The sequence below is a fragment of the Bacillus sp. 41-22 genome (assembly GCF_025809295.1).
GTDB lineage: Bacteria > Bacillota > Bacilli > Bacillales > Bacillaceae_G > Bacillus_A > Bacillus_A mycoides.
This window is the reverse complement of sequence record NZ_CP084035.1, coordinates 3030543-3088213: the sequence shown is the minus strand read 5'-3', so window position 1 is coordinate 3088213 and position 57671 is coordinate 3030543. Positions and strand designations below refer to the sequence as shown.

Here is a 57671-nt window from a genome sequence, read left to right as displayed (position 1 = left end):
CACAAGCATGTTGCCATTAAAATTACCAGACTCGTCACCTTGGGATATCCGGTTACTACGTAGCGTATTTACAGATTCATAGGCCCAATGACCTTTTGGTACATCTTTAAAGTTCTCTTGTCCTTTTGAGTTTAATTGAAATGCCTTTTGCAATACTACTGCCATCTCATACCGATTTAATGCGTCATCTGGACGAAATGCACCTGTTCCATCACCTGTCATAATTCCAGCTTGCGCAATGGCTTTGATATCCTTTTCAAACATATGATTTGTAATATCACTAAACATATTTCCCTGTTTATCATCTGCTATTAAACCTAAATGTCTATTGACTAAAGAAGCAACCTGTCCTCTAGTAATGTTGTCCCCAAAACCAAATTTTCCATTTCCATATCCCTTATAAATCCCTGCTGCTGCTAAGTAATCAATAGCAGTTTTTGACCAGTGGTCCTTTGGTACATCTGTAAATACAGTGTTCGCATTGCCAGCTACTTTATAGTTATTCGTAGTTGTTTGTGCGTTTGCTGTGCCTACCATCATTGTAGTTGCTAGTGCTGTGGTGATTACGAATCCCAAAATTTTTTTAGCTTTGCTTGTTTTCTTGCCCATTTGAGAAAGCCTCCCCAGTTTAATTTAACTTTATTAAATATACGTATTACACATATACATCTAATACAGCTAATACAGCTAAATGTACACATCGTAATTATAACATGTAAATGATGATCATTTGTAATTAATTCACTTAATGTGGATAAAATTCCAATAATCTATATAAAACTATAATTTTTAGATAATAAATATTCATTGCTATTTAATTGAAGAAAAATGCGAAACCTTTTTATAAAATATGGAAATGTTAAAACCCCTTTGATAGAATAGCAATATGCAAAAATAATTATTTATAAATTCTCAATGTAATGAATATTCATGTTTAAATATACGAATTTAACTACATAGTTATTGTAATAAAGGGGGAGAAAGATGTTAGATGAATTATATAATGCTTTTTTAAATGCATCGGGTTTTACAGAAAGCGCGAGGAAACGAGATCAGTATGATAAATTACATGATTATTTAAAAGATCAAGAAAGAGAGTTAAAACGATTCATTCAAGATGCTGAATCAGCGAGGAGAGATTATGAGAGTAAAAGTAATGGCTTAGAAGCTAATAAAATTCCGGCAGTTGAATTTGAACAAAAACGTCATGAAAAGGATGAAGAATTAAATACAGTACTATCCTATTTTAAAAGTGCATTAAGCGATGTTGGATCTGCGATAGGTACAGCTTATGCAAAGTATTTGGAATATAAAGCGAAAGCAGAAGCGGAGAAAGCGTCCGCATACAATGCAGCGACCAAGGCTTTTGAAGAAAAGAAAAAGGAAATTGAAAATCTTATCCATTAAACATATAAAGAATGGGGGAACCCACATGAGTGGTAAAGAGGTTGAAATTATAGGAAGTAACACTGCAAGTGCCATTTCTTACGCGCAAAATATTGAAAATGGTATGAAGGATTCTTTAAACCAAGCGAAAAACTTAAAAGCATACGTTACATGTGCGAACTGGAATGGAAAAACGAGAGATGCCTTTTTAAGTTATCTAGATTTAATCATTCAATATAACTCAGAAATGGTAGAGGCATTTGAAGGACATACGAAAGCTTTGAAAGAGTTAGATAAAAGTATTCAGACGTACGGAGATAGACCGGAAGTAAGGGCGATAAAACAGTTGTGATGGAGAAATGAGGGATAAAAGAATGGGAAAAGAAATGAATTTTGCACCTGCTGAATTATATGTTCTCGCAGGTGCAGCTGGGGTTACGGATATATTTGGATTGCCAAACCGTGACGTAATTATTTTACTTGATGAAGAATGTGTCACAAAAGCAACTACGAGTTTAAAAGAAAAAGGCTTACTTACAAGCGAAAATGGAATTACCCCTGCAGCTTTTCAAATTATTGAGCTATTAAAGGAATATGAAAATTGTCATGAATACACGAGAATTAATAATGTATTAATTGGTTTTTTGAAACATGATAAAGATCGAGTGGCTGTATTAACAGAAGTAGAGCTAAATAAAAAATACGAGATCGACTACATACCAAAGCCAGACGTATATTTTTCATTATTAACACGCATCCCTTTCTTGTTGAGAGAACCGAGGGAAATAGAAGATACATTTTTCTCAAAGAGAATGACAGAAACAGAACAACAAACATTTGAGGAAAAAGATTTATCAAATAAAGACGTTATAGTGATGGAAACGTATACGAGGCCTCGGAGTAATAGAGGAGGAAAATGGGAATGTTTCTTATATTTCACTGAAGGAGAAGATTTCGTTCAAATAGATGTAGATCGTAATCGATATGACTGGGTGAGCCTCTATGCGGTTAATAAGAAATTGTATGACGTGTTAAAAATGCCGTATAAAAAATTAATTGACCCGAGACAATTCTCGTTAGGAGGTATTGAATAATGCAAGTATCAATGGGAGATGGCGGTTCTAGTGGTGGAGAAGAAGTATTAGTTAATTTTCAAGAACTACTTGATATAGTAATGAAGTTAGAAAACATATATACAATCCATGTAGACGTCATTGGAACGAATATTGAGAGTTTACTAAGCTGTGATTTTTATCAAAAAGGTGAAGCGATGAGAGTAATTGAAAAATATCCTGATATATTACACAAAACACTTGAATTGGCTGAACACTATTCTAGATCGGCGAAAGTTGTAGGAAATGTATGCGTGGAAATGCTTGAAAAGGACGAACAATTACGTGAAAGATTAAGTAAGTTGTAGAAATCACCATACGGCTGGGGGATGAAAACGAAATGGATGTGAAATATAGACCTGAACCATGGCAAGACATGGGAGATGGTATGAATCGAATTACAAAAGATGCTCTCATGAAATTACGGGACGCAAATGAATTATTAAAAAGAATTGATGGAAGAATACGAGATTCAGATTCGGATGGTAGTATACATTTTAACCCAAAAGATCAATCGCAAAAAATCGGAGAATTACTTGATAGCTATTCGACATTACAAAAATATTGCGGAGAAGCAGGGCGAGTAGTCTCTGAACATATAGATAAACCTTTTTTAGTAGAAATGGATAAATTCGCTCAAAAAATGAGAGATACATCTATTCTCAGTTTCGAAACAAATAACCGAATTGGCTCTACAACAACGACAGTATTACCAGATGCGCACGCAGGGTACGGAAGTATACCACAAACAATACAGACGAAAAAAGATAAAATAACAGTAGAAGATATTTTTAAAGATTCACCTGCATTTGATAACGTACTGAGAGGGGAATACAAAGAACTAAAAAAACAAAATCCAGATGCAAAACTAAATTATGAAGAATACAAGAAAGTAGTCCCATCCACACGAGGATTTGAATACAAATCGATAGAAGATGAACAGAAAAAACTAGAAATGATACGAGACATAGGAATAGGCGTAGGAATCATCATCACAACAATCCTTTGCCCACCACTCGGGGCCGCTGCCGCAGTAGTATACGGCGCTGTACAAATAAAAAGCGGTATCGACGGAGAAGACTGGGGAACACACCGGAAATTGAGCCAAGAAGAACGCACAGCAAACATTATTTTTGGCGGATTAGACGCAATCCCAGTTGTTGGAGCAGTAGGAAAAGGAGTAAAAGCATTCAAAGGCACGAATGAATTAGCTGATTTAGCGAAATTATTAAAATTCAAAGAAGGAATGCCTGGTTTCAATCCAAATTTGGGTAAAAATGTGGTACAATCATTGCGTGATAATAAAGCTATTATGCTTGACCGTGCGAAACTAGCAAGTCTTAAAATGGAGAAATCCGGAAATGAACAGATGTATCAACTTGGTGAAAAAATGGCCAAAAGCATAGATGATATGACAGCGAAATCGAAAAGCTTTGAAGTTGACGGAAATGGCTTAATAATATCTAAACAAGGTGGTACAGATTTACAAAGCTGGGTGAATAAGCATCATACAGCAAGTAATAAGATTATAGATGATGAGATTAAGGGTGTAGAGGCTTCTCTTACGAAAAAGAATATTCTTCCGAGTGAAAAATTAGCAGAACAAGAACTTATGCTAAAAAATAGTGAAGAAATTCTAAATGATGTAGGATTAAATGAAGAGAGTATAGCATGGTTTTCTAACTCTTTAAAAAATGAAAAGATTCATCCAAATGACTGGAAAGGGAAACTTACATGTGTCAGCGGTGATGGAAAACATTTAACTGAGCGTGAATTAAAGTATATAAATCAAGAGCTAAAAAAGGGGCATGATGTAAATCTTGATCAGATAAAATCTTTGAGAGAACAAGCGAGTCAAATAGCTGATGATTATGCAACTAAAATAAGAAGTGATGAAAAATGGACGCAATTAACTAAGGAACATGCAGCGTCTAAACAGCCTTCTACAATACTTGGTCATGAGTTGGAAAATTTAGGTGTGAAAAGGTCGCCCAAAAATGAAGCACACCATATTATTCCTTATAATCAAGGGAAGTTACGGAAGTACATAGAGAAATATGGTATAGATGGGAACGCGGCTGCAAACGGTGTGTTTCTGCCTCAAAACTATCACCCTAATTGGCCAGGGCAGGTTACTCATAGTGCATGGAATAATTTGAATGAAAAAGGGAATATGATGTTTAGACATGGACAAGAATATATAGATTATTTAGAAAAAAGGTTGATAGAGATAGATAAATTAGATGAAAGGATCCTCTCAAAAGCAGGTAAAAAACAAGAAATTCTATCTTTCATTGCAGAGATAAGAAGTGGTTTATTAACAGGGAAAATACAATTCTTGTACAAAGATTGAGAATAAGGAGAGTTTACATGAAAATATGGCAACTAACAAATCTATCAGGTTATGATGAAGTAACTACTTATAGTGAAAGTGAACAAGAAGTATTTGATGATGGATTTAATGGTACACCTATGCTTAGTACATGGAAACCGATTCAAATGAAAACATATAAACATAAGGAAAAAGCCGATTTATTAAGTTTTGAAGGAGAGTCATTTCCTAACCCACCTATTTTTACAAAAAAAGCTATACATATTTTAAATGATTTAATAGAGGATCAAGTAGAGTGTTTGCCTCTGTTACATGAAACATATAGTTGTTATGCTGTAAATGTAACGAATATTTTTGAGTGTGTGGATCATAGAAAATCGGTTCCTACTAAATACGGTGGTTACGATGAGTTTATCTTTATCCCAGAAAAAGTAGAAAATCAGCATATATTTCGCAATAGCAACACGCAGCATTCGTTAGGAGATTTCCCTATTACATCTGTAGAAATATTTGTATCAGATGCTTTTAAAGAAAGAGTTACAAATAGTGGATTGAAAGGGTTTCGTTTTAAATTAGTATGGGAATCTGATGAGAAAAATGATGAACAAGAAATAGAAAATAATCCAATGATACGCCCAACGTCAATAGAAGATTTTAAGTCACATATTCAGCAGCATTATGGAATGATTACGAATCATATAGAAGCAAATACAAAAATGATCACCGATGTAGAATTATATGATGTTGGACCAAATAAAATGGTTGATTGTCATACAGTAGTAACGTATCGAAATAGCTATTTCCGTATGCCAGCTCCATCAAGTGTAGATAGTGGTTATGCAGAGCTTGTCATGCATCTACCGAAGGATTGGGATGTATCAGTATCCGCTTTGGCGAGTTCGAAATACGCTTGGCCTTTACGCCTTTTACAGAACTTTGGAAAAGATGTAATGCGAAATGGATATTGGTTGGGGCAGTGGCTTGTATTTCCAAATCAATCAGAGGAATATTTGAAAAATTCATATGTAGCCCAGTTAGGTGGAGCAGAACAAGATCTAAATGCGCCAATTCATCCATATAGTGAAGAGACGAAATTTTCTGGTGTTATGGTTGTACCACCGCTTCCACAATGTTCAGGTGCATTCAAAATGGAATTTCGTGAGGATGGTAAAAGAATAGAGGGTGACTGGCCAATCTACTTCCATACATTATTACCATTATATAAAGAGGAAATCCATTGTTATTATGCAGATGGGCTTGATGTATTATTACAAAAGTTAATGAAAAATGGCGTTGAAGCAGCATTTGACTTTAATCGAGAGAATACTTGTAAGTAAGGAAGAGTAAGTTATCAAAAGATACTATAACAGTTTGGAAGAGTCAATAAAAAAGAATTTAAAGATAACTATGAAAGTATGGTGTATGGTAATGAAGCTGTTAGTGCATATAGTAATAACATGATGAGAAATTACACCAATTTTAGAACTATCATAGATTATAAAATAATTGTTACTTTATAGTGCACCAAATGGTTTGACTTAGTAAGCGATAATTGGTAACCCAGTTATCGCTTTTTGTTTTAACTAAGGGTACGGGTGAAGCTACTAGACTTATTCCAGGTACCCCTGGAAAGGTTACAGGAGGTAGTTCTACAAAATTAGGGCAAAATTTATTGGAATCCATGGGGCTTCCACGTTCTGCATCACGGAAAGGATATCAGGCGCAACATATAATACCTAAAAATTTAAGAAATTATCCGGTATTAAAGAAAATTGGAATGGATATGGATCATGCTGATAACGGGATATTTTTACCGATACCAGCAAAAGATCCAAGTGCTTTGTCTAGGCATAGAGGATTTCATAGTGTATATAATAATGTGGTTAAAGATCAGTTAGATAAATTAAATATCAATCAAAGTATTAAGGAGTTGGAACAACAAGTATTTGAATTGCAACAAAAATTAAAAAAAGGTACAGAAAGTGGCTTGCCATTATACAAATCAAAGGTATTAGAAATTGGTATTGAGAAGTTTTACAAAACAAAATTAAATGAAGAAATAAAGATTTGGCAAAGAGGTGGCGGTGCTACTGAAGAACTTTGGGAAAGGTGGATAAATAAATGAAGTACGGAAAAAACACTCAATTAGTCGAAGAGGTTATTAATTTTATTACAAATTTACAACTTTTTCATAATGAAAACCTTCTAAATCGTGATGTTGTTATGGTTAATGAGTATGAAAGAGCACAAGAATTGGCATGGTCTCAAGATTTGGATGAGGTTGAAAACGTTTGGGAAGATATTAAATCCTCAGAAGGTGGGGAAATAATAGGACAATTATATGAGCATGATTTAAACTCTATGGAGCGTCCTATAAGGGAGATTATTCAATCATCTGAGAACTATCCAGGTGATTTTGTATTACAATATATTGATATTTTTGAAGAAATAATTGGAGATTTACATATGTGTGCACTAAATCGTTTAGTAAATGGAAAAGTTGATAATTTTTATGAAAGAATCTTTGAGGTTTATAAGCTTGGGGGATGGCCTTGTGGATGGGAAGGTGAATATCCACAAGGGAGAATAATTGTATATTCACCAGATAAAAAATAAAGTATATTTGTAGTGGAAAGAAAAACAATAAGTGGTTTAAAAGTAGAGACCCATGATGGTTGTACCATCATGGAGTATTACGTACAATGATAGAACAGAAAACGAGGTGCGAGCTTAGGTGAGATGACATTTTACCGAAAGATGAATATAAACGCATGGAAGAGACATAAAATTAACGAACTCGTACAAGCTCGTTAGTTTTAAATTAATATTTGTCACGATATATATAAGGTGTCATACTATTATTATAAAACTTATAAATTAAAGCTACTTAAAAACAGATGAACTTAAAGCGCTTGATTGTCAATTATGGCAACAAGTGCTTTTTTGCATTTTAGAGTAGAAATAAGTTGGTAAACGTATAATTTTATAAATGTATTAAGTGTTAAATTTTATAAACTGTAGTGGCTTTGTACAGTGTACGACACTACTAGAGAAAAAACTATTGTAAAAATAAAGGGTTGTATTATGTTTTGAAGTCATCGTAAAGTACGTTTTAACGGATTTACGTTACGAACACGTTATCCGCAAAAAAACGGATAAACGTTACAGGGACTCAAATTACTGTAACGGGAGGGGATTTATGATGGGAAAGAAAGTAGTTGGTTACATACGAGTTTCAACGGAAGGACAAGTACGTGATGGGTATAGTTTAGCGTATCAAATAGAAGAGATTGAACGTTACTGTAACGAAAATAATTTAGAACTACTTCGTGTGTATGAAGATAGAGGATTAAGCGGAGCGACTGTTGATGAAGAGGGATTAACAGTTGAACGTGATGGACTACAAGAGCTATTGTCGGATATGGCGTTTAAACAAGTAAGCTATGTTGTTGTGTTGAATACATCACGATTGTGGCGCTCTGATATGGCGAAAGTATTAATACAACGAGAACTAAAGAAACATGAAGTGGATGTGAAGGCAATTGAACAATCAAGCTATAGTATTTACACACATGATCCAAATGACTTTTTGGTGAATGGCATGTTAGAACTATTAGACCAATATCAACGACTTGAAATTGCGTTGAAGTTAAGTAGAGGTAGAAAGAAGAAGGCTGAACGAGGTGGATATGCAGGTGGTGGCGTACTTTTTGGCTACAAGGCCAAAAAAGGACAAAAGGTGTTAGAAGTAGATGCTGGGAAAGCAGTAGTTGTACGTAGACTATTTGAGTTAAGACACATTTTTAAACATTGGTCACTTACCCAATTGGCAGAACAATTGAATGTAGAAGGATACTGCACAGCGAAAGGTAAACAATTTACGAAAGTACAAGTGAAACGCATGTTAGATAGAGAGAATTTTTATCGAGGGGTATATACATACGGGCAAATACAAGCAAATGGGAAACATCCAGCAATTATTTTATAAACTCACTTAAAAAATTAGCTCATTTTACTATACATACTACTAGAGTTATGAAAAATGGATAGGCTTGCGTACCTATGCGCATCGAAAGATGAACGCTCGAACTAAGGTTGCCGACATTTTTGTATATGACTAAATCATTGAATAGAGGGATGAGTTATGCATAATAGACAGAACTATTTGTATGTAGGAGTAGATTTACATAAGGAGCATCATACGGCTGTTATAATTAATTGTTGGCAAGAGAAATTAGGAGAAATACAATTTGAGAATAAACCATCGGCATTTTCGGAGTTTTTATTAGAAGTAGAGACATATGTGAGTAATGGTTTATCAGTTGTATTTGGTTTAGAAGATGTTGGTGGTTACGGAAGAGCGTTAGCGAAATATTTAGTAGATCATGAACAAGTAGTGAAAGAAGTAAATCCAGCTTTATCATTTTTAGAACGAAAGAGCCAAGTGATGATACAAAAAAATGATAGTTGGGATGCGGAATGCGTAGCCCGTATACTAATAAATAAGTTAAATCAATTACCAGATGCAAAGCTAAACGATTTATTTTGGTCGATACAACAACTAGTGTCAAGAAGGAATGCATTAGTAAAAGCACAAAGTGCGTTAAAGAACCAATTACATATTCAATTAAACCACCATTATCCAAGTTATAAAAAGTTTTTCTCAGAGTTAGATGGAAAAACAGCATTAGCATTTTGGGAGCAATATCCGTCACCCTCTTATTTAGAGGGGATGAATATAAAGCGATTAACAGCTTTTTTATTAGATGTTAGTAACAATACATGTTCAGTAAGGAAAGCAAGTGAAATATTAAGGCTTGTGAAAGAAGATGGACAAACAATGAAAGAGTATCAAGAAATGCGAAACTTTTTAGTAAGAAGTATTGTACGGGAGATTGAGTTTAAAAAGAAGGAAATGAAATACATCGAAAGAGAATTAAACCAGCTAGTAAATCTACTAGATTATCAATTAGAGACGATGCCGGGAATAGAACTTGTGACGGCATCAGCATTAATAGCTGAGATAGGAGATGCAAGGCGATTTCCAAATGCCAATAAATTAGCACGATTTGCGGGGATTGCGCCTGTTTACTTTGGTTCTGGTGGGAAAGGTAAGACACACAAAAGCAAACAAGGAAACAGGGCGTTACACGCTTTATTTTATAATTTAGCTGTACAGCAAGTGCAAGTAGCGAAAGGAAGTAAGTTACCTAGAAACCCAGTGTTTCATGCATATTATCAAAAGAAACTTAAAGAGGGAAAAACAAAAGGACAAGCATTGGTATGTATTATGAGAAGGCTTGTAAACATTGTATATGGCATGATGAAATATAAAACAGCTTATGAGTTGCCGGTAGTGGAAGAAAAAGAAGAAGTTTAATAAGGTTTACGTGGTTTGTTTTTTTATTGTGAGGGTTTAAGATTACAACATAGGGTACGGGTAAAGTTTCTAATAGTGGTGAAAGTTTAAGTAGAATAGAATATTTGCGTAATAAATATGGTCGGTTTACTCACCAAGAATTAAACGATAGGATTAATTTGCGTGATGCTGTAGCGAAAGAAGTTGAAAGATTAAATAATCTAGGCCTTTCTAACAGGGAGATGGGGCCTGCGGTTGCTGGAACTTTTGACAAAACAACAGGTAAGTATTACTTTGGAATCAATAATACTTTAGGTAAGATTCCAGAAGAGTTACATCCATTAATAGAACAACGGATTACCAATATGCCAAAAAATATTAAAGAGGGATATACATTTACGTATGGGGAGGGATCTCACGCAGAAGTTTATTCATTAAATCAAGCGTTACTTGCAAATTCACAAGCAAGTGCTTCGAATTTTATCACTCATGTAGTACGTTCTGGTAAAAAATTAAAACCGGCTGGTATGATGATGCCAACCTGTCCACATTGTAATTTTATTACTGAAGGATTTGAATTTAGTTCAGAGGTGAAAAAGATTGGAAAATCAAATTGATATATTAAGTAAAGAATATGTTATAGAACATGGAACTGACTTTGACGAAGATTTATGGTTTACATCTTATAGTGATGAAGTTTTAGATAATCCGGAAGACGAGAACGGTAAACCTTTTACCGGTTTAGCTTACGAATTATATGATAATGGTAATTTGATATATTATACAAATTATGTAAAAGGTTTTATAGAGGGTGAGTTAATAGAATTTTATAAAAATGGAAATTTAAAATCAGTGAAAAATTTGATTCATGGACAAAGTAATGGTACCGAAAGAATCTGGTATGAAAGTGGAGAATTAAAATTTGAAGGAGAATATAAATTTGGGATAGCTCTCCATTATACAGAATGGGATGAAAAAGGTCGTATCATAAAACAAAAAATTTTCCCTACAGAAACAGATTTAAAATTGATTGAATCTGTTTCTAAAAGTGATACCTAATGAAGAATTTAGATTTAAATAATATGAAATTGATAAATGAATTTACCGACATTCAGAATGAATTGTTATCCAAAGTAAATCTTGAGAATAGATTTGACGTTAATGAAATCAAAACCATTGCAGGGATAGATTTAGCTTACTGGGATGTAAATAATAAAACGTATGGTACATGTTGTATCGTAATGATTGATTATTATACAAAGGAAGTTGTTGAAAAGGTATATAGTTATGGAGAAATAAGTATTCCTTATATATCAGGATTTCTTGCTTTTCGTGAGTTGCCTTTAATACTTGAAGCCGCGAAGAAATTATCTAATGAACCTGATTTATATATGTTTGATGGAAATGGGTATTTACATTATCGTCATATGGGAATTGCTACCCATGCTGCAATGTATTTAAACAAACCAACAATTGGCGTGGCAAAGAGCTATTTGAAAATAGAAAATGTCGACGCTACGATGCCTAAAGAGGAAGTAGGTTCTTACACTGACATTGTAATTCATGGTGATATATATGGTAGAGTTTTGAGGACTTCGTATTGTGTAAAGCCAATCTTTGTTTCATGTGGGAACTGGATTGATTTAGATACAAGTACTGAAGTTGTAATGAACTGCATAAATAATGAAAGTCGATTACCTATTCCAGTTAGATTAGCAGATTTAGAAACACATAAAATGAGGAAGAAGTTAATGAAAGGATAAAATAGTGTATTCTATACGTATTAGGATACAACTATAATGACATGTGGAAGACAATAAACTAACGAACTCGTACAAGCTCCTATGTTAAAATACATTACATTTCAAAGCGTATAAGAGGTGTCATACTTTCACTATAAAGTTATAAAACTTACAAACTTAAAGAGATTTATACATTTAGAAAACATATAAGTTTAAAGCACTTGATTGTCATTTATGGCAACAAGTGCTTTTTTAATTGAAAGGTATACTATAAATTTAAAGAAATTATTTTTATGAATTAAAGCTAACAGAAATTACTAGTATTATATAATTGAAAATACATTAGCAAAAGTTGTGGACTCCGTATCTCCATTCGTTAAAGGTATAGAAATACTGCCAGATGGAAGTGTCGCTAGAACTGGAACGAACTATAGCGGGAGATTCCAAGAAGCCCATGATGCCTCAAAGGCGAGTATTCAGAGTAGGATCTCGAATTTGGAGAGTGGTGGGGTTAAGGGTACGGGTGAAACGGTTAAGAAGATAGGTGATATTAATGATCCTATTAGAACATATCGTGGTGCTGATTTAGGTAAGCTAGAGGCTAAATATACTGCGGATCCTCGGTTAACTGTTAAGATGCCCTAAGTTGGTAAAAGGCAAAAAAACACCAATGCAGAGGGGTGGTTACTCGATAAAGATTTTTATTGGAAAGAGATGTTAGAGAAGTACCCAGAAGCGTTTAATAGGTCAAATAGACAAAAAAAGAATTAGGATTCGCACCTATAAACAATCCAACGTTTAGAAAACATTTTCCCCAATATGATTTAAAAGAATTATATAATGACACTTTAATACATCATCACATTGGTGGAGGAGGTCAAGCTGTGGCTGTACCCTCAAAGCTATATCCAGGTTTAGAATGGATTCATAATGCTGAGAAAAGCGCAGGAGTTTGGGGAAATGACCAAAAATATGCTGAACTATTAGAAAAATCCTTAGAAAAGTAAGGGTGATTATTTTGGTAATGAAGGATGCTATGAGCAAATATTTTAATTTAAGAAAAGAATATTTTGATAAAGGGGTAGATTTTTTATTTAAAACGCCATATAACGAAGAAGTGGATTCATTTATATATCAGGGTGAAATGGATGATGAAGAAGAAATTTCATGGAAACCTATTGAAAAAAATAAAAAGAATGATTTAACGACGATTGAGGAAAGATTTGAAATTAAACTGCACACTTCAATTGATGATTATTTTAATTCTTATTGGTTTGCTGATTTAGATGGATTTGTTGGTAATCATTATATTAGGCTAGAACCTGTATTACCAAATATTGAATTGGATTCCTTCGAAAGTAATTTAGAAGGGTATAAAAACAATCATAATAAGGTTGATAAGACTCCAATAGGTGTAGAGGGGAACGGTTTGATAGTTGTTTTAGATAATGTAAGTGGTAAGGTTGAAGTGGAGGATTTTGAACGAGGTTCGTTTGAAGCGCTTTCGGATAGTCTAGATGAGTTAATTTCTAATTTAAAGTTACAAAAATAATATACTAAGAACGTTTATATGAAAAAATGTCTGATATGAAGTGTAGCCCAAGTGTTAGATACAATTGGACTGCAGTTTTTTATAGAAAGATGTAATATAAGATCAAGCTAAGACCTACAAAATTTATGCTATTTAAAAAACATATGAACTTAATGCACTTGATTGTCTACGAAAAGGCAACAAGTGCTTTTTTAATAGGTAGGCATGTTATAATTTTATTAGGAGATTATTTAGACTATATAAATAATTTAAATTCAATTAATAGAAATGATAGATAACATCATAGTAGAATTTGAAAATGTAGAAACTACCAAATCGAAGCAGACAGATCTTTATGTTCCTAAACAAGTAGCTGTTAGGAAATTGATAGTATGGGGGATAAAAGGATAATTTATTCCTTAGGTAATCAATGGCGGTATAGAATGGATATTACTGATAAACACATTAAGAAAATAGCAAAAAGCATGGCACCAGAACAACAAAAAAATAATTATTTGAATGTAAAGTTAACATAGTGGAGGAGTTTAAGTGGAGCAATATTTAAAAGATTTTAAGTTACATAATAAAGTTTCGAGTGAAATCATTGAAAAGTATAAACATGTAGTACCTAATGAAATAATAAATTTATGGAGTAATTATGGATTTGGTACATTTATGCAAGGGTATTTTAAAAGTGTAAATCCAGAGGAATTTAAAGAGATTTTGGAGGAGAGTAGTCAAAGATATAAGGATTCAATAGTATTATTTGCTACGGGTATGGGAGACTTGGTTATTTGGTCAGATGGATATGTTAGATTACTTAATTACAGGTACGGTATAGTAAAGACCATTATGTTTACATTTGAATTTTTCTTTCAAAATATTGCTGATTTAGAATTTAGAGATGAAGATTTATCTTGGCAACCTTATCCCGAAGCGCTTAAACAATATAATGAGTTAGATTACGAGGAGTGTTTTGGTTATACACCTCTATTAGGTTTAGGTGGAGCAGAAAAAGTAGAGAACTTAAAAAAGGTCAAATTAAAGGAACATATTCTTATTATTACTAGTTTTATGGGGTCAGTACAATAATAGAATAAGTAGATATTTTATCACTAGGTAAATAGAGATATAGGATTCGTTCAAATGAATTAGACTTACTACTTAATTTATATTTTACAAGCAAATATGATAACGAAACACATTAACACATATATAAATCAATGAAAAACAAAGTATATGTGAAGTAGATAGAAAAAATAAAAGGGTGTTTGAAAATATATACTCCATGATAGTCATACCATCATGGAGTACTGTGTGCAATGATAGAATAGAAAACGAAGTACGAGCTTAGGCGAGATGACATTTTACTGGGGCATGAATATAAAAACACATGGAATGGACATAAAACTAACGAAAACGTACAAACTCATAAGTTTTAACGTTGTAGTTGACATGACATACAAAAGGTTTCCTACTGTTATTATAAAACTGACAAATTTAATGTTACTTAAAAACAGATGAACTTAAGGCCACTTGATTGTCAACTAAAAGCAACAAGTGCTTTTTTACGTTTTAGCGTAGAAATTTAATAGAAAACTATAATTTTATTATGTAAACTTTTTCTGTTTTTTTTACATAGTGTATACAACTAACGAGGAGATAAATATTCACTATTACTTTCATTCCTGTTATAAAAAATTCTACAATAGAAGACAGAACGTATATTTGGTATAATCAAAACATACTATATGAAATGATGTACATGAGTTTGAAATTCATGTAATAAGGTAAGTACTACATAACAATAACTAATATTTAAAGTTCTCGTACCTATAGGATTCAGTTCATGTTATACAAATCAGTTGTTAGAAAGGAAAAGATGTAATGAATCAAATTTCATTTGAAGATTTATTTGAAGAAGAAAAAGAAAAAGTGGAGGTAGCTGAGATACCAGCACCTTTATCGCCCTTGCAAAAAGATATTTTGGGATTATTTAATTCTGAAGAAATAAGTGCACTTGAGCTATGCGAACAATTAATACGATCTGGTAAAATATCAGATGAAAGATTTACAACGAATAAGCCTAAAGCCTTTGGACAAGTATGCTTAATATTAGAAGGGTTTGTTACAGAAGGAAAGCTTACTTTTATCAAAAATGATGAGAAAAGAGATAGGGTTTATAAATTGAATGAAGAAATTTTTAACATATAAGTTGTCCAGAATTAAATGAATGTTTTCTACGGAGCTAGTTCAGTAACCAAAGTAAAAAGGGGTATCAATCAAGAAAGATTGATACCCCTTTTTGTTTTTTTACATCTTACATATTTACGTTTGAAACCGAGTCTTTCTCTATCAAGTTCTAAATGCATATTTTCGTAAGCATTTAGAAAGCTGCTTTTTTCTTGTTACGTTTTACTTCAACTATACCAACTTCTTTTGCAGTCTCGACTGCCTTTTCATGTAGTGGCGCATATGAAATCCTCACAGTGTTTAGAAGATTATTCATAGCGGATTTTGTTCGTTCTGGAGAATCCTGAATCTTATTTTTCACAATTTTATAGTTTTGTAAAAAAAGTATATTAAAAAATGCACTAATAAATTATTCTCCTTTTATTTAGGCTGTTTTCGTATAGATTGTTGCTCTCTATCAACGAGTAAAAAAAGGGATATTCCACATACAACACGTTAATAACTTTCATCGCCGCTTGAAAAGATGGATGGAACGATTTCAAGGCGTTTGTACGTATTATTTGGATAGTCACCTCTACTGATATCGTTGGCTTGAGTTACATAAAAACTTAGCATTTGAAAATTGGATAGAGCAAATACTTATTTCAGCTTGCCAAAAATCTAAATATTTCACAGTTGAAGCATTAAGAAAAGATAAAAAGCATCATTAATCAGATGCTTTTTAGGTAGATTCAGTGGTTTATTGTTATTTAACTAATGGAGTAGTTTAGTTGAATAAGAAAAAAAGAGTAATGCGTATTTGACTTAAAATGCGATACAAAAATGAACTGTACAAGGATGACAATTCATTTAATAGGTAGGTATTATTTCACATTCTTTAGAGGAGAAATTACCTTGTTATAAAAAAAACTTTCCCATTTAGCTAACAAACCGTTCCCATTTTCACCACGTTGAATTTCAATTTCGTGTTTTTTATGAAATTCTGCTATTCGTTTATTATGCTCTTTGTGCAATTGATGGAGAGCTACTTGTTTCATTATTATCCCTCCTTTCGATTAACCATAATTATATATCCTGGGTTGATTATAGCAAAGTATTCTACACGTTTTGTAGATTAAATCTGCCTTTTAGTTTTAGCAGTAACAATCTTTGAGAAAACAGCCTTTATTTATGACGATCGCCGTAAGGTCATTGCCCAGAATAAAAGAGCACAAGCACTAACAGATGCACCTAATATACAAACTCCGTTCCATCCGTAGCTTGCATAAATGTTTGTGGAAAGAATTGCACCTGTAGCACTGCCGATAGAATAAAAAATCATATAACTAGCAGTGAGCCGACTTCGCGCTTCAGGACGCACTGTGAAAAGTATACTTTGATTGGTGACATGTACAGCTTGCACAGCTAAATCTAAAAGGATAACACCGATAACTAGTAGGAATAGAGAATGGTTCATTAATTTAATTAGGAGCCATGAAAGTAATAATAAGGATAAGGCTATGCCAGTAGTTCTCTCTCCGAATCCGCGATCAGCAAGTTGTCCGGCTTTAGTGGCAGCTAATGCACCAGCAACTCCAGCAAGACCAAATGCTCCGATAGCTGTATGTGATAGATTATATGGTGCAACACTTAGAGGTAAAACTAATGAAGTCCATAAAATACTGAATGAAGTAAAAATAAGCAATGCTAATATTCCGCGAATACGTAAGATCCTTTCTTCTACAAATAATAAGAGAACAGAACGTAATAATTTACGATAGGTCATAGCTGTTTTTTTATGTTCAAGACTAGGTAAATTACGATATAACAAACCAATTACGAAGAGCATAAGTACAGCAGAGGTAAGATAAACGGAACGCCATCCCGCTAGATCTGTTAATGTTCCGGCAAATGTACGTGCAAGTAGAATTCCTATTACGACACCACTCGTGACGAAACCTACTATTCGCCCACGGTCTTCTGGGTTAGCTAAAATGGATGCGTATGCGACGAGTGTCTGCGTAACAGTCGCAAGAATTCCGACTAAGGCCATACCTATAAAAAGTACGGTACTTGAAGGAGCGACTCCGACCACAATTAAAGCGAAAACGGATAAAAGCATTTGAACAATAATAAGTCTTTTTTGGTTTAACAAATCACCAAGCGGAACTAATAAAAGTAATCCGAGTGCATAACAAACTTGAGTAATCGTAATAACGACACCAATAGTTGAATGGTTGATCTTAAACTCATTTGATAAAGAATCAAGTAGAGGGTGAGCGAAGTATATATTCGCCACAGCCATCCCGCAAGCTATTGAAAATAATAGAGTTATATAGCGGGGCATGATTGTATTGATAGGTGATTGGAACTGATCATTATTCTGTGTAAGAGCAGTTGTCATTTTTTCTTTAGCATCCATAATATCATCTCCTTTTGTTTTTAAAATAATGTACCGAACGGTATTTTATTTCGTAAGTCAAATATAATCAGGGATAAGTTGCTATGTCAAGTGAATTGTAAATTAAATTCAGTTTCTTTTGACATATCATTTATAATTTAATACGATATATAATATACTGATTAGTACATAAAAACGTGATTTATAATTTAGAAAACAGGTGAAAAAAGAGGAGGGATTAAATGGCTCGACTACGTGAATTTGATAAAGAAAAAGCTTTGGATGCTGCTATGCAACTTTTTTGGGAGAAAGGATACGCTGCTACTTCATTAAGTGATCTAACTGCTAAAATGGAAATACAAAGACCGAGTTTATATGCGGCATTTGGTGATAAAGAAGGGCTATTTGAAGCTGCATTACGGAGATACACGAATTTACACGCAGCTAGCATTCGAACAAAACTTCAAAAAGAAAGATCTGTCAAAGAGGCTATTCGTACATTTTTTGAAAATATGGTGGAAGAGGAATATAAAAAAGAATCAAATAAAGGCTGTTTTTGTATTAACACAATGGTTGAGATTGCCCCTCATAATGAAAAATTTGAAGTGCTGACTAGAGAACATCAAATGTATCTTTCAGTTATATTTCAAGAATTAATCGCCAAAGGTATTCAGTCTGGAGAACTGCAAAGTGATGTGAATGCTAAAGCATTGGCACAAACGCTAGTCACTTCATTAATTGGATTAACGGTGTTAATGAAATCTCGCCCAAAACGTTCAGTTGTAGATAATTCGGTATGTATCATATTATCGTTACTAAAATAAATGTAACAGAATTGTATTTCAATCAACTATGTCGATTATAGACACTTTTATTTATAAGCTTTTAACTTTAAGCACTGAATTGTCTACGAAGGCAACAAGTGCTTTTTATTTTCGTTTAAATATGAGCAGGTGAATCATAATGGTTGTCTGCAATATATGAAGATTGTTGGAGACATTTGTAATTAGGCATCGGATAAGAGAGGAATGAAAACACTATATAAGCCCCTTCAAAGCCCCTTATAAGCACCTACCAAGTAATAAATCACTAAGAAAAAACAAAACAAAAACAACTACAAGAACAAAACAAGCGCGAAAAAATAAAACCGGCGTAGTAGTAGTTAAAAAAATTTGGAATTCAAATGCAAAAATAAAGCCCTCATTCCTATATGTATATTGAAGGATTGAAATTTGCCTTTTTATGAATAAAAGGAGGTGGGAAACATATGGCGGTGTACCGTAATGTGCAGGTGAACTTTTGGCAAGATGAATTCATATTAGATTTAACGCCAGAAGAGCGTTATTTTTACATATATTTGTTAACTGGTACGAAAACGAAGCAATGTGGTATTTACATATTACCGAAGCGTTTGGCAGAGCTTGAAACTGGTTACAGTATGGAGACTGTTGAGAAGTTATTGAACCGGTTTGTGGAATACGGGAAGATTTTATATGATGCGGAAACGAAAGAGTTATTCATTATAAATTGGTTACACTATAATCCTATTTTTAATACGAACATAGAGAAATGTGTATTACGTGAGCTGAAAATGGTGAAAAGTAAAGAGTTCCTACATAAGTTTTTACGTAAATGTCTTGAAGAAGAATGCAAGATTCCATTATTACTTCAGTATTTTGGTATGCCAGAGGAAGAGGTTAGTAGTAATTCACAACAAGCAATTATTCAAGAGAAGGAAGAGGTAGAAAGAGTAGAGGATGCCACTCCGCATAGTGAAGTTTATAAATTTTACGAACAAAACATTAGTAGTCTATCTCCATATATCGCGAAGGAATTAAAGGAATGGATGCAAAGAGTTTCAGGAGATAAAGTACTAGAGGCACTTAAAATTGCGTTTGAAAATAATAAGGGGACACTTGCTTATGTGAAGGGGATTTTGAGGAATTGGTGTAAGAAAGGACGAGTAAGCTTTAATAAAGGAAAGGAAATAGTGCGTAAGAGAGAAGTATTCAGTTTGTATGATCCATAGCATGAGCAAGTAATGATTTCTTCTTTTCTAAAAGGTTCTTTCACAATAGAAGCGAATAGATTGAGAGAGGAGGGATTGTATGGAAGTCGTCATAAAAAAGAAACGAAATAGGGGAAAAAGAATTTTTATTTGGTCTAGTAGTATCGTTCTTTTTTTGTTTATTTGCGCTATGATTTTTTTGAACATATATACGCTGAGATCTATGCCAAAGATAGATGGAACGATAAAGCTAGAGGATATACAACATGCTGTTACGGTGAAGCGGGATGGTAAAGGTGTACCGCATATTAAAGCAGAAAATGCGCATGATTTATATTTCTCGCAAGGGTATGTACAAGCGCAAGATCGTTTGTTCCAAATGGATTTAAGTAGAAGGCAAGCTTCTGGAATGTTAAGTGAAGTTGTTGGAGAAGCAGCTGTTGATCGAGATAAGTTGTTTCGAACGCTCGGTTTACGGCGAGCAGCAAAAGCGTCTGTTAGTCAATATGACGGAGAAGCGAAATATGCCCTGCAGTCATTTGCTGATGGAGTGAACGCTTTTATACGTGAGGCAAAAGAGGAAAAGAGATTGCCGGTTGAGTTTACTTTATTAGGCTATGAGCCTGCTGAATGGTCAATCGTGGATTCTTTGACGATTGGAAAGTATATGGCGTTTGATTTAGGAGGACATTGGCACGGGCAGGCGTTTCGATATTGGGCGCTGAAAAATCTTTCGAAAGAGCAAGCAAATGAGCTATTTCCTACATATCCGAAAGATGCACCTAGATTGCTAGCTGAACTGAAAAATACAAATGTGGATGTAGCACAAAGTTTTGCAAAAACGGTCATTCCACCAGAGTTTAATGGTAGTAATAACTGGGTGATAAGCGGTGAGAAGAGTGCGTCTGGTAAGCCGATTTTAGCGGATGATCCTCATTTATCTCTTGCGACACCTTCCATATGGTATCAATCGAAACTTGAAATGAAAGACTTACATGTGAGTGGCGTTATTTTCGCGGGAGTGCCAGGTGTTATATTAGGCCACAATGACAAAATAGCATGGGGCGTTACGAATACAGGTCCTGATGTGCAAGATTTATATATTGAAAAGAGAAATCCTACTAATGAAAATGAATTTCTGTATAACGATAAATGGGAAAAAGCTACAGTTGTTGATGAATCTATTAAAGTAAAAGGCGGGAAAACAATTCCGTATAACGTGACGGTTACGAGGCATGGTCCAGTCATTTCAGAGTTTGCAGATAAAGGGAAAGAGAAAACGAAAACAGTATTCGCTTTGAAATGGACTGCTTTAGAGCCATCAGCTGAATTAAAGGCTGTATTAAATATGAATAAAGCGAAAGACTGGAATGAGTTTGAAACTGCTCTTCAAGATTTTCATACACCAACTCAAAACTTTGTGTTTGCATCAAATGACGGAACCATTGCTTACAAAGCGAATGGAAATATACCAATACGTAAAAAAGGCGATGGTAGTTTGCCAGTTCCGGGGTGGACAGACGAATATGAATGGGAAGGGTATATTCCGTTTGATCAGCTACCGAAAGTAATAAATCCAAAACAAGGGTTTATTTCAACTGCAAATAATAAAATTGTTGATGATAATTATCCGTACCATATTAGTAATACGTGGGCGCAACCGTACAGGCAAATGCGTATTCAAGAGTTCTTGCAAGAGAAGGAAAAGTATACGGTGAAAGATTTAGAAGAGTTACAGATGGATCAAAAAAATTTATATGGGAAAGAATTTGCTCCTATATTTTTAAAAGAGTTAAATAAAGCATCTTTAAATGAAGTAGAGAAAGAAGGCGTAAAACAATTAACAAAGTGGAATTTTTACGATAGTAAAGATGAAGCGGCACCATTAATATTCCATTTGTTAATGAAAGAGATTTCGAATACTTTATTTTCAAAAGAAATACCGAAAGATGTGATGGAGTTATTTGAAGGGAAGTCACAAGTTGTTGATGAATTGATTCGAAAAGAAGTAGCAGGAGAAAATAGCGCTTGGTTTACGAAGTACGGAGGGTTCACGAAAGTTGTGCATACATCGTACGAGAATGTAATGAAAAAATTACAGAAGGAATATGGGCCCGATGTTGCGGAGTGGAAGTGGGGCGATTACCATCAACTTGCTTTTACACATCCAATTTCGAGATCATCTAGTATGTTAGCATTACTTGCATTTAATCGTGAGAAACCAGTTCCAATTGGCGGAAGCCAAGTTACCGTTCAAGCTGCGAGTTATGGAGATAACGGTATTGTAAATCACGGAGCTTCTTGGCGATTCGTGATTGATACTAAAGATATGTCAAACGGTTATCATATCGTAGGGCCAGGACAATCAGGAAACTTTAGAAGCGATTGGTATCATGATCAAATAGATGATTGGGTAAATGGTGAGTATCATACGACTACACTGAATACGGATGGAATAGAGGGGAAAGTGTTAAATTTACAGCCGCGATAATGTTAGAAGAGACTCTTACTTTAAGTAGGGGTCTCTTTTTTTATTTACCTTACTATTTTTAGGGGGATTATATGGATACCACTTTTATTAATGGAAATGTATTTAATTTTTTCTGGAATATATGTGAAATATTGTATAAAATAATCAAGAAAGCCAAAAATTATGGGGGAAAGTTATGAAAAAAAATAAGAGTTTAATAAGTTTTTTAGGAGTGTGTATCATGTTGTTTTCTTTTTGTTTCCAGGGAAATATACAGGCGGATGTAAATACTGTTCAATCTGGAAAAATAAAATCAGGAAACGTAACGGTATGGGAAGTAGGCAATGTAGCGAAAGTGTTAGCAGATGTAGAGCGCTTGAATTTAAATACGGTGAATGTACCTATTCAAGTAGATATTCCGGATGTGAATTCGGCTAATATGGTAATTAATCAGGCGCAAAAGAAACAAGCTATTATTTTAATTCAAGAATTATTAAAGCGTAATATACAAGTTATTTTGGAGCCGTTTCCGTTTATTCAGCAAGGAAATATTGGAGAAACAGAGTGGAACCCTAGTAATATTAACGATTTCTTCTGGAATTGGAAAACGGTTGTTTTACAAGATATTTTTAATTCCATTACAAGTAAGTACAATATTTATGGGCTGAAAATCGCTTCTAATTTCGTGAATATGGAATATGCAGAAGGATATTGGAATGATACGATTAATTTTGTTCGCCAGCAGTATAAAGGAAATGTTTTGTATCAAATGAATTGGTGGTTAACTGCAAGTTGGGATCCTTCTTTTGAGGCGAAATTTAAAGAGAAAATAAATCGCCCGTATTTAAAAAAGGTGGACATCGTAAGTATTGATAGTTGGTTTGAAGTTTCAGGAAAAAGAAATCCATCATACGAAGAAGTAAAACAAAGCTTATTTGCGACGACAGTATACAATCGGGGCCAAAATGTTGTTCAGCAACTTGAGACATTACATAAAACAACTGGAAAGCCAGTTTATTTTGGTGGATTTAATGTGCCAGCACGTGAACTTGGACTACAAAGCCCGTGGAACCCAGATATTACGAATGTGTTTTCAAAAGATGTACAACTTAACGGGTGGCGTGCTTACCGAGATGTATTAGAAGCGAAGCCATATTTTAAAGGTTTTTCAATTTGGTTTATCGGATCTAATGATAGTAATCATTCATATCAAATACATAGTAAAGAAGCAGAGACAGTTATTAATGGCTGGTATCGAAAATAAATTTTATAAAATAGGTAAGTTTTAGAATCCATTACATATATTTTAGTGAAAGGCCTTTCACCATCTTATCACCTAGGGGGCAATCATAATGAAATTTTTGTCATACCTTACAGTAATTTTGGTGATTCTTGGCGGTTTGAATTGGTTGTTTGTGGCGTTAGATTATAATGTAGTTGAGAAATGGTTTGGTTCTATGCCGGCGCTTGTGGATACTATTTATTGGCTCTTTGGTCTTTCAGCTATTTATCAAATTTTCGATCGGTTCTTTACGAGTAAGTAGCTATTATACTTAATTACTAGAGTGTTAAGTACGATTATGTACTTAACACTTTTTTGTGTGTTTATAAAAAGCAGGGTGCACATGCAAGCGATTCCATTGCGTCTTGCACCGTAATAACGGAAAACAAATTGACCGTGTATTGTATATAGGTTATAATTCAGAAAGTTTAAAAAATAATAAAAATGAGAAATAGGGAGGTTATCTGGGTGATGGAGAGAGTGTATAATTTTTCAGCAGGACCATCTATACTCCCTTTGCCAGTTTTAGAGAAAGTGCAAAAGGAGCTTGTAAATTATAACGGGACAGGCATGTCTGTTATGGAAATGAGCCATAGATCTTCTTATTTCCAAAGTATTATTGATGAAGCAAGTAGCTTACTTCGTGAATTAATGAACATTCCTGATGAGTATGAAGTTTTATTTTTACAGGGCGGTGCGTCATTACAATTTTCTATGATACCGTTAAATTTAATGAGTACGTATAAAAAAGCTGGGTACGTACTGACAGGTTCATGGTCTAAAAAGGCGCTGCAAGAAGCCGGAAAAGTAGGAGAAGTAAAAGTGATTGCTTCTTCTGAAAAAGAGAAGTTTACTACGATTCCTAAAATGGATGATTTACCAAATGATGAAGAACTAGATTATGTACATATTACAACGAACAATACAATTGAGGGGACAAAATATGTGGATATTCCACATTTAGAAAGAGTGCCGCTCGTTGCGGATATGTCCTCAAATATTTTATCAGAACAATATGATGTTACGAAGTTTGGTCTCATATATGCGGGTGCGCAAAAGAATTTAGGGCCAGCGGGTTTAACGATTGTAATTATAAAAAGAGATTTAATTGGCAGTGCAAATAGTGCTTGTCCTACGATGTTAAACTATGAAACTTACAGTAAAAATAACTCCCTATATAATACACCGCCATCCTTTAGTATTTATGTAGCAAAACTTGTACTAGAGTGGTTGAAAGAACAAGGCGGGGTATCTGCGATTGAAGAACAAAATAGAATGAAATCTTCACTTCTTTACAATTTTTTAGATGAATCTAAATTGTTTACTTCACCAGTTGATCCCACGTATCGGTCACTTATGAATATTCCGTTTACAACACCGTCAGAAGAGCTTAACAATCAGTTTTTACAAAAATCGAAAGAACGCGGCCTTGTTACGCTAAAGGGACATCGTTCAGTCGGCGGTATGCGCGCTAGTGTTTACAATGCGATGCCAACCCAAGGTGTACAAGAATTAGTAGACTATATGAAGGAATTTGAGCTTGAAAATAGATAGGGAGATGGGGATATGTTTCGTGTTCAGACGTTAAATCAAATTGCCGAAAAGGGTTTGCAAATTTTTGATGGGAATCGCTATGAAATTGGAGACAAAGTAGGTCATCCAGATGGTATTTTACTTCGCAGCTATTCTTTACATCAAGAAGAGTTTTCAGAAGATTTAAAGGCGATTGCAAGAGCTGGTGCCGGTGTAAATAATATTCCTGTTGAGCGTTGTACGGAAAAAGGGATTGTAGTATTTAATACGCCAGGGGCTAATGCGAATGCAGTGAAGGAACTTATTATCGCAAGCCTTATTATGTCTTCCCGTAATATTATAAATGGAGTGAGCTGGACGAAAGAGTTGGATGGAGAAGAAGTACCACAGCTTGTTGAAGCTGGGAAGAAGCAATTCGTTGGGTCAGAAATTGCAGGGAAACGTTTAGGTGTTATCGGTCTTGGCGCAATTGGTGCTTTAGTTGCGAACGATGCGTTATCTTTAGGGATGGACGTTGTCGGATACGACCCATATATATCTGTTGAAACAGCATGGCGTCTTTCTACGCAAGTACAAAGAGCGTTTAGCCTAGATGAAATCTTTGCAACGTGTGATTATATTACACTTCATATTCCTCTTACGAACCAAACGAAGGGGATTATTGGTGAACACGCTATAGAGACGATGAAAAAAGGAATGCGTCTATTCAATTTCTCAAGAGGAGAGCTTGTAGATGAAACAGCTCTTCAAAAAGCGTTAGAAGAAGATATTATTACACATTACGTAACGGATTTCCCGAATGAAAATGTGATAAAGATGAAAAATGTAACAGCAACGCCTCACCTCGGTGCATCTACGTCTGAGTCTGAAGAAAATTGTGCAGTAATGGCTGCACGTCAATTACGTGAATATTTAGAGACAGGTAATATTCGTAATTCAGTAAACTATCCAAACGTAGAACTTCCGTACATTGGAAAAAAACGAATTACAATTATGCATCAAAACGTTCCGAACATGGTAGGACAAATTACAGGATGCTTAGCAGAACATCATATTAATATTGCGGATATGATTAATCGTAGTAAACATTCTTGGGCGTACACAATGATTGATATTGATAACGGAATTGATGATATAATGAAAGAGAATATTGTGGAAAATATAAGCAAAATCACAGGTGTTGTAGCTGTTCGAATGATTGTGTAAAGGAGAGAGAAACTTGGCAAAAATCCGACCGTTTCATGCTATTCGTCCAGTAGAAGGTAAAGCAGCACAAGTAGCAGCTTTACCGTATGACGTATTAAATAGTGAAGAGGCAAGAGAAGTTGTAAAAGGGAATCCATATTCTTTCTTACACGTTGATAAAGCAGAAATTGATTTAGACCCGGCACTTTCACCGTACGATGATCGCGTATATGAAAAAGCGGGTGAAAATTTAAAGCAATTTATACAAGAAGAAGTGTTCGTTCAAGATGAGGAGCCAGCGCTTTACATTTATGAACTGACGATGCAAGGAAGAACGCAGTCAGGCCTTGTCGTTTGTACATCGATTGACGAGTATGAAGATGATACAATTAAAAAACATGAAAGAACGCGTCATGAAAAAGAACTTGATCGTATTCGCCACGTAGATGTGTGTGACGCAAATACGGGGCCAATTTTTTTAACGTATCGTACAAAAGAAGAAGTGAAACGTTTCATTGCAAGCTGGAAAGAAGAACATGCGCCAATCTTTACATTTACAGCAGAAGATGGCGTTAGGCATGTTGCGTGGAAAATTGCAGATGAAGAAGTAATTGCCACTTTAGTAAATGCATTTGAAGATATTCCTAACTTGTACATTGCAGATGGACATCACCGCTCTGCATCAGCTGCAAAAGTAGGGCTAATGCGAAGAGAGCAATATCCGAATTACACAGGAGAAGAGGAATTCAATTTCTTCCTATCTGTTTTATTCCCTCATGATGAATTATCAATTTGGGACTATAACCGGGTTGTGAAAGATTTAAATGGTTTATCAGTCGAGCAGTTTTTAAAGCAAATTACGCAGTACTTTTATGTAGAAGAAGCAAATGGTTCTCCGTATAAACCAAATGAACCAAAATCATTTGGCATGTATGTAAACGAAAAGTGGTATAAGCTCACTGTGAAAGAGGAAACGTTTGATGCGAATGATCTCGTTAAAGGTTTAGATGTATCTATTCTGCAAGATCATTTATTAAGCCAAGTACTTGAAATACATGATCCACGATCTGATTCACGCATTGATTTTGTCGGAGGAATCCGCGGATTAGAAGAATTAGAACGCCTTGTAAATAGCGGTGAATATAAAGCAGCGTTTTCATTATATCCGACATCAATGGAAGCTTTATTATCAATCGCAGACGCAGGGGAAGTTATGCCGCCAAAATCAACGTGGTTTGAACCGAAACTGCGCAGTGGGTTGTTTGTTCATTCGTTAAAATAAATATAGACTTCTTTAGATTGAAAAACCGAAATGATTATAGTTTCGGTTTTTCTTATGTTAAAAGTGTTTTTGAGGAGGGGTATCGATGAAATTGCAAGTAGGCGAAAAAATCACCTTTGAACGAACGTTTACAAAAGAAGATGTTGTTTTATTTACAGAAGTATCTAAAGATGAAGGTGTTCATCATGTTACACCAGATGAGCAGGGGAGATTTGTTGTACAAGGGCTGTTAACATCAACGCTGCCTACAAAAATTGGCGGTGACTATAACGTACTAGCTCGCAAGATGGATTTTGAATTTTTACGTCCTGTTTTTAGCGGTGATACAATTCGTTGTGACGTAACTATTGAACAATTTGAACCCGATGAAAAACATCGCACAAAAATTATTGCGATGTTTATATGTAGAAATCAACTTGAAAAAGAAGTTATGAAGGGGAGTTTTTCGGGGATTATTCTTTAGTAAGTAGGAAAAGTAATGAATAGGTGGGGGCTATGTCTCTCGGGCTTAGATTTTTAATTCCCCCCATAATTAAAATTTTACACATTGCTGAATACTGATAATAAGACGTTATGTAATATACTCTGTTCTTTTCTTAACTAATAGAAGAATAGTTGAATAAGCTTGTCAACAAAAAGGACATTCCTAGTATTACAAGAAATGTCCTTTCCACTATATTATAGGGTATTTTGCTAAAATTCAAACTCTAAAATCAGTTTACTAGTTTGACCTGTAAACTGATAATTATAGGACCCTCTCAGATTTTCTAAGTTACCGGTAGCTTTAATAATTGTTCCTGGGGAATCTAGATTTCCTTTATCAAATATTCCTTGCTCTACAGCTGTAAATGTCCCTTGTTGCCCCTTATAAATTCCTTCAAAGTGTAAAAATCCAGAAATTTTAGCAGTAGCCAAGTGACCATCAGTTATATTTGAGTCTAAATAATATAATAAGTACTCAACAAAAGCTTTTCCTTTTAATTCACCATCAATATCATATTCAACATGGGCAATATTAATAGGAAAATCTTTTCTAGTATCATCAATTAGTTTTTCATCCCATTTACTTACTGTAAATGTTACTTCCATACACGTAATCCCCCTTTATCATTAGATAAGTAATCTCCATATCATTTAAAAAGTACCGATTCACAGTCATATCTCATAAGAGTGTTTTTATTTATTTGAGTCCTGCCATATCGCTATCAAGCTAATAAAATACTCCCTAAAATGAAAAATACGCTATTCTTTCTGTAGGATCAGGAAAACATAATTATAAAACTTATGGCCCTAATTATTTGAATTTTCACTCCACTCCACTTTCCAAAATAGAGAAAAATACATTTTCACAATTAATTTCTGCCATCGCACCGTAAGGCAAAATAAACTTCGGTTCGGTATGGCCAAAATTTAAATTATAAAGAATCGGCAAATCTTCTAAGTTATGTTCTTTCATAACTTTCAGTATTTCGTGTTTATATTCTTCATAATACTTTTCGTCTTTCGGTTTACCAAAAATGATGCCTTTTGCTTTTTGAAGAATGCCTTGCGCTGCGTAATTTCGTAACCAATACTTTATATAGCTTGGTTCTGGATGGTCTTCAGAAGTTTCAAAGAAAATGATGGTATTCTCCCAATGTTTTTTCTCAGGCCAAAGTTCCGTTCCTTTTGCAAATTCCAATACTTCTATACAGCCACCAATTAAACGCCCTTGTACAGTAGTAGAGCCTTGAAGTAGCTCATATCCATTGTTTTGCTGCATCGTACGCCGTTGATCCTTATTCGCCTCTATCCATTCTAAACGCTCACTCGTCCATTCATGAGCTGGTTGAATCTCGCCAATATTCTCATTTGAAAAGAGAGTTCGATTCACCATTTCAATTGTATATGGATCCATCTCCACATTTTCGGCAAAATCAGTTAAGATTGCTGGACCGTAAAAAGAGGGAATTCCTGCTTTATGACAAAACAAATGTGAAACGGTATCGTCAGAGTAGCCCATAAAGATTTTCGGATTTTCGCGTATAATATTAAAATCTATATAAGGAAGTAAACGGATGCTATCTTCACCGCCAATATTCGTAATAATTCCTTTAATACGAGTATCTTTAAATGCTGTCATTAAATCTTCCGCACGAGCTTGTGGGTTGTTGTAAAGGTATTCGCTACCTTTTAAACTATTTGGCATTGGGACAACCTTAAGACCGAAGACGTCTTCTAATCTTTTTACTCCTTGCTCATATCGCCATCTTAGCTTAGAATCACCAGCACCTCCCCATGAAGAACTTACTGTCGCCACAATATCTCCTGGCTGTAATCTTTTTGGTTTCATTAACATATTAATTCCGCTCCTACATAATGTAATTAACTACGACTATACAAACCGTAGCATTGAAAAAATATGATGCATCACATTAATTTCTTCGTTATCAATCCGTTTACCTGCTGGTATTCAAGAATTTAGCACTCGTGTTGAATATAGGAATAATCGATTTATATTTAAAAATTACAGTATGCAACATTGCATAAGAAAGATGGTTGCTATTTTTTATAACCTGTAACTATAATAGTTACAGGTTGGTCGTATCCAATCAAAAAATATAATCATCATGAATGGAGAGGTTACATATGGGTATGAAAAAAATAATTTTAGCAGGTGCTTTAGGGATCGCAGCATTATCAGGAACGAATTTACCAGGATTAGAACTGTCAAAAGCGAGTGCTGCTTCTATTGAATCGAATCTCTCGACGTTAGAAGGGCGAGTAGTAGAAGTAGATAACGGTGTAATTGTCGTAAAATCTAAGCAATATGAGGAACCTGTTAGTGTGTATATAGATTCCCTTTCAAATGTGAAAGTAGGGGATGAGGTTAAAGCTACTGGATCTATGATGCGTAATTTTACTGAATATATGATTGCAAATACAGTTGAAAATACGTCAAATAAATTAGGTATGCACATGAAAGAAGATGGTTCTCCTGATTATGTAATTGGGGAAGTATCAAAAGTAGGAACGATGGAAGATGAAGGAGATAGTTCTACTAAATATGTTGTAGTGCAGTATCCATCAGTAAATGGGAAGAAAGCTATTATTGAAGTGTACTTAACTAAAGGACAAGTATTTAATACGGGTGAGAAAGTAAAAATTGATATGAAGTATGTAGGCTGGGGCGGAATTTCTATTAACTACAACACAACGGATCATATTGAAAAGGTTTATGAGGTAAAGAGCAACGTTGAAAATAATGATGATGTTTGGATTTGGTCTTAATTAGACGCTTGTAAATAACAAATGTATCATGCAGTACCCATCGAATCATCATATGTATGATAATTCGATGGGTACTTTTTTGTTTTATGTTTTTTTGAGAATAAGGGATTTTCGATTAGAATATGATGTTTAAATCGGAGCGAGTTTAAAAAATACAATAATGAAAGAGGTGTTTAAGGATGGAGCGAGATGAGGTTTATTTACGAGCTAAAAAGAGGATGGAGAATTTAAAAGCTTTTTACATTCATTTAACGGTCTATATACTAGTGAACTTAATGCTTTTTTTTATAAATATAAGCTCTGATTCAAGCAAATTATGGTTTTTATATCCACTTGGAGGTTGGGGAATCGGTATCGTTATACACGGTTTGACAACTTTTCCATTTGGGATATTCGGAAAAGAGTGGGAAGAACGAAAGATTAAAGAATATATGGAGAAAGATAAGTAAATTTATTTCTGTAATGTATGAATATGAAAATTTATATAAATCTCTGTGCTCACACGCTTGAGGCGAAGTCTATTCTATAGCTTCGCCTATTTGTTTTTTATTCGAAGTTTGTGCGAGTAAGTGTTCATATTCACTTTTTAGCGTGAATTGCATGTGAAATCAAAACTTTATTTGTAGCACATAATAAATACAGTTGTTTTACTTTTTTAATTACTTGTGGATGTAGGATGAAGTTGATTTATTACCCTATATTAAAATAAAAATAAACCACTGTTCGATTTGAATATTCCACGATATAATGGTGAGAGTTTATGACAGAATAAATATTTACATAAGAAGTGAGGTACTGTATGAAAAAAAGAACGACAGACATTATTTTTATTATTATTGGTGCATTTCTTTTTGCGTTAGGTGTGAATTTGTTTGTTATTCCGAACGAGTTTGGTGAGGGCGGGGTAACAGGTATCACGATTATTACGTACTATTTATTTGAGTGGTCACCAGGCTTAGTCAACTTAATTTTAAATGCAATATTGTTAATAGCCGGTTATAAATTTTTAAACAAGATCACAACAATTTATACGATTATTGCTGTAGTTACGAATTCGCTATTCCTTCATTTGACAGAAGGTTGGACGATTACTTCGGATGAAATGCTTGTAAATGCCATTTTCGGAGGAATATTTATTGGGTGCGGGATTGGTCTTATTATTCGTGTTGGCGGAACAACAGCAGGTACTACCATCTTAGCAAGGATGACGCATAAATATTTAGGATGGAGCATTAGCTATGGTTTACTGTTCTTCGATTTAATTGTTGCGTTTTCATCTTATTTCATCATTGGTGCAGAAAAACTGATGATAACAATTATTATGCTATATGTAGCAACGAAAGTGATGGAGTTTGTAATTGAAGGTTTAAATCCGAAGAAAGCCATTACGATTATTTCTGATAACCCGAATGAAATTGCCGGGAAGGTAACTACCTTAATGGGCAGAGGGGTTACCGTGTATTCAGGTCATGGCTATTACACGAAAACGCCGAAGGAAATTCTTTATATTGTTATTAATAAGCAAGAAGTAGTGAAGCTAAAACGGATTGTTCAAACTACGGATCCGGCTGCGTTCATCGCTATACACGATGTTCGTGATGTGTTCGGAGAAGGATTTGTTGATATTTCTAAAGCTTAGTAAGAGTAGAAATTGTTTTTATTAAAATAATCTTAATACTAAAACGAAAGAATCTATTTTGAATAATTTTTTTCAAAATAGATTCTTTTTATTTATCTTAAAATGTTGGCTTGTAGCGTATTATGTATCAACTCTTATTCAAAAAAACTAATAGCAGTTTGTTTTTCTTTTTCTTGCAAAAAGTACAATTGTTTCTTAATGTAAGAATGTAGAAGGATGAACAAGAGAGGGTTTAATGAAGATGATACATATTTTATTAGCTGATGATGATAAACATATTAGAGAGTTATTGCATTACCATTTACAAAAAGAGGGCTTTAAAGTTTTTGAAGCGGAAGATGGAAAGGTAGCGCAAGGCGTTTTAGAGAAAGAAAATATTCATCTTGCGATAGTAGACATTATGATGCCGTTTGTTGATGGCTATACGTTATGCGAAGAAATCCGGAAGTATCATGATATACCTGTTATTTTATTAACTGCAAAAGATCAGCTAGTCGATAAAGAAAAAGGATTCATTTCTGGTACGGACGATTATATTGTAAAACCATTTGAACCAGCTGAAGTAATTTTCCGTATGAAAGCTTTATTGCGCCGTTATCAAATGCTTAGCGCTGATATTATTACATTACACGGGACGATAATTGACCGAAAAGGGTTTGAAGTGAAGTGTAACGGTCAGACGATTTTGCTTCCATTAAAGGAATTTGAATTATTATCACAACTTGCTAGTTATCCTGGTAGAACATTTTCGAGAGAAGAATTAATTGAATTAGTGTGGGGAATGGATTTTGAAGGAGATGAACGAACAGTTGACGTTCATGTGAAGCGACTGAGAGATCGTTTTTCAAAACGAACAGATGATTTTCAAATTACGACAGTACGCGGACTCGGTTATAAGTTGGAGTTGAAATAAAATGAAATCACTATATTCTAGATTTGTTTTTATGACAGTCGGTATTATGCTTCTTAGTAGTATTATCGGTTTTTTATTAACGAACGTATATTATCAAGTGAAGTTAAAACCGTACAATAGTGAAAAGATTTTAATGTATGCTAAAGAAGTGAAATCATTATATGAAAAGCAAAGTGAAGAGAATAAAGAGGCATACTTACAGTCTATTGCGAAGTTAGGGTATGAAATTTATATTGTAGATGACGAAAATCATGGAAAGCGTATTGGGAATGCGTTTCGTAAGATAACAATTAGTGATGATACCGTTCATAAAGTATTGCAAGGTGAGACGTTTAATGGCGTTTCCACATATCCAACGCGCCTCTTTATTACAGGATTTTTCGATAATGAATTAATTAATAGTGTCGGTGTACCGCTAAAACACGATGATAAACAGTACGCTTTATTCATTCGCCCTGACATTCAGCAACAGTTTGGCGAGATGAGAATTTTCTTAGCGGTATTACTTGGGTTTATCGTTTTATTAAGTATTATTTTTATAGCGATTGCAGCAGGTTATATCGTTCGTCCTATTCGAACATTTACGAAAGCGACTCAAAAGATTGCAAGTGGTGAATATGATATCGAATTAGATGAAAATCGAAAAGATGAAATTGGTACACTAGCGAATAATTTTCAAAAGATGACAAAGAGCATTAAAGAATTAGACCAAATGAGACAAGAGTTCGTTTCTAACGTTTCTCATGAATTCCAATCTCCACTTTCTTCGATACAAGGTTTTTCGAAAACATTACAATCGGAGAATATGAGTGAAGAGGAAAGAAAACGTTACTTGAAAATTATTGAGGGTGAAAGTAAGCGGATGTCTAGTTTATGTAAACAGTTACTTACGCTTGCTTCATTAGATAAAGAAGAGAAGGTTTTACAGATAAAAGAATTCAATCTGCAGAAGCAAATTAAAGACGTCATTTTTATGCTCGAATGGAAATGGCGTGAAAAAGATATAGCTGTTGAATTTGATGTACCGGACATATCTATAGAAGGTGATGAAAACCTACTACATCAAGTATGGAGTAATATTTTTACGAATAGCATTAAGTTTTCAAACGATGGCGGGACGATTGAATTTGTTGTAGAAGAATTAGAATCCGGTATTGTCATTTCTATATCAGATAACGGAATTGGTATGGAACAAGAAGAAATGGATCGTATATTTGATCGTTTTTACAAAGTAGACACAGCAAGGGCAAGAAACGTAGAAGGAAGCGGCTTAGGATTATCTATCGTGCAGAAAATTGTTGAACTGCATCAAGGAAACGTTTCAGTTTATAGCACGAAAGGGGAAGGGACGACTGTTCGGGTTGAGCTTCCTAAATAGATGGAAAGGAAGAGGCTGTTTTTAGAACAGCCTCTTCTTATTTTTGTCAATTGGTCAATATATTATCACTTACGTGTAAAGTGATAAAAAGTTGTTTGAAAAAATGCGAGTCATTCTATTTCACAATTGGGTCAGTTTGTGGAATAAGATTAGCAGGAAGTTTATTTAAAAATGTAGAATCTCTACAGAGTTATAAGGATTTTATTGAAACTTTAACTATTTAGGGAGGCGATTACTTTGAAACGAATTGACTTGTTTTTAAACGGACTAGATTCCACATTCGATAAAGAGAGTTGGTATGCACCGTTTAAACATGCTATAGAAGGACTTACAGCCGAACAGGCTATCTGGAAACCATATGGAGAGGCAACTAAAACCATTTGGGAGAACGTTAATCATCTCATTTATTACAAAGAGAGACTTGCTGCAAACTTGGAAGACCGTGAATGGATACATAATCTCGACGGTGATGAAACCTTTTATCTTACCAATCAATCTAATGATGATAAGGAATGGAAGAAAGTCGTTGAACGTTGTGAAAATGCCCAACGTAATTTAAGACAGGCATTGAGTGCAATTTCCGAAAAAGAGCTTGAGCAAAATTCACTTGAGGGGAAATTACTGGACATTATGCTTCATGATGCTTATCATACAGGTCAAATTATTCAATTAAGGAAAATGCAGGGGTCTTGGCCATCAAATCGATAATTGAACGTTTTAGTTGGTGCTATTGTTATATTTTTAGTGAAGTATTTTTCATTCAAAATTAAATAATTATAATTATAACCCCGTCCCAAATTTAGAACGGGGTTAAATTTGTTCCTGCTATAAAGCCGTACCTTTCCCGCGCTCTACTTTAAACCGAACTTCAAAAGTATCCGCTGTAATTTCATCAGCTTTCGGCAAAGCCCTTAATTTCGGATGAAGTAGCCATACGAGAGAAATAAATAAAATACCGATGCTAGCGAGCGCGAAAATGAGTTGGCTACTAAATACATTTGCGGTGTATCCACCAATTAAAGAACCGAACGGCATAGCAATTTTCCCCATACTTCCTATGACTGTATTGATGCGTCCGATATATTGATTTGGAATTACAATTTGACTAATTGTCGCGAATAATATGTTGGTCGCACCAATTGGAATCCAAGCTAGGCCGAATAAGATAATAGAGAGCCATTGAAACGGTACAATCGTAGAGAGAAACCAAAAGATAGCGCCAGTCGCAAAGCCAATAATAGAGACACGGCCAACGTTACGTTTGCCAACCCATGAACTGAATAATGCACCGATGAGACTACCTGCTGATATAGCAGCTAAGAAGAAGCCATATGATTTCACGCCTCCTAAAGAATCAGCGAAAGAAGGGAGTATTGCCATTGTCATACCAATTGAAAAATTAGCGACTACTGAACCGATTAAGAATACGCCCATTAATGAACGAAAGACGATGGAAAAACCTTCTTTTAAATCAGAGAAATATTGTTTAGTTGAAAGTGATGTATTGGTTTCTGCTTGCTGTGGCATTTTCAATGAAAAGAACAAAAGGGCAGTAATCGCGAATGTAAAAGAGTCGATTACGTATAAAGTGATTGCGCCAAGTAGTGCTACTAATATGCCAGAAAGAGTCGTACAAATTAAGTCAATGCCTTGATAAGCAAATGAAAAGAGAGAGTTTCCTTTTAATAATTGTGTTTTATGCAGTAGAAGTGGTAAAGCTTTCGATTGTGCGGGATAGGCAAATTGTTCGATAAAGGCTACGATGGGCATGATGATGAGTAGTAGTTGGACTGTTAGTAGGTCGAAGTAGTGTGTAATGGGAATGATTAAAATAAGAATGCATTGCAAAATTTGTGTAATGACGAGGGTGTTTTTGATTGACCATCTATCAACGAATGGACCGGTAAGAAATTGAAGTGTAGAAGGTAATAACGTAAGAAAACCAGCCAATCCAGAATAAAAAGGATTACCACTCAGCTTGTATACGAGCCACATCGCGGCTACATAATACAAGCTATCTCCTATGTTTGTAAAAATTCTCCCTAAAAACATTAAGAGGAAATTCCGGTTTTTCAATATGTCCATTTAATCTACTCCTTTATAATAAATTTATTCGGTAAAATAAATTTGACCGTTTATCCCGCATTAACGGGCAGTAAGACTCCCATCTCAAAATTCAGCGGAAGCAAAGAAGTTAGGTGGGGGGATCAACTGCCCGTAAAAGCCCGATTGGTTCAACTAATAATCAGTGGGGGATGAACAAAACCCCCCCACTGATTAAAGTTTCACTTTATGTAAAAAAAATCGTATTATGATTTTTCTTCTTTTTTAACAAAGCGCTGCATTGCTCGCTCGTCGATTTGAAGTGCAGTAGTAGAAATGTAATAAGATTTACTATTTGGATCTTTATCCGCGTCTTTTGTGATTTCGTTTAATTCAGCCATTAATTCATGAAACTTTTTCACCCACACTTGAAATTGTTCTGGCGTAGCATCAAATTCCCAGCAGGATGAAACGTAATTCCAATCAGCTGGGTCTTCGCTTACTTTTCGTAATGTAAAAGCTTCTTCTGGCGCAGCGAGAATATGGCTTTTCGTCATTTCCGTCATTTGTAAAAAGATTTGGCGACTTGATTCGCTTAATATTTCTAAATGAGGTAATAGGTTCGCGGCAGGGGTGAAGCCTTTAGCGACAGATTGATAAAACTTTTGAACGATGCCATTCTTTTCTTCTGTATACACAATTTCTATAAAACCATTCTTTTCTAATTCTTTTAAATGATAATGAATTTTCGCCCTTGGAATGCCGAATTTCTCAGATAGTAGTTGTCCTGTATAAGGACGTTCACATAGACGCATCATCATTTCGACACGTAGTGGATCGCTTATTGCTTTTAGTTGGCTATAAGTAGTTAGTGTTAACATGGGCTTCAAATGATCAACTCCTCAAATTAAATTACTCGGTCAAGATTATTTGACTGAATTGTATCAAGGATTTTAATTGTTTTCAATACTTTCTGAAAATTTAATTTTCATTCTGTAATCTTCCGTTCATATTCCGTTCATATTTCTTTTTTATGATAAGTGCATAGAAAGTAATAGGAAGGAGCGAGCGAAATGTTTTTAGCTCTGCGTGAATTAAAACAATCAAAATTAAGATACGGATTAATCGGACTTATTATGGTGTTATTATCATTTTTAGTCCTTGTCATTTCAGGATTAGCAAATGGATTATCATATGATAATGCTTCATCGATTCAAAATATGGAGGCAAATAAGTTTGTATTAGCAGATGATGCAGAAAATAAATTACTTCGTTCACAAATTAAGAAAGATGATGTAGATAACGTAGTAAATCAAGTAGGCGAGAAAGAGGCCGTTCCGTTTCGTGTGAAAGTTTCAACGTATGAAAAGAAAGATAGTTCGAAAAAAGTGGATGTCGCTATTTTCTCAAGTGAACGTGATTCATTTTTAGAACCGAAAATTGTAGAAGGCGAGAAATTAGGTACAGCAAATAACGAAATGGTTGCTGATGAATCAATTAAAGAAAAAGGAATCGATATTGGGGATACAATTATTGATCCTGTTTCAAAGAAAGAATTTAAAATCGTTGGATTTACGAAAGATCAAATGTTTAGCCATACACCAGTCGTTTATGTAAATGAAGACGTATGGGGCGCTATTTCACAACCAAACCAAAAAGATTATAGTGCAATTGCGCTTAATACAGATAAAGAAATTAAAAATGCACATGTTATCGACAAAAAAGAAGTGCTACAAAGTATTCCAGGATTTAAAGAAGAGCAAGGAACATTAACGATGATCATTGCGTTCTTACTTGTTATCGCTGCGTTACTAATCGGTGTATTCTTCTACGTAATTACACTGCAAAAAACACAGCAATTAGGTGTACTAAAAGCAATCGGTACGAAAAATTCTTATTTAGCAAATAGCTTAGTCGTGCAGGCGTTATTCTTATCAGTCGTTGCGATGGTAATCAGTATTGTTCTTGTACAAGGATTAGAACAAATTTTACCAGCGGGTATGCCGTTCTTATTAACAACACCAATGATTGCACAATATGCAGCAATCTTTATCGTCATTAGTATTTTAGGAACACTTATTTCGTTATACCAAGTATTAAAAGTTGATGCATTAGAAGCAATTGGAGGCGGGATGTAATGACTTCATTATTGAAATTAGACAAAGTAAGTAAAGTGTACGGAGAAGGGAATACGGAAGTAACAGCCCTTCATCCGATGTCGCTTGATGTGAAAGCTGGAGAATTTATCGGAATCGTCGGTCCTTCTGGATCAGGGAAAAGTACATTATTATCAATCGCAGGTGCTTTATTATCACCGTCAAAAGGGGATATTTACATTCGTGAGCAAAATATTACGAAGTTATCAGAAAAGGAAATGACAGACATTCGTTTGAAAAAAATCGGCTTCATTTTCCAGTTCGCAAATCTTGTTCCATATTTAAATGTAAAAGAACAATTGCTTTACATTGCAAAGTTAAAAAAAGACAGCAAACAAGAATCGGAAAAGCGTGCGGATCACTTGCTAGCAGCATTTGGATTATCTGAAAGAAAAACTCATTATCCAAATCAACTATCGGGCGGGGAAAAACAAAGGGTAGCAATCACTCGTGCTTTCATGAACAACCCAGATTTAATATTAGCGGATGAACCAACTGCAAGCTTAGACTCAAAACGCGCACGTGAAGTCGTGGAAATGATGAAACGTGAAGTGAAAGAAAGTCAAAAAGCAGCAATTATGATTACGCATGATGAAAGAATGCTTGATGTATGTGATCGTATATTGACACTTAGAGATGGACAGCTAATATAAAGAAAAAAGGCCAACCGTACATATATGTGCAGTTGGCCTTTGTATGATTATTTTAAAATAGATATAATGGCTTTATTTTGAGAATAACGTTTTAATTTTATTTCGTGTTACTAATAAAAGTCCACCTAAGACAGATAACATTCCTAAAGGCACGTTACTTGATTGCTCACTACCAGCGTTAGGAAGTTCTCTAGCACTGTTTTTCGCTGGAACAGTAGTATTGTTATTGTCTGTTTGCGTTTGTTTCGATTGTGATACTTCATTAATTTTGTTATCTACATTTTGCTTTGTTGTATGTAACTCAGCTAATTTGTCATCAATTTTTTTCTCAGTATGTTTAAAATCGTTTATTTTAATATCTAAGTCTTGTTTTTTCTTTGTTAAATCGTCTGAAACAGTTTGTTTCGCTTGTTTCATTTCGTTTATTTTATTTAGTAAATCTTGTCTAGCTTCTTGTAATTCAGCTAGTTTGTTTTTCACATCTTGTTTAGCTAGTTCTAAGTTAGATGAAAGACTATCTAAATTGCCTTTAATTTTCTTAAGTTCTTCTAATGTGTTACCTGTATTCGGTTTATTTTCTTTAATTTCAGCAAGTTTGTCCTCAGCAGTTTGTTTCGCTTTCTTTAACTCAGCTAATTTGTCATCTACCTGTTTTTTTACTTCCTTAAGCTCATTAACCTTTGCATCGATATTTTCTTTATGCTGCTTAATTTCATTCACTTTTTCATCAACAGTTTGTTTATGTTCTTTAATCTCATTAACCTTTTCATCAACAGTTTGCTTATGCTCTTTAATTTCAGCAACTTTTTCATCTACTTGCTTTTTATGCTCTTTAATTTCAGCGATTTTATCTTCGGCAATTTGTTTGTCTTGCTGAAGTTTTGCATCTAACTCTTGTTTATGTTGTTTAATCTCGCCAATTTTTTCATCAGCAACTTGTTTACGTTCATGTAGTTCATTTACCTTTGTATCAACATTTTCCTTAACTTGGTTAAGTTCATTTAATGTTTGATCCACATTTTCTTTGTGCTGCTGTAATTTCGCATCTAACTCTTGTCTATGTTGCTTAATTTCAGCTAAGCGATCTCCCGTACTTTGCTGGGGAGTAGCTTCATTTACTTCTGCATGAGTAGGGGTAGATCCCGCAATCATTGCTAAAGCTAGTGTAGAAGCAGCGATTGTTTGTTTTGTTTTCATATTTTTGTACCTCTTTCCTATGAGTGAACTCTATTGTGTAAAATTGAGCATATAGAAGTAGATTATTTTATCATTATATACCATGTTCGGCGCTTAGAGGAAGTATTTGCATAATAATCTATGATTATGTGATTCTTATAGTCTCTTATTTTGGGATAGGGGACAAATCTTCAGCAAGATGAACAATTTCTTCTATAGTAGATTTTACATCTTTACTATCGCGAATAACAAACAAATAATCAGCCTCATTTTCTACAGGATCTACCACATCTTCATGCAGTGATTCGGCCTGTTGGCGATTGAGTACCTCTTTGAAACTAGAATAGTTACCTCTAAATATATTTGTACTTCGCTTGCTACGAGTCACTCTTTCATAAAGAACATCATCTGGGATGTCAAAATGAACTAATATGCGTACATATTCCTCTTCCTTAAACAGCTCATTCAGCAAATACATTCGTCCGTTTCGGGTTCTATTTGAGTTGCAAATAATAAGGTGTAAAATCGTATGTTCTTTTGCATAATCAACAATGAATTTCGAAAGAACGTGCTTAAATATATTAGGGCCTTCAGTTGGCTGTAATTTTTCATAATGCGTGTTAATAAATTCGGCTTGGTTATCTGGATCCATAATGAAAGAGTGGGGGAACTCTTTTTCTAGCGCTTTTGCAAATGTAGTTTTTCCGCTGTGCGTTTTTCCTACTGTAATAATGACTAGTCGTTTCATATTGGCCTCCATATGTATTGTTATAATCTGGAATATTCGATGTGGATCGAAATCTTCCTGCCAAGGAATACATAAATTGTTGGAGCGGTAATGGGTTGAAAACTTGACAAAAAAACTTATTTATGCTATAATTTACCAATATAAAAATAAAGTGTATAATAGGGTTCTCCTGGCCAGGGGAACCCTATTTTTGTTGTGAAAATGAAGGAGTGTATGTGCATGAAACAAGGTGAAGCAAGTGTAACGTCGTTAGTATCAGCTTTCGGAAGGGCGTATCATAGTGAATTTGATAGTTCTAAAATCTTTGATGATTATGTAGCTAAAGATCTTATTTCACAAAAAGAACGTAATGATATTGAAACGAACATGGTTCAAGGAATACATTTTTTCAATAAAGACATTGCACAGCAGTTTCAAGACAATCCGAAAGGAATTTTAAAATGGATTACACAAGTTCAATTATCACCAACACCTTTGGCACGCGCGGCATATTGTGAAAGAGTGCTATTACATGAAATTGCATTAGGTGCAAAGCAATACGTCATACTCGGTGCGGGCTTAGACACATTTAGTTTTAGACATAGAGAGTTAGAGAATAAAATAGAAATATTTGAAGTGGATCATCCTTCTACGCAGCGTTTTAAGGTGGAAAGAGTGAAAGAAGCAGGGCTTGAAATTCCAAGTAATCTTCATTTTGTTTCGATAGATTTTACAAAAGAATTTCCTTATGAAAAGTTACGTAATGAAGGATTTGAAAATACAAAAACTTTCTTTAGCCTTTTAGGTGTTACGTATTATTTAACGAAAGAGGAACTTTCCAGTTTAATAGAATATTTATTCGAGATAGTTCCAGCAGGAAGTTCTATCGTTTTCGATTATCCCGATGAAAACTTATTTACGGAAAAAGGATTATCCAATCGAGTTGAAAATATGATAAAGATGGCTGAGATAGGCGGAGAGCCGATGAAATCGTGTTTTTCTTATACCGAAATGGAAGCACTGTTAGAGAAGGTGGGCTTACTCATTTATGAGCACTTATCACCAGAGGATATTAATAAATTATATTTTGAGGGACGAAACGATTATTTAGAAGCTTTTGAGACGGTGCATTATGTACATGCGGTGAAGAAGTAGAGAATTAGTAGGCATGGGGAGAAATCTCTGTGTCTTTTTTGGGGGGAAAAAGGAAATAGGGGATAGTGGTAGGAAGTATAATAATATGTATTATATATGAATATCTGTTTTGTAGAAACTAAAGGAAAGGGGAAATAAAAGATGTTGAAATTACAAGGAAAATACAATGAAGCGAAAGTATTTACTACTAACGTAGAAGAAACAGCAGCAGGTCAAATTATTGATCTTTGTAACCAAGAATTCGTAAAGGATAGCAAGATTCGTATTATGCCAGATACACATGCGGGCGCAGGTTGTACTATTGGGACAACAATGACAATTCAGGATAAAATCGTTCCTAATCTAGTTGGGGTTAACTAATTCGGCTCCAACTTTAAAAAACTCGCTCAATTGCTGGAAACCCTAACGTAAAGGCGAGGGCAATCAGCAGCCAGAGGCTATAGTGATATAGTCAAATGGTTCAGAGACTTGCACATTGTTAGCAGACATTCGTGCAGAATTATTCCGTAATCTCTACCTTTAATTATATGGTTGATGTAGGAGGTGTTATTATAATTTTACACTATATATAGTCGAAGGAGTATAACGAAATGGCAAATAGAAAAGTTCATAATGATGGATTAACACCAAAGCAAAGATATTTCAAAAAGGTCTACGATGAAGCTCCAATGATCGAGTGTGTATGTGGTTGTGGTGAAATGATTAAATCCAAAGATAAGTATGGCAGAGATAAAAAATATATTAATGGACATAACGGTCGTAAATATACTACTCCTAATCAATACAAACTCGAATGGAATTATCGTCATAGAGAACAAAGATATGCTTATAGGAAAAAGAGAGCGTATGAAATAAGAGTCAACTTCATTAACAAATTAGGTGGTAAATGCATTAAGTGCGGTTTGGAACATGATGGTATGAATACACCTGCCTTTGATTTTCATCATGTAGATCCAAACTCTAAAAATTTTAACGTAAATATGAATTCAATCAATCATTATAGCTTGTCAAAACTTGAAGAAGAAGTGAATAAGTGCGAATTAATTTGTGCTAATTGCCACCGAATCCATCATTGGCAAGAACAATTTGATTTTATAGAATAGTTAATACGGCGAGCCTATGGTAGAAGCTGCTTACTTCAATGACCGTAGAGAAGGTATAGTCCACTCTTTCAGGAAACTGGGAGATAAGTACGATATTGGTTGTGGCATGGAAGTTGTTATGATTAATAAGAAGAAAGAGGAAATCAACTTCGATCATTTAGACGAAACGATTCGTCAATTTGTCCCAAGTGGTTTTCGTATTCGAGATAAGGAACATAGATTTTCAAAAATGATTGATTTTGATAGTGTAAGAGCTCCATTCACATTACAACGTGCTCAAAAGAGTATTGGTACGCTTGGTGGGGGAAATCATTTTGTCGAACTGAATGAGGATGATAAGGGGAATGTATTCATTGTCATTCATAGTGGTTCTCGTAATTTAGGTAAACAAATAGCAGAGTATTATCAAAACCTTGCTTATGAGCAACTTATCAACGTTAAATCTATTAAAGAGGAAATCATTGAACGTTTAACAAAAGAAGGCAGACAAAAAGAAATACATGAAGCTATACGCGGGATTAAGAAACCGACGATTCGCAAAGAGTTAGCTTATTTAGAAGGACAAGGATCTAAAGATTACATGAATGATATGAAAATCGCTCAAAAATATGCGGAGTTAAATCGTAAAGCAATGATGGATGAAATCGTCACTAGAATGGATTGGAAAGTAATAGATCAATTCACTACAATTCATAACTACATCGATATGGAAAATATGATTTTACGAAAAGGTGCTATTTCAGCTCAGAAAGATGAACGAGTAATCATTCCAATTAACATGAGAGACGGTTCAATCATTGCATTGGGTAAAGGAAATGCAGATTGGAACTTTTCTGGACCGCATGGAGCGGGGCGCATTATGAGCCGTAAGAAAGCTAAAGAATTACTTAACTTAGAGGATTTTCAAAATACAATGAAATCAGTTTGGACTACATCTGTTGCAGAAAGTACTTTAGATGAAGCTCCAATGGTATATAAGCCAATAGATGAAATTGTTGAGAATACAAAAGAAACAATTGATATCAAACATATTATTAAGCCGATTTACAATTTTAAGGCTAATTAAAAGATGAGTAACCTGTATTGTAATGAAATATAGTATTGGAAAGTGGTCAGTATATTACTATTGGGAGTAGAGTAGAAGGATTATGAAAAATAATGTAAATGTTTATATAGGGGTAGCAGCGCATGCCCATCAACTTAAAAAATATATACCCCCCAAAAAAGAAAAAAAGAGCTGAATTCTCAAAATAACTAACTATAGAGAAAGAAAATCTTCATTTAGGGGTTACTTTAAAACCTTAGATTGGTGGATACGGGATGGTACTCAGTATTGTAAAGAATGCTCTAATAAGTTATTATAGGTTTGTATAAATTGGTCGGTTGACCAAATAAAAAATAAGATGGTGAAATACAATGTCTAGTCCAAAAAAAACAGCTACTCGGAATCAAATACTAATGGCTACGTTTGAATGCTTAGCTGAAAAAGGTACAACCGCTATTACATTACGAGATATTGCTACAAAAGCGGGAATTACTTTAAGTTTAATTCACTATTATTTTCCAACAAAGGAGGGTTTATTAGTTAACGCTACCTCTTATGTCATGCAAAAACAAATTAAAGAAATTCAGAAGGAACTCTCAAACATACAAGATTTTTCAGAGAAATTGAAAAATCTTATATTTGTAGTACATCACCAATTCAAAAATTCTGAATGGAGAAAGGTGTATTTTACTTTATTAGCGGCAGCAGCTTGGTCACCGAAAATTATGGAAGAAATTCAAGTTCTACAGAACCAATTGATAGACATAATTCAAGAATATGTTCAAACTTCCAATGTAGAAATCATTGACTTAGCAGCATTTTCAAGGGCCTTATTGGCTTCAGTGAATGGATTAGCATTACAAGTTATGCATGGGGCTTCAGAGGAACAAATTGCTCCGGCATATGCGATTATAGAAAAAGCATTTATATCAGAATTTGCCCTCCAAAAGAAGCAATGAGTGATTACTAAACTCTATAATCCCGAGATAATTCATGTGCCAATCCATTATTCCATGAGACCAAATGGAATGTAGGATTGTAGAACATTATAAAGTGAGGTTACAGCATGACCGCATATGGATCATTTTATTTTTTCGCTATAGTGGGGATTTTATTGATACCTACTATCATAGCTGGATTAAGAGGTAAAATGTTGCGCAAATATAATGCTGTCTTAACGCTAATTATGCTTGCTATTATCTTCTCGGATAAACCAAATCAAGCAATGATGTTAGCAGTATTTATTATTTGGCAATATGTCCTTATTAAAGGCTATTTACTACTAAGAAAACAAAATAATAATACATTCATGTTTTACATGGCTGTTATTTTGTCGATTTTGCCACTGATTTTGGCAAAAATCGCACCATTTGTACCTGAATTAAAACTCATTGTTTTTACTGGTATATCTTATGTAACATTCAGGGCAGTACAAATGGTATTTGAAATTCGCGATGGCTTAATTAAAGAATGCTCATTTTTTAATTTCTGGGAATTCATTTTGTTCTTCCCTGCCATTTCGACCGGACCTATCGATCGGTATCGCAGGTTCCAAAAAGATATTCAAAAACCACCAAGTGCTGAAGAATATCAAAATCTACTATACATGGGTATTAACCGTATTTTTCAAGGTTTTCTGTATAAATTTATACTTGCTTACTTAATAAAAGAAAATATTATGGATGCAACAATAGCTCACCAAAACACAATTTTATCAAATATGATTTATATGTATAGCTATAGTTTATATCTATTTTTTGACTTCGCAGGTTATAGCTCATTCGTAATCGGTGTCAGTTATATGATGGGTATTAAAACACCAGAAAACTTTAATAAACCGTTTATCAGTCGTAATATTAAAGATTTCTGGAATCGTTGGCATATGAGCTTATCATTCTGGCTCCGTGATTTTATTTACATGCGCTTTGTCTTTTTTGCCACAAAGAAAAAGCTCATAAAAAATCGCTATATGATTTCATATATTGGCGTCTTTTTGAACTTTTTTATCATGGGAATTTGGCATATTACAGGTCATCATATTGCTCAATATATGATTTATGCTCTATATCATATTGCTCTGTTTATTTTATTTGATATTTTCGAACGAAAAAACAAGAAGTATAAATTTTGGCCCAACAATACGTTCATGCATGTCCTTGCAATTGTGATTACATTCCATTTCGTATGTTTCGGTTTCCTAATTTTCTCTGGTCACCTAAATAATTATTTTTAATAAGTAATTTCTTTTCTTGTAACTAAGAAGTTACTAATAATACATTTCAGATATAAAGGAGATTTTTTTAATGGTAGAATTCAAAAATCAAGTATTAGATATTTTAGAAGAAGTATGTGAAAATGATATTGTAAAAGAAAATCCTGATGTGCAATTATTTGAAGAAGGTATCCTTGATTCTTTTGCTACAGTATCTTTACTAGTAGAATTCCAAGAACGTCTAAATATTGAAGTGTCTATTTCTGATTTCGATCGTGATGAGTGGGCAACACCAAATATGATTATTAAGAAGTTGGAAGATATCCGATGAAAAAGCAACCTTGGGTCAGATGCTCCTAGCATTGGACCTTTTTGTGATCCTGGTATAAAAAATCTATAAAACTTGGACATTTTGATACTCTCACAATCTTTGGGTTCATCCGCATGCCCATCAAGTTAAAAATATTCACTATGCCCAAGTATAAAAAAACGTTATTCTTTCTAAACAAGATTATTAGAAAGGATGACGTTTTTTATGAATTTTTCGATTCAAGGTGAACTACAATTATTTGCTGAAGAATTATATCAACATCTTACTCCTTCATTTTTAGAAAAACTTGCTAGAGAAATAGCTTTTGTACAACGAAAGCGTAAGTTTTCAGGTCATGATTTAGCTACTATTTGTGTCTGGATAAGTCAGCGGGTAGCGAGTGATTCTTTAGTACGACTGTGTAGTCAACTTCATGCTGTTACAGGAACTCTTATGAGTCCAGAAGGACTTAATAAGCGATTCAATAAAAAAGCTGTTTGCTTTTTAAAACATATTTTCTCTACATTATTAAAAAATAAAATTTGTGAAACATCAGTGATTCCAGGCTCTTCAATCTCTTATTTTCAACGAATTCGTATTTTAGATGCAACGATTTTCCAAGTGCCAAAACACTTAGCTAGTGTGTATCCTGGATCAGGTGGTTGTGCACAAACAGCGGGTATAAAAATTCAGTTAGAATATGATTTACATAGTGGCCAATTTTTAAATTTCCAAGTGGAACCAGGGAAAAATAATGATAAAACTTTTGGAACAGAGTGCTTAGCTACATTACGTCCTGGAGATCTATGTATTCGGGATTTAGGCTATTATTCACTGGATGATTTAGATCAAATGGACCAACGTGGCGTGTATTATATATCACGGCTTAAATTAAACAATATGGTGTATATCAAAAATGGATTTCCTGAATATTTTCGAAATGGGACAGTAAAAAAACAGTCTCAGTACACCAAAGTTGATTTAGAACACATTATGAATACCTTAAAACCAGGGCAGGTCTATGAAATAAAAGATGCTTATATTGGAAAGGATAAAAAACTATTCACTCGGGTGATTATGTATCGATTAACAGAAAAACAACTGCGTGAGCGTATGAAAAAACAAGTGTATACGGAAAGTAAAAAAGGTATTACGTATTCAGAAAAAAGCAAACGATTAGCTGGCATGAACATATATGTTACCAATACACAATTTTTATTCTCTCCGTTGGCAAATTGAAATCATATTTAAAACTTGGAAATCACTTTTTCAAATTCATCATTGCCAAAATATCAAACAAGAGCGATTAGAATGCCATGTTTATGGAAAACTCATTGCCATTTTTCTATGTTCTTCTACTATGTTTAAAATGCGACAATTAATTTTACAAAAGAAACAAAAGGAATTAAGCGAATATAAAGCTATTGGAATGATTAAAGATCATTTATACATCTTGTATCAAGCTACGCAACTAAACACCCAAGAAATAACAAAGATTCTTATTCGGCTGTTCCACCTCCTACAGAAGAATGGACGGAAATCTCACAGATACGAAAAGAAAACAGTCTTTGATATTATGGGGGTTGTCTATGAGTATAATGAGGTGACCCGGCAAAAGAAAGATGCATAATTTTTGAAATTAGGCCGATTGAGGTTTATTTAGCATGCTCATTTTTAAGGATACACAGTATTTTAAGGGTTTTTCCGTTCATATGAACGAAAGTTCATTTTGTTTTGGTTCTTAAGTTGATGGGCATGGGGTAGCAGCGGCTATAAGCATTTTTATCCTTTCTATAATTTTCCTTTATTTTAATCCTTACAGTAATCAAATCACTGTGAATTTTCTGCGTGAAGTATAAAAAACAGCCATTCCTTAGTGAAACGGCTGTTTTCGTAATTCAATAAAAGCTCTCAGATTGCGGTAGATATTTTTAAATATTATTTTGTTTTTTTTGACTTGATTATAATAAAAGATGGACTTCGCGATTCGTTTATTAAATCTGGCATTATCTCTATCCCTGCCAAAGTTGATTGTGGCTCGATTATTTTATCCAGCGAAAGCCCGTGTTCAATCAAAGTATTTATTAATGTGGCAACAGTTCTATGATAAATAACCACACTATCGTCAACAAACCAGTTGTGTACTCTGATTCCTTCTTCTTGATAATTATCTAATGCCCAGTGTGATGTATTACCATCCTCAGTTTTTATCCAATGGTTGCTTCCTTTGCGAGCTGTTGCTATTGGATGTTCGGTTGAAAAGATAAATTCACCACTGCTTTTTAATAGTTCATTAATCTTTTGAATCATTGCCGAGTAATCTTCAATGTAATGTATAGAGAGGGAACTTATAATCAGGTCGAACTTTTGATTGGTTAGTCCCATATCCTCCATAGGAAGACACATAAATTCTATGTTATCATCCTGATTTAACTTTTTAGCACGTTCAATCATATTTTTGGATATGTCTACACCTATTACGTTTTTTGCACCATTTTCTATACAATACTTTGAAAAATGACCATCACCGCAACCCAAGTCTAATACCGATTTTCCTTTCAAACACAGAATTAATGATTTGATTGCTGGCTGTTCTATGAAGTCATTAGCGTTTATTCCACTTTCACGCAATGCTGTGTAGTTTTTGAAGAAATTCGGATTATCGTAAATATTTTGTTTCACTTACATCACTCCTCAGATAAGGTTTTCATAGATTAAGCTGACTTCTGTTTCCAAATTATCATACTAACCATAAAAATTTTGTCATCCTTTTATTATAGTAATGGTTTTTAGGAAGATATCTCGAACTCAATACTTTCACAATCCTGCCCGTTTGCTGAATAATCTGCTGTAAATACTATACCGTATTAAGAAAATTAACCTTTATTTTAATTATAAGCAACAATCTTTACGAAAAGAGCCTTTTATTTTTTATTAAGCTATTGAAACGATAGTGAAGGGACGAGAGCGTAATGAAGCGAGAACTATCGAAATTAGCGGATGTACTAGTCAATCATTCGACTAAAGTGCAGCCTGGTGATCATGTGTTAATTCAAAGTGTTACTGAAATAGATCCCGCAGTAGTTCGTGAAATTATTAAGTCTGTGGAAAAAGCAGGGGGATATGCGCATGTATCAATGCGTGATGTTTCTGTTACAAGGCAATTAATTCTATCAGGATCTGAAGAACAATTTAAGTTATTTGCAGATTGGGAATGTTATCGCTTAAGTAAGATGCAAGTATATATTAATCTCCGTAGCCCTAGAAATGCATATGAATTAGCAGATGTACCATCAGAAAAAATGAAATTATATCAAAAGATATTTGGAAAAGCTCATAGTGAAGCAGTGTATAAAACAAGATGGGTGACAACAAGAATCCCGAGTGCGGCGTCTGCGCAAGAAGCGAATATGAGCACTGAGGCCTATGAAAAATTTTATTATGATGTATGTACGTTAGATTACAATAAAATGTCGAAAGCAATGAATCCGTTAAAAGAATTAATGGAAAAGACAAAGCAAGTTAGGATTATTGGAGAAGGTACGGATTTGAAGTTTTCAATTGAAGGAATTGGCGTTTTAAAAGGAGATGGAACGGATAATATACCTGATGGTGAAGTGTATACAGCACCTGTCAAAGATTCAGTAAATGGAGTAATAACATTTAACACAGTATCCGTTCAACAAGGTTATGCGTTTCAAAATATAAAGTTACATATGAAACAGGGGAAAATAATAGATGCATATGCAAATGATACAGAGCGAATGAATCGAATTCTTGATACGGATGAGGGAGCAAGATATATTGGAGAATTTGCACTAGCGTTTAATCCTTATATATTACACCCGATGAATAATACGTTATTTGATGAAAAAATAAATGGTAGTTTTCATCTAGCAATTGGAGATTCGTTACAAGGTGCAGACAATGGGAATAAATCAGCGATACATTGGGATTTAGTAAACATTCAAAGACCGGAGTATGGCGGGGGTGAAGTTTGGTTCGATGATGTACTAATTAGAAAAGATGGGCGTTTTATTTTACAAGAGTTGTTCGGATTAAATGAAGAGAATTTAAAAAGGTAAAGTGCTTTATTGAAATTGTGTAAAGGAGATTAAAACCGCCATAACAAACTAAAAAATTCATTGTATAAAGTTACATTTATTTAATGTAAATGATAGCTAGATTGGCGCGGCTCGGTAATTGTTGAGTGAAATAAGCCAAAATCTCTTGAAAAACACTTGATTTTTTACTACATCAATCTTTACAATCCCTCCATATAATGTGAATAGAACTAGCACTTATTTAGAAGCCTTTGAAACAGTGCATTATGTACATGCGGTGAAGAAGTAGAGGATTAGTAGGCATGGGGAGAAATCTCTGTGTATTTTTTTATGCGTATTTTTAATTTTACAAATTGCAAGAAATAAATTACGATTATCTCAAGAGGTGTTACTATTGTTACATAATAAAATTGTAGTTTGTCGAGCAGAAAAAGGTTGGACTCAAGAAGAACTGGCAACAAGAGTGGGAGTTAGTCGTCAAACTATCGCTACTCTTGAAAAGAATAAATATAACCCTTCTCTAATTCTTGCCTTTAAAATCGCAAATGCATTTGAAAAGCCGTTAACCGATGTATTTGATTATCTAGAGGAGTGATACATATATTGTTGTTAAAAATTTTATTATTTGTTTTATTAGTGATAAGTAAGATGTATGTAATAAAATTTCAATCAAGTGATGAAGCAAATGACGAAAGAGGAAGAGAAATTCTATATAAAACAAATAATGTTTTGTATAATATTCTATATTTAGGTATCATTTCCATTATTGTTTTACAATTAATTGATATTATTCCTTTGAAATTTCTACCTGATTTGTTGTTATATTTTGCGCTTTCATTAAGTGTGTTAGGCAGTATTTTTATATTTATCAATAGAAACAGGAAAAATTACTAATATGTATTAAGTATTTTATCTTGTTCTGTTAGGAAATTGAACAACATGTTTCTTTAAAAAGTGAAATTTCTATTTTAAACATGAAGGAATATAGTTAAACTAATAGCTGTGTTTATTTAAGTAGGCTACATAAAATAATTAATCTTCTTCATAAAAAATTAAGGAATCCAAAATAAAACCCACACATTTTAATCAAAATGTGTGGGTTTCTTCTTTTTATAAAATAAATATTTGCAGCAATACTTTGGTCAAATTTTAATTAAAACTAAAATTCACCTTTTCTATTATAAATTTTTGTAGTGTGGAAATATAGCTATTAGATCACCAAACTAGTATTTTTGGGGCATTAACTTAAACAATAAATAACTTCATGTCTATCTTGTTGATGAAATTCATTGCCCTCGGATAAAGGATAGTAAAACCCCTGAATAATTAGTTTTATTGATTTTTATTACAATTTTGTAAGGTTAAGTAATAAAAATCGATAGAACGGGATATTAGAATGGGATACTCTGATTGATGGGTAGAATATTCTGAAAAAAGGGGTGGGGCAAATGAAGAATAGAAAAAAAGCATCGATAATATGCAAAAGTATTTTATGTTTAATGATTTGTATATTCATTACGAATGAAGCATGGTTTACAAATGTGGTGAGGGCAGAAACAGGCACGTTGACTGATAGGAGTATAGAGGATTTCAAAAAAAAGCTGGATGAACAGGTCCCAAAATGGCAGGAGAATTATGGGGTACCAGGGGTTGCAATAGGGATTGTACATGAGGGGCGTATTGCTTATACACTTAACTACGGTTATGTAGATAAAAAGACAAAAAAAGCGGTGAGTGATGATACTTTGTTTCAAGCTGGTTCCATATCTAAAAGCCTTACAGTGTGGGGAATCTTGCATCTTGTAGATGAAGGTCGTTTATCACTAGATAATCCCGTTGGAAAATATCTGACCAAATGGAAATTACCTAATTCAGAGTTTAATAATAATGAAGTCACGATAAGAAGATTATTAAGTCATACAGCAGGACTGTCTGCACATAAAGGATACCTTGGGGTTGCACCAGGGAAAAATCTTAATTCTATTGAGGAGTCTCTGTCTGGAAAAGGTTGGCTTAATGAACAAGTGGAGGTTACCAATAAACCAGGTTCAGAAACAATTTACTCTGGTGGCGGATATACAATTTTACAACTTGTAATTGAAGAGGTTACCGGAATACCTTTTGATCGTTATATGGAAGAACAAATTATGAAACCTTTAGGAATGAAATCTAGTTCATTCTTACAACGCCCTGAAAATCATAACCTTTCGAAAGCTTATGGATATTTTGGAGAGGAGCTCCCTAGTTACCAATTTACCGAACAGGCTGCTGCAGGTCTCAAGACAAATGTTACGGATATGATGACATTGATACTTGCAAGTATGGATACAAATAATAAAGGAAATGGTGTCATCAAAAGTGAACGTGTTACGGAAATGCAAAAGCCAGTATTAGGGGAGAATGGTTTAGGTATATTTGAAAAAAAACTATCTAATCAATGGAAATTACTTTATCATTCTGGTGACAATCGAGGCTGGCATTCTTTTTATGGTTTCATTCCTAATACAAAGGATGGATTGGTAATCCTTACAAATGGTGAAGGTGGTATAGACTTACGACAGGATATTTACCACGCATGGATGGAATATGAAACTGGAAAATTACCTGAAAGTTACTTCTCTCTAGCTGAGCAGAGAAAAAACAACTCTATTACATCAATTGTTATTGGAGCCACACTTGGTTTATATTTGCTGCTATTTGTGATTAGATTGTACAAAGGGAGAAGAACTTTCATTTTTAAGCACGAGAAGAAACCTTACATAAGATTAGTGGTTAGGGTATTTTTACTTATTATTACTGCTATTCTCGTTTTTTGTGCTGCCTATTTGTGGAGAGTTTTTAGTTTGAATTCCGGTAATACAATAAATTTTATTCTAATAATGGCATGGATTATAACATTATTAATTAGTGGATTTTTCCCGAAAGTTAGAAGTAATAAAAAACAACGTATGAAACTAAAAGATTTAACATCAAAATTTACATTTATGTAATGTTAAAGGCTAGAAAGCTGGATTGGCGCGAATTTCGAATTGTGGAGTGCAATGAAAAGACAAAATCTCTTAAAAAACACTTAAATTTTTACTCCATCAATCTTTACAATCCCTCTTTATAATATGAATTGGACAAGCAACTAAGAGAACGCAAAACATGTCAGTTTATACATTCTATTATTAGGGGGAGAAATTGTATGAAAAAGGCAGTTGCTTCATTGGCTGTTATGGCAGCTTTATTACCGACACTTTCGATGCATGCGGAAGGGAAAGAGCAAGTTCGAAAATCAGCTACAACTTTTAACGTTATTAGTGACATTCAAGGAGATTTAGGGGACTTTGATCACGTATTAAAAGATATGAACAAAGTGACGCCACTTTCCAGAGCGCTTATTATGAATGGGGATATAACGCAAACTGGGCAGCAGTCACAATATGATGATGTGAAGCGTGTGTTAAACAAGAATAAGCATCCGGAAAATGTATGGTCAACTGTTGGGAATCATGAATTTTACGCTGGTAAATGGACAGCTGATGGGAAACTCTCTCAAAATACATGGCCAAATGGTGTAACGGAAGAAACATTGTTTAATCGATATTTAAAATTTAGCGGACAAGATAAGGTATATCATAAAAAAGAATTAGACGGTTATCCGCTTTTATTTTTAGGAACTGAAAAATATATGAAATACCACGATTCGAAAATGTGGGATGAAGTATATATGAGTGATGAGCAATTAGGATGGCTAAAACAAAATTTAGAAGAGTATAGTCAAAAAGATAAAAATAAGCCAATTTTCATTTTCTCTCATCACGTTTTACCTGATTCTGTATCCGGATCAAGACAATCACCATATTTACAAGACTATTTAAACGTGGATAAATTGTACGATGTATTAAAAGACTACCCGCAAGTTGTTTTCTTTACGAGTCATACGCATTGGGATTTAAACTTGCCAGACTGGGCTGGTAAAAAGAAAATTACAGGCGGAGATGAAAAAGGATTTACGGTTGTAAATACGGGCGGAATTGAAACAGGCTGGATGTCAGCTGGACCAAATGGCGGAGAGAAGACTGCTCCGGATGGATCTTCTTTCAAACAAGGATTGCAAGTGAAAGCATACGGTAACGATGTTGTCGTAACGGCTTACGATTATAAACGGGATAAGGGCATAAAGAACTTATTAATTAGTGACGCAAAAATTGCACAAATGGCACCAGATGTAACAGCAGATGATAATAAAAATGTAATCGTTGGTGCTACTGAATATATGGAGTACTCTGTAGAAGGAACGAATGAGTGGCATACGTATTATACAGCAAACCCGCCAAAATTTGATGGGGACAAGATTGTATATGTACGCCATAAAGGAGAAATGAATTTAGAAGCAGGATTAACGCAACTTCTTCGTTTTTCGGCAAATAAGTGATTGGAGAGAGCCCACATTTAAATGTGTGGGTTCTTTTTTGATTGATGAGAAACGGGCCTCTATTTGTATATTTTTGTCGTTGAATCGATATATTAAGAAAACCGTTCATATAATTTCATTTACCGTACTGGAGTTAAAAATCATTGATATAAATTGCATTTACCGAATTCTAATACATTTTTAATCCAGAAAGATGACTTCATCATTTTTCCGTGTAATAATAGTATGGTTACATTTACTGTGAAAGAGTATAAAAGGAGCGTTATTGATGAATTTAGCTAAATTTCCGAGAAAAAAATATACAGAATCATATACACCAATTGAAAAGTTAAACAATTTTTCAGAAGTACTTGGTGGGCCGACTATTTATTTTAAACGAGATGATTTACTTGGTTTAACAGCTGGCGGTAATAAGACGAGAAAGTTAGAGTTTCTAGTTGCGGATGCACAGGAAAAGGGTGCAGATACGTTAATTACAGCTGGTGGTATTCAGTCAAACCATTGCCGTCTAACACTTGCAGCTGCGGTAAAAGAAAAAATGAAATGTATTCTTGTGCTAGAAGAAGGGCTTGAGCCAGAAGAAAAGCCAGACTTTAACGGAAACTATTTCTTATATCATTTATTAGGTGCTGAAAACGTAATTGTTGTACCAAACGGAACAGACCTTATGGAAGAGATGCATAAAGTAGCGAAAGAAGTCAGTAAAAAAGGAAATACACCATATGTCATTCCAGTTGGTGGATCGAATCCTACTGGCGCAATGGGATATATTGCTTGTGCGCAAGAAATTATGGCTCAGTCATTTGAGCAAGGAATTGATTTCAGTTCAGTTGTTTGTGTAAGTGGTAGCGCTGGTATGCATGCTGGTTTAATTACTGGTTTTTCCGGAACACAAAGTAAAATTCCTGTAATCGGAATTAACGTAAGTAGAGGAAAAGCGGAGCAAGAAGAGAAAGTAGCAAAACTTGTAGATGAAACTTCAGCTCACGTTGGTATCCCAAACTCTATTTCACGCGAGGCAGTTACATGCTTTGATGAATATGTAGGACCAGGATACGCTTTACCAACACCAGAAATGGTAGAAGCAGTTCAATTACTTGCGAAAACAGAAGGTATTTTACTTGATCCAGTTTATACAGGTAAAGCAGTAGCAGGATTAATTGATTTAATTAGAAAAGGCAAATTTAATAAAGAAGACAACATTTTATTCGTACATTCAGGTGGTTCACCAGCTTTATATGCGAATACGTCTCTATTTGCGTAAGTGTAAAAAGCATTGGGTATCCAATGCTTTTTGTTTTGAATTAATGTTGAAATTTGATACAATTTCGTGAATATGCGATGATTTTTCAACATTCAACGGTAAACAACGATATATAAAGGAGATTGATGTATGACAGAATTTTGGGAAGCAAGTTTTATAGAAAATCAAATGATGTGGGGATTTGAAGCTGCAGATTCCGCAATTTTGACGAAGGATTTTTTCCTTGAAAAGAAAGTGAAGGATATATTGATTCCTGGTATTGGATATGGAAGAAATGCAAAGGTTTTTATTGATAACGAAATACAAGTAACAGGTATTGAAATTTCAAAAACAGCGATCGAATTGGCG

At 34.2% G+C, this 57671-nt stretch carries 58 protein-coding genes and 4 pseudogenes (2 of these 62 cut by a window edge); 51 read left to right on the top strand and 11 right to left on the bottom strand.

Annotated elements, in window-relative coordinates:
* Positions 1–609, bottom strand: the 5' portion of a protein-coding gene (locus LCF45_RS15775) for an S-layer homology domain-containing protein (RefSeq protein ID WP_033730817.1). 474 nt of this gene lie to the left of the window's left edge; 609 of the gene's 1083 nt are visible here — the first part of the coding sequence; its start codon is at positions 607–609; its stop codon lies beyond the left edge, outside the window.
* 375 nt (positions 610–984) lie between these two features.
* Between LCF45_RS15775 and LCF45_RS15770 the strand changes: the two genes are divergently transcribed.
* From LCF45_RS15770 to LCF45_RS15680, 18 genes and pseudogenes are all read left to right on the top strand, one after another.
* Positions 985–1407 (top strand): hypothetical protein, encoded by a 423-nt coding sequence (locus LCF45_RS15770; protein ID WP_002137256.1) that lies wholly within the window; start codon positions 985–987, stop codon positions 1405–1407.
* A 25-nt stretch (positions 1408–1432) separates the two neighbouring features.
* Positions 1433–1738: a WXG100 family type VII secretion target gene (locus LCF45_RS15765; protein ID WP_002110836.1), complete on the top strand. Its 306-nt coding sequence runs from the start codon at positions 1433–1435 to the stop codon at positions 1736–1738.
* Positions 1739–1760: 22 nt separating this feature from the next.
* Positions 1761–2480 carry a DUF5081 family protein gene (locus tag LCF45_RS15760; protein WP_263892954.1) on the top strand — a complete coding sequence of 240 codons (720 nt, stop codon included), beginning with the start codon at positions 1761–1763 and terminating at the stop codon, positions 2478–2480.
* Entirely contained in the window at positions 2480–2806 is a 327-nt protein-coding gene (locus LCF45_RS15755) for a hypothetical protein (RefSeq protein WP_002013799.1), read from the top strand. Before LCF45_RS15760 ends, LCF45_RS15755 begins: the two co-directional genes overlap by 1 nt.
* 32 nt (positions 2807–2838) lie before the next feature.
* On the top strand, positions 2839–4851 hold the full coding sequence (locus LCF45_RS15750) for an AHH domain-containing protein (protein WP_263892953.1): 2013 nt from the start codon (positions 2839–2841) through the stop codon (positions 4849–4851).
* A gap of 17 nt (positions 4852–4868) precedes the next feature.
* A complete protein-coding gene (locus LCF45_RS15745) occupies positions 4869–6167 on the top strand; it encodes a suppressor of fused domain protein (RefSeq protein WP_087962558.1) in 1299 nt (432 codons plus the stop codon).
* Between the two features lie 215 nt (positions 6168–6382).
* On the top strand, positions 6383–6955 hold the full coding sequence (locus LCF45_RS15735) for an AHH domain-containing protein (protein WP_263892952.1): 573 nt from the start codon (positions 6383–6385) through the stop codon (positions 6953–6955).
* Complete coding sequence (locus tag LCF45_RS15730) at positions 6952–7446, top strand: hypothetical protein (protein ID WP_000873545.1); 495 nt, start codon at positions 6952–6954, stop codon at positions 7444–7446. The genes LCF45_RS15735 and LCF45_RS15730 overlap by 4 nt, the downstream gene beginning before the upstream one ends.
* 586 nt (positions 7447–8032) lie before the next feature.
* Positions 8033–8818, top strand: coding sequence for a recombinase family protein (locus LCF45_RS15725; RefSeq protein ID WP_263894889.1), 786 nt, complete (start codon positions 8033–8035; stop codon positions 8816–8818).
* Positions 8819–8974: 156 nt separating this feature from the next.
* On the top strand, positions 8975–10210 hold the full coding sequence (locus LCF45_RS15720) for an IS110 family RNA-guided transposase (RefSeq protein ID WP_263892951.1): 1236 nt from the start codon (positions 8975–8977) through the stop codon (positions 10208–10210).
* 104 nt (positions 10211–10314) lie between these two features.
* Positions 10315–10806: a YwqJ-related putative deaminase gene (locus tag LCF45_RS15715; RefSeq protein ID WP_048566022.1), complete on the top strand. Its 492-nt coding sequence runs from the start codon at positions 10315–10317 to the stop codon at positions 10804–10806.
* Complete coding sequence (locus tag LCF45_RS15710; protein ID WP_048566023.1) at positions 10790–11248, top strand: toxin-antitoxin system YwqK family antitoxin; 459 nt, start codon at positions 10790–10792, stop codon at positions 11246–11248. Before LCF45_RS15715 ends, LCF45_RS15710 begins: the two co-directional genes overlap by 17 nt.
* On the top strand, positions 11248–11952 hold the full coding sequence (locus LCF45_RS15705) for an endonuclease V (RefSeq protein ID WP_263892950.1): 705 nt from the start codon (positions 11248–11250) through the stop codon (positions 11950–11952). Before LCF45_RS15710 ends, LCF45_RS15705 begins: the two co-directional genes overlap by 1 nt.
* 333 nt (positions 11953–12285) lie before the next feature.
* Positions 12286–12938: pseudogene (locus LCF45_RS15700) on the top strand (hypothetical protein).
* Between the two features lie 29 nt (positions 12939–12967).
* Positions 12968–13483, top strand: coding sequence for a SecY-interacting protein Syd (locus LCF45_RS15695; protein WP_185949921.1), 516 nt, complete (start codon positions 12968–12970; stop codon positions 13481–13483).
* 371 nt (positions 13484–13854) lie between these two features.
* Positions 13855–13998 carry a polymorphic toxin type 15 domain-containing protein gene (locus LCF45_RS15690; RefSeq protein WP_002013782.1) on the top strand — a complete coding sequence of 48 codons (144 nt, stop codon included), beginning with the start codon at positions 13855–13857 and terminating at the stop codon, positions 13996–13998.
* A gap of 13 nt (positions 13999–14011) precedes the next feature.
* Positions 14012–14554, top strand: a complete 543-nt coding sequence (locus tag LCF45_RS15685; protein WP_201039073.1) for a T6SS immunity protein Tdi1 domain-containing protein — start codon at positions 14012–14014, stop codon at positions 14552–14554.
* Between the two features lie 795 nt (positions 14555–15349).
* Positions 15350–15676 carry a DUF3895 domain-containing protein gene (locus tag LCF45_RS15680; protein WP_002013774.1) on the top strand — a complete coding sequence of 109 codons (327 nt, stop codon included), beginning with the start codon at positions 15350–15352 and terminating at the stop codon, positions 15674–15676.
* Positions 15677–15744: 68 nt separating this feature from the next.
* Here the strand turns inward: LCF45_RS15680 and LCF45_RS15675 are convergent.
* Positions 15745–16022 (bottom strand): annotated as a pseudogene (locus tag LCF45_RS15675) (hypothetical protein); the annotation flags it as partial.
* 91 nt (positions 16023–16113) lie between these two features.
* Between LCF45_RS15675 and LCF45_RS15670 the strand changes: the two are divergent.
* Positions 16114–16365, top strand: a pseudogene (locus LCF45_RS15670) (IS1595 family transposase); the annotation flags it as partial.
* 153 nt (positions 16366–16518) lie between these two features.
* Here the strand turns inward: LCF45_RS15670 and LCF45_RS15665 are convergent.
* Together LCF45_RS15665 and LCF45_RS15660 are read right to left on the bottom strand one after the other, a co-directional pair.
* Positions 16519–16692, bottom strand: coding sequence for a hypothetical protein (locus LCF45_RS15665; RefSeq protein WP_002128132.1), 174 nt, complete (start codon positions 16690–16692; stop codon positions 16519–16521).
* Positions 16693–16823: 131 nt separating this feature from the next.
* Positions 16824–18056 (bottom strand): MFS transporter, encoded by a 1233-nt coding sequence (locus LCF45_RS15660; RefSeq protein WP_002128131.1) that lies wholly within the window; start codon positions 18054–18056, stop codon positions 16824–16826.
* Positions 18057–18277: 221 nt separating this feature from the next.
* On the opposite strand from LCF45_RS15660, the gene LCF45_RS15655 reads away from it, so the two are divergent.
* From LCF45_RS15655 to LCF45_RS15615, 9 genes are all read left to right on the top strand, one after another.
* Positions 18278–18859 (top strand): TetR/AcrR family transcriptional regulator, encoded by a 582-nt coding sequence (locus tag LCF45_RS15655; RefSeq protein WP_063225847.1) that lies wholly within the window; start codon positions 18278–18280, stop codon positions 18857–18859.
* Positions 18860–19302: 443 nt separating this feature from the next.
* Positions 19303–20064: a DnaD domain-containing protein gene (locus LCF45_RS15650; RefSeq protein WP_063225848.1), complete on the top strand. Its 762-nt coding sequence runs from the start codon at positions 19303–19305 to the stop codon at positions 20062–20064.
* A gap of 79 nt (positions 20065–20143) precedes the next feature.
* On the top strand, positions 20144–22534 hold the full coding sequence (locus LCF45_RS15645) for a penicillin acylase family protein (protein WP_033730806.1): 2391 nt from the start codon (positions 20144–20146) through the stop codon (positions 22532–22534).
* 175 nt (positions 22535–22709) lie between these two features.
* The gene (locus LCF45_RS15640) at positions 22710–23777 is read left to right on the top strand and encodes a glycoside hydrolase family 113 (RefSeq protein WP_002165418.1); all 1068 of its coding nucleotides are present in this window, start codon (positions 22710–22712) and stop codon (positions 23775–23777) included.
* A gap of 88 nt (positions 23778–23865) precedes the next feature.
* Positions 23866–24057 carry a DUF378 domain-containing protein gene (locus LCF45_RS15635; protein ID WP_002084566.1) on the top strand — a complete coding sequence of 64 codons (192 nt, stop codon included), beginning with the start codon at positions 23866–23868 and terminating at the stop codon, positions 24055–24057.
* A gap of 209 nt (positions 24058–24266) precedes the next feature.
* Positions 24267–25349, top strand: a complete 1083-nt coding sequence (serC, locus tag LCF45_RS15630) for a 3-phosphoserine/phosphohydroxythreonine transaminase (RefSeq protein ID WP_263892948.1) — start codon at positions 24267–24269, stop codon at positions 25347–25349.
* Between the two features lie 12 nt (positions 25350–25361).
* Positions 25362–26534, top strand: coding sequence for a 3-phosphoglycerate dehydrogenase family protein (locus LCF45_RS15625; RefSeq protein WP_002185427.1), 1173 nt, complete (start codon positions 25362–25364; stop codon positions 26532–26534).
* 13 nt (positions 26535–26547) lie between these two features.
* Positions 26548–27795 (top strand): DUF1015 domain-containing protein, encoded by a 1248-nt coding sequence (locus LCF45_RS15620; RefSeq protein ID WP_263892946.1) that lies wholly within the window; start codon positions 26548–26550, stop codon positions 27793–27795.
* Positions 27796–27880: 85 nt separating this feature from the next.
* A complete protein-coding gene (locus LCF45_RS15615; protein ID WP_002033079.1) occupies positions 27881–28258 on the top strand; it encodes a hotdog family protein in 378 nt (125 codons plus the stop codon).
* Positions 28259–28488: 230 nt separating this feature from the next.
* Here the strand turns inward: LCF45_RS15615 and LCF45_RS15610 are convergent, their stop codons facing one another.
* Positions 28489–28884: a DUF3224 domain-containing protein gene (locus tag LCF45_RS15610; protein WP_002128116.1), complete on the bottom strand. Its 396-nt coding sequence runs from the start codon at positions 28882–28884 to the stop codon at positions 28489–28491.
* 217 nt (positions 28885–29101) lie between these two features.
* Positions 29102–30133 (bottom strand): S66 family peptidase, encoded by a 1032-nt coding sequence (locus LCF45_RS15605; protein ID WP_263892945.1) that lies wholly within the window; start codon positions 30131–30133, stop codon positions 29102–29104.
* Between the two features lie 290 nt (positions 30134–30423).
* On the opposite strand from LCF45_RS15605, the gene LCF45_RS15600 reads away from it, so the two are divergent.
* The 6 genes from LCF45_RS15600 to LCF45_RS15575 all read left to right on the top strand — a co-directional run bounded on the left by LCF45_RS15600 (position 30424) and on the right by LCF45_RS15575 (position 35703).
* Positions 30424–31065 carry a hypothetical protein gene (locus LCF45_RS15600; RefSeq protein ID WP_263892944.1) on the top strand — a complete coding sequence of 214 codons (642 nt, stop codon included), beginning with the start codon at positions 30424–30426 and terminating at the stop codon, positions 31063–31065.
* Between the two features lie 179 nt (positions 31066–31244).
* A complete protein-coding gene (locus LCF45_RS15595; RefSeq protein WP_002128109.1) occupies positions 31245–31514 on the top strand; it encodes a 2TM domain-containing protein in 270 nt (89 codons plus the stop codon).
* 350 nt (positions 31515–31864) lie between these two features.
* Positions 31865–32704, top strand: coding sequence for a YitT family protein (locus LCF45_RS15590; protein ID WP_003190353.1), 840 nt, complete (start codon positions 31865–31867; stop codon positions 32702–32704).
* Between the two features lie 235 nt (positions 32705–32939).
* Positions 32940–33617, top strand: coding sequence for a response regulator transcription factor (locus LCF45_RS15585; RefSeq protein ID WP_002013739.1), 678 nt, complete (start codon positions 32940–32942; stop codon positions 33615–33617).
* Position 33618: 1 nt separating this feature from the next.
* A complete protein-coding gene (locus LCF45_RS15580; protein WP_263892943.1) occupies positions 33619–34995 on the top strand; it encodes a sensor histidine kinase in 1377 nt (458 codons plus the stop codon).
* A gap of 237 nt (positions 34996–35232) precedes the next feature.
* A complete protein-coding gene (locus LCF45_RS15575) occupies positions 35233–35703 on the top strand; it encodes a DinB family protein (protein ID WP_002128104.1) in 471 nt (156 codons plus the stop codon).
* 117 nt (positions 35704–35820) lie between these two features.
* Here LCF45_RS15575 and LCF45_RS15570 read toward each other — a convergent pair whose 3' ends face one another.
* Together LCF45_RS15570 and LCF45_RS15565 are read right to left on the bottom strand one after the other, a co-directional pair.
* A complete protein-coding gene (locus LCF45_RS15570; protein ID WP_033734131.1) occupies positions 35821–37080 on the bottom strand; it encodes an MFS transporter in 1260 nt (419 codons plus the stop codon).
* A gap of 224 nt (positions 37081–37304) precedes the next feature.
* The gene (locus tag LCF45_RS15565) at positions 37305–37928 is read right to left on the bottom strand and encodes an ArsR/SmtB family transcription factor (RefSeq protein WP_033734133.1); all 624 of its coding nucleotides are present in this window, start codon (positions 37926–37928) and stop codon (positions 37305–37307) included.
* A 183-nt stretch (positions 37929–38111) separates the two neighbouring features.
* On the opposite strand from LCF45_RS15565, the gene LCF45_RS15560 reads away from it, so the two are divergent.
* Both LCF45_RS15560 and LCF45_RS15555 read left to right on the top strand, forming a co-directional pair.
* On the top strand, positions 38112–39176 hold the full coding sequence (locus tag LCF45_RS15560) for an ABC transporter permease (RefSeq protein WP_048516809.1): 1065 nt from the start codon (positions 38112–38114) through the stop codon (positions 39174–39176).
* Positions 39176–39847, top strand: a complete 672-nt coding sequence (locus LCF45_RS15555) for an ABC transporter ATP-binding protein (protein ID WP_002128101.1) — start codon at positions 39176–39178, stop codon at positions 39845–39847. The genes LCF45_RS15560 and LCF45_RS15555 overlap by 1 nt, the downstream gene beginning before the upstream one ends.
* A gap of 72 nt (positions 39848–39919) precedes the next feature.
* On the opposite strand, the gene LCF45_RS15550 is transcribed toward LCF45_RS15555, so the two are convergent.
* Both LCF45_RS15550 and LCF45_RS15545 read right to left on the bottom strand, forming a co-directional pair.
* A complete protein-coding gene (locus tag LCF45_RS15550) occupies positions 39920–41044 on the bottom strand; it encodes an LPXTG cell wall anchor domain-containing protein (RefSeq protein WP_263892942.1) in 1125 nt (374 codons plus the stop codon).
* Positions 41045–41189: 145 nt separating this feature from the next.
* Positions 41190–41771, bottom strand: coding sequence for an ATP-binding protein (locus LCF45_RS15545; RefSeq protein WP_263892941.1), 582 nt, complete (start codon positions 41769–41771; stop codon positions 41190–41192).
* A 213-nt stretch (positions 41772–41984) separates the two neighbouring features.
* Between LCF45_RS15545 and LCF45_RS15540 the strand changes: the two genes are divergently transcribed.
* From LCF45_RS15540 to LCF45_RS15505, 8 genes and pseudogenes are all read left to right on the top strand, one after another.
* On the top strand, positions 41985–42905 hold the full coding sequence (locus tag LCF45_RS15540) for a class I SAM-dependent methyltransferase (protein WP_078206917.1): 921 nt from the start codon (positions 41985–41987) through the stop codon (positions 42903–42905).
* Between the two features lie 141 nt (positions 42906–43046).
* A complete protein-coding gene (locus tag LCF45_RS15535; RefSeq protein WP_002110694.1) occupies positions 43047–43265 on the top strand; it encodes an RtcB family protein in 219 nt (72 codons plus the stop codon).
* Positions 43266–43495: 230 nt separating this feature from the next.
* Entirely contained in the window at positions 43496–44008 is a 513-nt protein-coding gene (locus LCF45_RS15530; RefSeq protein ID WP_263892940.1) for a hypothetical protein, read from the top strand.
* A gap of 106 nt (positions 44009–44114) precedes the next feature.
* Positions 44115–45074, top strand: coding sequence for an RtcB family protein (locus LCF45_RS15525; RefSeq protein ID WP_033708066.1), 960 nt, complete (start codon positions 44115–44117; stop codon positions 45072–45074).
* Between the two features lie 350 nt (positions 45075–45424).
* On the top strand, positions 45425–46012 hold the full coding sequence (locus LCF45_RS15520) for a TetR/AcrR family transcriptional regulator (RefSeq protein WP_139358499.1): 588 nt from the start codon (positions 45425–45427) through the stop codon (positions 46010–46012).
* A 107-nt stretch (positions 46013–46119) separates the two neighbouring features.
* Entirely contained in the window at positions 46120–47286 is a 1167-nt protein-coding gene (gene dltB, locus LCF45_RS15515) for a D-alanyl-lipoteichoic acid biosynthesis protein DltB (RefSeq protein ID WP_002128092.1), read from the top strand.
* 70 nt (positions 47287–47356) lie between these two features.
* The gene (gene dltC, locus LCF45_RS15510; protein WP_002128090.1) at positions 47357–47596 is read left to right on the top strand and encodes a D-alanine--poly(phosphoribitol) ligase subunit DltC; all 240 of its coding nucleotides are present in this window, start codon (positions 47357–47359) and stop codon (positions 47594–47596) included.
* Positions 47597–47800: 204 nt separating this feature from the next.
* Positions 47801–49205, top strand: a pseudogene (locus LCF45_RS15505) (IS4 family transposase).
* A gap of 308 nt (positions 49206–49513) precedes the next feature.
* Here LCF45_RS15505 and LCF45_RS15500 read toward each other — a convergent pair.
* Positions 49514–50257: a class I SAM-dependent methyltransferase gene (locus tag LCF45_RS15500; RefSeq protein WP_002128087.1), complete on the bottom strand. Its 744-nt coding sequence runs from the start codon at positions 50255–50257 to the stop codon at positions 49514–49516.
* 290 nt (positions 50258–50547) lie between these two features.
* Here LCF45_RS15500 and LCF45_RS15495 point away from each other — a divergent pair, with 290 nt between their 5' ends.
* The 7 genes from LCF45_RS15495 to LCF45_RS15465 all read left to right on the top strand — a co-directional run.
* Complete coding sequence (locus LCF45_RS15495) at positions 50548–51660, top strand: aminopeptidase (RefSeq protein WP_002128085.1); 1113 nt, start codon at positions 50548–50550, stop codon at positions 51658–51660.
* Between the two features lie 373 nt (positions 51661–52033).
* The gene (locus LCF45_RS15490) at positions 52034–52234 is read left to right on the top strand and encodes a helix-turn-helix transcriptional regulator (protein WP_000903048.1); all 201 of its coding nucleotides are present in this window, start codon (positions 52034–52036) and stop codon (positions 52232–52234) included.
* Positions 52235–52239: 5 nt separating this feature from the next.
* The gene (locus LCF45_RS15485; RefSeq protein WP_033708202.1) at positions 52240–52533 is read left to right on the top strand and encodes a hypothetical protein; all 294 of its coding nucleotides are present in this window, start codon (positions 52240–52242) and stop codon (positions 52531–52533) included.
* 554 nt (positions 52534–53087) lie between these two features.
* Positions 53088–54629, top strand: coding sequence for a serine hydrolase domain-containing protein (locus LCF45_RS15480; RefSeq protein WP_263892939.1), 1542 nt, complete (start codon positions 53088–53090; stop codon positions 54627–54629).
* Between the two features lie 197 nt (positions 54630–54826).
* Complete coding sequence (locus LCF45_RS15475) at positions 54827–56059, top strand: DUF4073 domain-containing protein (RefSeq protein WP_078207008.1); 1233 nt, start codon at positions 54827–54829, stop codon at positions 56057–56059.
* A 268-nt stretch (positions 56060–56327) separates the two neighbouring features.
* A complete protein-coding gene (locus LCF45_RS15470; protein WP_003190388.1) occupies positions 56328–57323 on the top strand; it encodes a D-cysteate sulfo-lyase in 996 nt (331 codons plus the stop codon).
* 129 nt (positions 57324–57452) lie between these two features.
* Positions 57453–57671, top strand: partial view of a class I SAM-dependent methyltransferase gene (locus LCF45_RS15465; RefSeq protein ID WP_002142425.1) — the 5' end (the start) only. The gene runs 411 nt beyond the window's last position; 219 of the gene's 630 nt are visible here — the first part of the coding sequence; its start codon is at positions 57453–57455; the stop codon falls past the right edge of the window.

Bases quoted from the DNA above. Each gene is read 5' to 3' on its own strand.
- LCF45_RS15770 (WP_002137256.1), top strand. From the start codon at position 985: ATGTTAGATGAATTATATAATGCTTTTTTAAATGCATCGGGTTTTACA.
- dltB (WP_002128092.1), top strand. From the start codon at position 46,120: ATGACCGCATATGGATCATTTTATTTTTTCGCTATAGTGGGGATTTTA.
- LCF45_RS15605 (WP_263892945.1), bottom strand. From the start codon at position 30,133: ATGTTAATGAAACCAAAAAGATTACAGCCAGGAGATATTGTGGCGACA.
- LCF45_RS15760 (WP_263892954.1), top strand. From the start codon at position 1,761: ATGGGAAAAGAAATGAATTTTGCACCTGCTGAATTATATGTTCTCGCA.
- LCF45_RS15755 (WP_002013799.1), top strand. From the start codon at position 2,480: ATGCAAGTATCAATGGGAGATGGCGGTTCTAGTGGTGGAGAAGAAGTA.
- LCF45_RS15550 (WP_263892942.1), bottom strand. From the start codon at position 41,044: ATGAAAACAAAACAAACAATCGCTGCTTCTACACTAGCTTTAGCAATG.
- LCF45_RS15555 (WP_002128101.1), top strand. From the start codon at position 39,176: ATGACTTCATTATTGAAATTAGACAAAGTAAGTAAAGTGTACGGAGAA.
- LCF45_RS15645 (WP_033730806.1), top strand. From the start codon at position 20,144: ATGGAAGTCGTCATAAAAAAGAAACGAAATAGGGGAAAAAGAATTTTT.
- LCF45_RS15560 (WP_048516809.1), top strand. From the start codon at position 38,112: ATGTTTTTAGCTCTGCGTGAATTAAAACAATCAAAATTAAGATACGGA.
- LCF45_RS15525 (WP_033708066.1), top strand. From the start codon at position 44,115: ATGGAAGTTGTTATGATTAATAAGAAGAAAGAGGAAATCAACTTCGAT.
- LCF45_RS15660 (WP_002128131.1), bottom strand. From the start codon at position 18,056: ATGGATGCTAAAGAAAAAATGACAACTGCTCTTACACAGAATAATGAT.
- LCF45_RS15610 (WP_002128116.1), bottom strand. From the start codon at position 28,884: ATGGAAGTAACATTTACAGTAAGTAAATGGGATGAAAAACTAATTGAT.
- LCF45_RS15730 (WP_000873545.1), top strand. From the start codon at position 6,952: ATGAAGTACGGAAAAAACACTCAATTAGTCGAAGAGGTTATTAATTTT.
- LCF45_RS15495 (WP_002128085.1), top strand. From the start codon at position 50,548: ATGAAGCGAGAACTATCGAAATTAGCGGATGTACTAGTCAATCATTCG.
- LCF45_RS15680 (WP_002013774.1), top strand. From the start codon at position 15,350: ATGAATCAAATTTCATTTGAAGATTTATTTGAAGAAGAAAAAGAAAAA.
- serC (WP_263892948.1), top strand. From the start codon at position 24,267: ATGGAGAGAGTGTATAATTTTTCAGCAGGACCATCTATACTCCCTTTG.
- LCF45_RS15690 (WP_002013782.1), top strand. From the start codon at position 13,855: ATGGGGGATAAAAGGATAATTTATTCCTTAGGTAATCAATGGCGGTAT.
- LCF45_RS15640 (WP_002165418.1), top strand. From the start codon at position 22,710: ATGAAAAAAAATAAGAGTTTAATAAGTTTTTTAGGAGTGTGTATCATG.
- LCF45_RS15695 (WP_185949921.1), top strand. From the start codon at position 12,968: ATGAGCAAATATTTTAATTTAAGAAAAGAATATTTTGATAAAGGGGTA.
- LCF45_RS15745 (WP_087962558.1), top strand. From the start codon at position 4,869: ATGAAAATATGGCAACTAACAAATCTATCAGGTTATGATGAAGTAACT.
- LCF45_RS15725 (WP_263894889.1), top strand. From the start codon at position 8,033: ATGGGAAAGAAAGTAGTTGGTTACATACGAGTTTCAACGGAAGGACAA.
- LCF45_RS15585 (WP_002013739.1), top strand. From the start codon at position 32,940: ATGAAGATGATACATATTTTATTAGCTGATGATGATAAACATATTAGA.
- LCF45_RS15480 (WP_263892939.1), top strand. From the start codon at position 53,088: ATGAAGAATAGAAAAAAAGCATCGATAATATGCAAAAGTATTTTATGT.
- LCF45_RS15475 (WP_078207008.1), top strand. From the start codon at position 54,827: ATGAAAAAGGCAGTTGCTTCATTGGCTGTTATGGCAGCTTTATTACCG.
- LCF45_RS15615 (WP_002033079.1), top strand. From the start codon at position 27,881: ATGAAATTGCAAGTAGGCGAAAAAATCACCTTTGAACGAACGTTTACA.
- LCF45_RS15595 (WP_002128109.1), top strand. From the start codon at position 31,245: ATGGAGCGAGATGAGGTTTATTTACGAGCTAAAAAGAGGATGGAGAAT.
- LCF45_RS15635 (WP_002084566.1), top strand. From the start codon at position 23,866: ATGAAATTTTTGTCATACCTTACAGTAATTTTGGTGATTCTTGGCGGT.
- LCF45_RS15665 (WP_002128132.1), bottom strand. From the start codon at position 16,692: ATGAAACAAGTAGCTCTCCATCAATTGCACAAAGAGCATAATAAACGA.
- LCF45_RS15470 (WP_003190388.1), top strand. From the start codon at position 56,328: ATGAATTTAGCTAAATTTCCGAGAAAAAAATATACAGAATCATATACA.
- LCF45_RS15530 (WP_263892940.1), top strand. From the start codon at position 43,496: ATGGCAAATAGAAAAGTTCATAATGATGGATTAACACCAAAGCAAAGA.
- LCF45_RS15540 (WP_078206917.1), top strand. From the start codon at position 41,985: ATGTGCATGAAACAAGGTGAAGCAAGTGTAACGTCGTTAGTATCAGCT.
- LCF45_RS15765 (WP_002110836.1), top strand. From the start codon at position 1,433: ATGAGTGGTAAAGAGGTTGAAATTATAGGAAGTAACACTGCAAGTGCC.
- LCF45_RS15570 (WP_033734131.1), bottom strand. From the start codon at position 37,080: ATGGACATATTGAAAAACCGGAATTTCCTCTTAATGTTTTTAGGGAGA.
- LCF45_RS15655 (WP_063225847.1), top strand. From the start codon at position 18,278: ATGGCTCGACTACGTGAATTTGATAAAGAAAAAGCTTTGGATGCTGCT.
- LCF45_RS15650 (WP_063225848.1), top strand. From the start codon at position 19,303: ATGGCGGTGTACCGTAATGTGCAGGTGAACTTTTGGCAAGATGAATTC.
- LCF45_RS15750 (WP_263892953.1), top strand. From the start codon at position 2,839: ATGGATGTGAAATATAGACCTGAACCATGGCAAGACATGGGAGATGGT.
- LCF45_RS15590 (WP_003190353.1), top strand. From the start codon at position 31,865: ATGAAAAAAAGAACGACAGACATTATTTTTATTATTATTGGTGCATTT.
- LCF45_RS15625 (WP_002185427.1), top strand. From the start codon at position 25,362: ATGTTTCGTGTTCAGACGTTAAATCAAATTGCCGAAAAGGGTTTGCAA.
- LCF45_RS15545 (WP_263892941.1), bottom strand. From the start codon at position 41,771: ATGAAACGACTAGTCATTATTACAGTAGGAAAAACGCACAGCGGAAAA.
- LCF45_RS15520 (WP_139358499.1), top strand. From the start codon at position 45,425: ATGTCTAGTCCAAAAAAAACAGCTACTCGGAATCAAATACTAATGGCT.
- LCF45_RS15600 (WP_263892944.1), top strand. From the start codon at position 30,424: ATGGGTATGAAAAAAATAATTTTAGCAGGTGCTTTAGGGATCGCAGCA.
- LCF45_RS15580 (WP_263892943.1), top strand. From the start codon at position 33,619: ATGAAATCACTATATTCTAGATTTGTTTTTATGACAGTCGGTATTATG.
- LCF45_RS15705 (WP_263892950.1), top strand. From the start codon at position 11,248: ATGAAGAATTTAGATTTAAATAATATGAAATTGATAAATGAATTTACC.
- dltC (WP_002128090.1), top strand. From the start codon at position 47,357: ATGGTAGAATTCAAAAATCAAGTATTAGATATTTTAGAAGAAGTATGT.
- LCF45_RS15720 (WP_263892951.1), top strand. From the start codon at position 8,975: ATGCATAATAGACAGAACTATTTGTATGTAGGAGTAGATTTACATAAG.
- LCF45_RS15535 (WP_002110694.1), top strand. From the start codon at position 43,047: ATGTTGAAATTACAAGGAAAATACAATGAAGCGAAAGTATTTACTACT.